The 57,671-nt window shown below is 73.7% G+C and carries 43 protein-coding genes and 2 pseudogenes (1 of these 45 cut by a window edge); 20 read left to right on the top strand and 25 right to left on the bottom strand.

Features of this window, described 5'->3' with window-relative positions; all coding sequences use genetic code 11:
- Window positions 1–722 carry the 5' portion of an RNA polymerase sigma-70 factor gene (locus AB0D93_RS23170; RefSeq protein ID WP_362122169.1) on the bottom strand. The gene continues 163 nt to the left of window position 1, outside the view, so 722 of the gene's 885 nt are visible here — the first part of the coding sequence; it begins with the start codon at window positions 720–722; its stop codon lies off the left edge, out of view.
- A 122-nt stretch (window positions 723–844) separates the two neighbouring features.
- Here AB0D93_RS23170 and AB0D93_RS23165 point away from each other — a divergent pair, with 122 nt between their 5' ends.
- The 4 genes from AB0D93_RS23165 to AB0D93_RS23150 all read left to right on the top strand — a co-directional run bounded on the left by AB0D93_RS23165 (window position 845) and on the right by AB0D93_RS23150 (window position 5,969).
- Complete coding sequence (locus AB0D93_RS23165; RefSeq protein ID WP_362122167.1) at window positions 845–1,498, top strand: NAD(P)-binding domain-containing protein; 654 nt, start codon at window positions 845–847, stop codon at window positions 1,496–1,498.
- A 104-nt stretch (window positions 1,499–1,602) separates the two neighbouring features.
- Window positions 1,603–2,433 (top strand): alpha/beta hydrolase, encoded by an 831-nt coding sequence (locus tag AB0D93_RS23160; RefSeq protein ID WP_362122165.1) that lies wholly within the window; start codon window positions 1,603–1,605, stop codon window positions 2,431–2,433.
- 207 nt (window positions 2,434–2,640) lie between these two features.
- Window positions 2,641–4,224: an alkaline phosphatase D family protein gene (locus tag AB0D93_RS23155; RefSeq protein ID WP_362122163.1), complete on the top strand. Its 1,584-nt coding sequence runs from the start codon at window positions 2,641–2,643 to the stop codon at window positions 4,222–4,224.
- A 296-nt stretch (window positions 4,225–4,520) separates the two neighbouring features.
- Complete coding sequence (locus tag AB0D93_RS23150; RefSeq protein ID WP_362122160.1) at window positions 4,521–5,969, top strand: GNAT family N-acetyltransferase; 1,449 nt, start codon at window positions 4,521–4,523, stop codon at window positions 5,967–5,969.
- Between the two features lie 713 nt (window positions 5,970–6,682).
- Here the strand turns inward: AB0D93_RS23150 and AB0D93_RS23145 are convergent.
- Window positions 6,683–7,882: a PLP-dependent transferase gene (locus AB0D93_RS23145; RefSeq protein ID WP_362122158.1), complete on the bottom strand. Its 1,200-nt coding sequence runs from the start codon at window positions 7,880–7,882 to the stop codon at window positions 6,683–6,685.
- A gap of 60 nt (window positions 7,883–7,942) precedes the next feature.
- On the opposite strand from AB0D93_RS23145, the gene AB0D93_RS23140 reads away from it, so the two are divergent.
- The 6 genes from AB0D93_RS23140 (at window position 7,943) to AB0D93_RS23115 (ending at window position 14,197) form a co-directional block, all read left to right on the top strand.
- Window positions 7,943–8,428: an Lrp/AsnC family transcriptional regulator gene (locus AB0D93_RS23140; RefSeq protein ID WP_362122156.1), complete on the top strand. Its 486-nt coding sequence runs from the start codon at window positions 7,943–7,945 to the stop codon at window positions 8,426–8,428.
- A gap of 53 nt (window positions 8,429–8,481) precedes the next feature.
- Window positions 8,482–10,173, top strand: coding sequence for a DUF885 domain-containing protein (locus AB0D93_RS23135; RefSeq protein WP_362122154.1), 1,692 nt, complete (start codon window positions 8,482–8,484; stop codon window positions 10,171–10,173).
- A gap of 285 nt (window positions 10,174–10,458) precedes the next feature.
- Window positions 10,459–11,136 (top strand): hypothetical protein, encoded by a 678-nt coding sequence (locus AB0D93_RS23130; RefSeq protein WP_362122152.1) that lies wholly within the window; start codon window positions 10,459–10,461, stop codon window positions 11,134–11,136.
- A 173-nt stretch (window positions 11,137–11,309) separates the two neighbouring features.
- Window positions 11,310–11,555, top strand: a complete 246-nt coding sequence (locus AB0D93_RS23125) for a ferredoxin (protein WP_362122351.1) — start codon at window positions 11,310–11,312, stop codon at window positions 11,553–11,555.
- The gene (locus AB0D93_RS23120; protein WP_362122150.1) at window positions 11,545–12,936 is read left to right on the top strand and encodes an FAD/NAD(P)-binding oxidoreductase; all 1,392 of its coding nucleotides are present in this window, start codon (window positions 11,545–11,547) and stop codon (window positions 12,934–12,936) included. The genes AB0D93_RS23125 and AB0D93_RS23120 overlap by 11 nt, the downstream gene beginning before the upstream one ends.
- Before the next feature lie 34 nt (window positions 12,937–12,970).
- Window positions 12,971–14,197 carry a cytochrome P450 gene (locus AB0D93_RS23115; RefSeq protein WP_362122148.1) on the top strand — a complete coding sequence of 409 codons (1,227 nt, stop codon included), beginning with the start codon at window positions 12,971–12,973 and terminating at the stop codon, window positions 14,195–14,197.
- An 18-nt stretch (window positions 14,198–14,215) separates the two neighbouring features.
- Here AB0D93_RS23115 and AB0D93_RS23110 read toward each other — a convergent pair whose 3' ends face one another.
- Together AB0D93_RS23110 and AB0D93_RS23105 are read right to left on the bottom strand one after the other, a co-directional pair.
- Complete coding sequence (locus tag AB0D93_RS23110) at window positions 14,216–14,731, bottom strand: immunity 21 family protein (RefSeq protein WP_362122146.1); 516 nt, start codon at window positions 14,729–14,731, stop codon at window positions 14,216–14,218.
- A 26-nt stretch (window positions 14,732–14,757) separates the two neighbouring features.
- Window positions 14,758–15,243 (bottom strand): rhodanese-like domain-containing protein, encoded by a 486-nt coding sequence (locus AB0D93_RS23105; protein WP_362122144.1) that lies wholly within the window; start codon window positions 15,241–15,243, stop codon window positions 14,758–14,760.
- A 94-nt stretch (window positions 15,244–15,337) separates the two neighbouring features.
- On the opposite strand from AB0D93_RS23105, the gene AB0D93_RS23100 reads away from it, so the two are divergent.
- Window positions 15,338–15,784, top strand: coding sequence for an Lrp/AsnC family transcriptional regulator (locus tag AB0D93_RS23100; RefSeq protein WP_362122142.1), 447 nt, complete (start codon window positions 15,338–15,340; stop codon window positions 15,782–15,784).
- A 4-nt stretch (window positions 15,785–15,788) separates the two neighbouring features.
- On the opposite strand, the gene AB0D93_RS23095 is transcribed toward AB0D93_RS23100, so the two are convergent.
- The 6 genes and pseudogenes from AB0D93_RS23095 to AB0D93_RS23070 form a co-directional block, all read right to left on the bottom strand.
- A complete protein-coding gene (locus AB0D93_RS23095) occupies window positions 15,789–18,779 on the bottom strand; it encodes an SMC family ATPase (RefSeq protein ID WP_362122140.1) in 2,991 nt (996 codons plus the stop codon).
- Entirely contained in the window at window positions 18,776–19,939 is a 1,164-nt protein-coding gene (locus AB0D93_RS23090; protein WP_362122138.1) for an exonuclease SbcCD subunit D, read from the bottom strand. The genes AB0D93_RS23095 and AB0D93_RS23090 overlap by 4 nt, the downstream gene beginning before the upstream one ends.
- A gap of 107 nt (window positions 19,940–20,046) precedes the next feature.
- Complete coding sequence (locus tag AB0D93_RS23085; RefSeq protein ID WP_362122135.1) at window positions 20,047–20,676, bottom strand: YigZ family protein; 630 nt, start codon at window positions 20,674–20,676, stop codon at window positions 20,047–20,049.
- A gap of 117 nt (window positions 20,677–20,793) precedes the next feature.
- Window positions 20,794–21,336: a histidine phosphatase family protein gene (locus AB0D93_RS23080; RefSeq protein ID WP_362122133.1), complete on the bottom strand. Its 543-nt coding sequence runs from the start codon at window positions 21,334–21,336 to the stop codon at window positions 20,794–20,796.
- Window positions 21,333–21,674, bottom strand: a pseudogene (locus tag AB0D93_RS23075) (hypothetical protein); the annotation flags it as partial. The gene AB0D93_RS23080 and the pseudogene AB0D93_RS23075, both read right to left, overlap by 4 nt.
- 465 nt (window positions 21,675–22,139) lie before the next feature.
- A pseudogene (locus AB0D93_RS23070) lies at window positions 22,140–22,430 on the bottom strand (hypothetical protein); the annotation flags it as partial.
- 147 nt (window positions 22,431–22,577) lie between these two features.
- On the opposite strand from AB0D93_RS23070, the gene AB0D93_RS23065 reads away from it, so the two are divergent.
- From AB0D93_RS23065 to AB0D93_RS23055, 3 genes are all read left to right on the top strand, one after another.
- The gene (locus AB0D93_RS23065) at window positions 22,578–22,985 is read left to right on the top strand and encodes a CoA-binding protein (protein WP_362122131.1); all 408 of its coding nucleotides are present in this window, start codon (window positions 22,578–22,580) and stop codon (window positions 22,983–22,985) included.
- Between the two features lie 215 nt (window positions 22,986–23,200).
- Window positions 23,201–24,841: an APC family permease gene (locus tag AB0D93_RS23060; protein ID WP_362122129.1), complete on the top strand. Its 1,641-nt coding sequence runs from the start codon at window positions 23,201–23,203 to the stop codon at window positions 24,839–24,841.
- 64 nt (window positions 24,842–24,905) lie between these two features.
- On the top strand, window positions 24,906–26,129 hold the full coding sequence (locus AB0D93_RS23055; protein ID WP_362122127.1) for a 4-hydroxybenzoate 3-monooxygenase: 1,224 nt from the start codon (window positions 24,906–24,908) through the stop codon (window positions 26,127–26,129).
- Here AB0D93_RS23055 and AB0D93_RS23050 read toward each other — a convergent pair.
- On the bottom strand, window positions 26,123–26,485 hold the full coding sequence (locus tag AB0D93_RS23050) for a metalloregulator ArsR/SmtB family transcription factor (protein ID WP_362122125.1): 363 nt from the start codon (window positions 26,483–26,485) through the stop codon (window positions 26,123–26,125). The two genes, AB0D93_RS23055 and AB0D93_RS23050, sit on opposite strands and share 7 nt — an antisense overlap.
- A gap of 815 nt (window positions 26,486–27,300) precedes the next feature.
- On the opposite strand from AB0D93_RS23050, the gene AB0D93_RS23045 reads away from it, so the two are divergent.
- Complete coding sequence (locus AB0D93_RS23045; protein ID WP_362122349.1) at window positions 27,301–28,281, top strand: cation diffusion facilitator family transporter; 981 nt, start codon at window positions 27,301–27,303, stop codon at window positions 28,279–28,281.
- Between the two features lie 92 nt (window positions 28,282–28,373).
- Here AB0D93_RS23045 and AB0D93_RS23040 read toward each other — a convergent pair whose 3' ends face one another.
- Both AB0D93_RS23040 and AB0D93_RS23035 read right to left on the bottom strand, forming a co-directional pair.
- Window positions 28,374–28,931: a YbaK/EbsC family protein gene (locus tag AB0D93_RS23040; RefSeq protein ID WP_362122123.1), complete on the bottom strand. Its 558-nt coding sequence runs from the start codon at window positions 28,929–28,931 to the stop codon at window positions 28,374–28,376.
- A gap of 32 nt (window positions 28,932–28,963) precedes the next feature.
- Window positions 28,964–29,536, bottom strand: coding sequence for an XRE family transcriptional regulator (locus AB0D93_RS23035; RefSeq protein WP_362122121.1), 573 nt, complete (start codon window positions 29,534–29,536; stop codon window positions 28,964–28,966).
- Window positions 29,537–29,643: 107 nt separating this feature from the next.
- On the opposite strand from AB0D93_RS23035, the gene AB0D93_RS23030 reads away from it, so the two are divergent.
- A complete protein-coding gene (locus AB0D93_RS23030) occupies window positions 29,644–30,501 on the top strand; it encodes an EamA family transporter (protein ID WP_362122119.1) in 858 nt (285 codons plus the stop codon).
- 1 nt (window position 30,502) lies between these two features.
- Here AB0D93_RS23030 and AB0D93_RS23025 read toward each other — a convergent pair whose 3' ends face one another.
- Complete coding sequence (locus AB0D93_RS23025) at window positions 30,503–31,267, bottom strand: acyltransferase (protein ID WP_362122117.1); 765 nt, start codon at window positions 31,265–31,267, stop codon at window positions 30,503–30,505.
- A 108-nt stretch (window positions 31,268–31,375) separates the two neighbouring features.
- Here AB0D93_RS23025 and AB0D93_RS23020 point away from each other — a divergent pair, with 108 nt between their 5' ends.
- Window positions 31,376–31,903, top strand: a complete 528-nt coding sequence (locus AB0D93_RS23020; protein WP_362122115.1) for a gamma carbonic anhydrase family protein — start codon at window positions 31,376–31,378, stop codon at window positions 31,901–31,903.
- A gap of 10 nt (window positions 31,904–31,913) precedes the next feature.
- Here AB0D93_RS23020 and AB0D93_RS23015 read toward each other — a convergent pair whose 3' ends face one another.
- Window positions 31,914–32,561, bottom strand: a complete 648-nt coding sequence (locus AB0D93_RS23015) for a DedA family protein (protein ID WP_362122113.1) — start codon at window positions 32,559–32,561, stop codon at window positions 31,914–31,916.
- Between the two features lie 252 nt (window positions 32,562–32,813).
- On the opposite strand from AB0D93_RS23015, the gene AB0D93_RS23010 reads away from it, so the two are divergent.
- Window positions 32,814–33,875: a lysylphosphatidylglycerol synthase transmembrane domain-containing protein gene (locus tag AB0D93_RS23010; protein ID WP_362122111.1), complete on the top strand. Its 1,062-nt coding sequence runs from the start codon at window positions 32,814–32,816 to the stop codon at window positions 33,873–33,875.
- Between the two features lie 66 nt (window positions 33,876–33,941).
- On the opposite strand, the gene AB0D93_RS23005 is transcribed toward AB0D93_RS23010, so the two are convergent.
- The 7 genes from AB0D93_RS23005 to AB0D93_RS22975 form a co-directional block, all read right to left on the bottom strand.
- Entirely contained in the window at window positions 33,942–35,015 is a 1,074-nt protein-coding gene (locus AB0D93_RS23005) for a class I SAM-dependent methyltransferase (protein WP_362122109.1), read from the bottom strand.
- Window positions 35,012–36,193 carry a glycosyltransferase gene (locus tag AB0D93_RS23000; RefSeq protein WP_362122107.1) on the bottom strand — a complete coding sequence of 394 codons (1,182 nt, stop codon included), beginning with the start codon at window positions 36,191–36,193 and terminating at the stop codon, window positions 35,012–35,014. Before AB0D93_RS23000 ends, AB0D93_RS23005 begins: the two co-directional genes overlap by 4 nt.
- Window positions 36,190–36,990 carry an alpha/beta hydrolase gene (locus AB0D93_RS22995; protein ID WP_362122105.1) on the bottom strand — a complete coding sequence of 267 codons (801 nt, stop codon included), beginning with the start codon at window positions 36,988–36,990 and terminating at the stop codon, window positions 36,190–36,192. The genes AB0D93_RS23000 and AB0D93_RS22995 overlap by 4 nt, the downstream gene beginning before the upstream one ends.
- 3 nt (window positions 36,991–36,993) lie before the next feature.
- The gene (locus tag AB0D93_RS22990; RefSeq protein WP_362122347.1) at window positions 36,994–37,248 is read right to left on the bottom strand and encodes an acyl carrier protein; all 255 of its coding nucleotides are present in this window, start codon (window positions 37,246–37,248) and stop codon (window positions 36,994–36,996) included.
- 86 nt (window positions 37,249–37,334) lie between these two features.
- The gene (locus AB0D93_RS22985; RefSeq protein WP_362122103.1) at window positions 37,335–42,620 is read right to left on the bottom strand and encodes a beta-ketoacyl synthase N-terminal-like domain-containing protein; all 5,286 of its coding nucleotides are present in this window, start codon (window positions 42,618–42,620) and stop codon (window positions 37,335–37,337) included.
- Between the two features lies 1 nt (window position 42,621).
- Window positions 42,622–50,175, bottom strand: coding sequence for an SDR family NAD(P)-dependent oxidoreductase (locus tag AB0D93_RS22980; protein ID WP_362122101.1), 7,554 nt, complete (start codon window positions 50,173–50,175; stop codon window positions 42,622–42,624).
- 387 nt (window positions 50,176–50,562) lie between these two features.
- A complete protein-coding gene (locus AB0D93_RS22975; RefSeq protein ID WP_362122099.1) occupies window positions 50,563–52,506 on the bottom strand; it encodes an RICIN domain-containing protein in 1,944 nt (647 codons plus the stop codon).
- A 288-nt stretch (window positions 52,507–52,794) separates the two neighbouring features.
- On the opposite strand from AB0D93_RS22975, the gene galU reads away from it, so the two are divergent.
- Window positions 52,795–53,766, top strand: coding sequence for a UTP--glucose-1-phosphate uridylyltransferase GalU (galU, locus tag AB0D93_RS22970; RefSeq protein ID WP_362122097.1), 972 nt, complete (start codon window positions 52,795–52,797; stop codon window positions 53,764–53,766).
- Window positions 53,767–53,863: 97 nt separating this feature from the next.
- Here galU and AB0D93_RS22965 read toward each other — a convergent pair whose 3' ends face one another.
- The gene (locus tag AB0D93_RS22965; protein ID WP_362122095.1) at window positions 53,864–54,316 is read right to left on the bottom strand and encodes a DUF4442 domain-containing protein; all 453 of its coding nucleotides are present in this window, start codon (window positions 54,314–54,316) and stop codon (window positions 53,864–53,866) included.
- A gap of 126 nt (window positions 54,317–54,442) precedes the next feature.
- Here AB0D93_RS22965 and AB0D93_RS22960 point away from each other — a divergent pair, with 126 nt between their 5' ends.
- On the top strand, window positions 54,443–55,450 hold the full coding sequence (locus AB0D93_RS22960) for a hypothetical protein (RefSeq protein WP_362122093.1): 1,008 nt from the start codon (window positions 54,443–54,445) through the stop codon (window positions 55,448–55,450).
- 121 nt (window positions 55,451–55,571) lie between these two features.
- Here AB0D93_RS22960 and AB0D93_RS22955 read toward each other — a convergent pair whose 3' ends face one another.
- Together AB0D93_RS22955 and AB0D93_RS22950 are read right to left on the bottom strand one after the other, a co-directional pair.
- A complete protein-coding gene (locus tag AB0D93_RS22955) occupies window positions 55,572–55,871 on the bottom strand; it encodes a hypothetical protein (RefSeq protein WP_362122091.1) in 300 nt (99 codons plus the stop codon).
- Between the two features lie 271 nt (window positions 55,872–56,142).
- Window positions 56,143–57,671, bottom strand: a 1,529-nt coding sequence (locus AB0D93_RS22950; protein ID WP_362122089.1) for a tetratricopeptide repeat protein, incomplete at its 5' end; no start/stop codon positions are given.

Genomic DNA, 57,671 nt, shown 5'->3' with positions numbered 1-57,671 from the left:
TCCACCGGAGGCTGCTGCGCGACGGCCAGGAGGAAGCGGCCCACCTTGTCGGCGGAGTGCAGGATCCGCACCGGCGCCTTGGCCTTGCCGCCGCTGTCGCCGACGAGCCGGACGTCCGGGGCGAGCAGGGACATCAACCCGTCCAGGTCGCCACCGCCCGCTGCGGCGAGGAAGCGTTCGGTCAGCTCGCGTCGCTGCGCGGGGTCCACCGCGTAGCGCGGCCGCCGTTCGTCCACGTGCCGGCGGGCCCGCCCGGCGAGTTGCCGTACCGCCGGCTCGGCGCGGTCGAGCAGGGCGGCGATCTCGGCGTACGGATAGCCGAACGCCTCCCTGAGCACGAAGACGGCCCGCTCCAGCGGCGACAGCGACTCCAGGACGACGAGCACGGCGAGGGAGACGCTGTCCGCGAGCACGGCACGGTCGGCCGCGTCCGGGGCCGCCTCGCCGAACTCGGTGAGATACGGCTCCGGCAGCCAGGGGCCGACGTAGGCCTCGCCGCGCGCCCGCACCTGGCGCAGCCGGTCGATGGCCAGCCGCGTGGTGACGCGCACCAGGTAGGCGCGCGGTTCGCGGATGTCCGCGCGCTCCTCGCGGGACCAGCGCAGCCAGGCGTCCTGGACCACGTCCTCGGCGTCGGCGACCCGGCCCAGCATGCGGTAGGCGACCCCGATGAGCAGCGCGCGGTGCTGTTCGAAGACGTCGGTGGCGGTCTCGGTGGTCACCGCCCCATCCCATCCGACACGCACCGCGGGTGTCCACCCGGAATCGGCCGGTCCGGCACGGGTCCGGATCACAATGACCGCGGACCGCCGGGGGTCGGCGGCCGGTGACCGGGAGGTGGCCGATGCGGTGCGCGGTGCTGGGCACGGGCGAGGTGGGCCGCACGCTGGGCGGCAGACTGGTGGAGCTGGGGCACGAGGTGACCCTCGGCTCCCGCACCAGGGACAACCCGGTGGCGCTGGAGTGGGCCACGGCAGCGGCGGAGCGTGCCCGCGCGGGCACGTTCGCGGACGCGGCCGCGACGGGCGAGGTGGTCATCAACGCGGTGAGCGGCCGGGTGGCCCTCGACGCCCTGCGGGCGGCCGGCGCGGAGCACCTCGACGGCAAGGTCGTGGTGGACGTCTCCAATCCCCTGGCGTTCGAGGACGGCCAGGCATGGCTGGACCCGGTGCAGTCGGACAGCGTGGGCGAGCAGATCCAGCGGGCCTTCCCGCACGCGCGCGTGGTGAAGACGCTGAACACGGTCAACTGCCGGGTGATGGTGGAACCGGGGCTGGTTCCGGGTGCGCACCACCTGTTCGTGTGCGGCGAGGACGCCGGGGCCAAGCAGCAGGTGACCGACCTGCTCGGCGAGTTCGGGTGGCCGGCCGAGCGAGTGCTGGACCTGGGCGGGATCCGGGCGGCGCGGACGACGGAGATGTACCTGCCGCTGTGGCTCGCCCTGATGCGGCGTTTCGGCACGGAGCAGTTCAACCTCGAGGTGCACCGCGCGGTTTGACCCCGTGGGAGCCGGGCGTGCGCCCACGGGGGGGGCTACCGGCTGGTAGCAATTGCTGACAAGCTGTCTACGGCGTCCGTCAGCACCCAGACGAGGAGCACCCCATGTCCGCCACCGTCTCCTTCAAGGTCCCCGCTCCGCACGGCCCGAAGGACGTGACCGTGTCCTACGCGCGCGTGGGACGCGGCGAGCCGCTGGTCCTGCTGCACGGCATCGGCCATCACCGGCAGGCCTGGGACCCGGTCGTGGACATCCTCGCCACCGAGCGCGACGTGATCGCCGTCGACCTGCCGGGCTTCGGCGCGTCCCCGGGACTGCCGGACGGCCTCGCCTACGACCTGCCCACGACCAACTCCGTGCTCGGCGCCCTGTTCCAGGCGCTGGAGCTGGACCGCCCGCACATCGCGGGCAACTCGCTCGGCGGCCTGCTCGCCCTGGAACTGGGCCGGGAGAAGCTCGCACGGTCCGTCACGGCGTTCTCTCCCGCCGGGTTCTGGACGGAGGCCGAGCGGCGGTACGCCTTCGCGGTGCTGCTCGCGATGCGCGGCATCGCGCAACGGCTCCCGCTGCCGCTGGTGGAGCGGCTGTCGCGCACCGCGGCCGGCCGTACGGCGCTGACGAGCACCATCTACGCCCGCCCCGCGCGCCGCGCGCCGCAGGCCGTGGTGGCCGAGACGCTCGCGCTGGTGGGCGCCACCGGTTTCGACGCGACGCTGCGGGCGGGCGCCACGGTCCGGTTCACCGACGCCATGCCCGGCCTGCCGGTCACCGTGGCCTGGGGCGCCCGGGACCGGTTGCTCGTGCGCCGGCAGGGCGTGCGTGCCAAGCAGCTCATCCCGCACGCCCGGCTGGTGCGACTGCCCGGCTGCGGCCACTGCCCGATGAACGACGACCCGGCCCTCGTCGCGCGGGTCATCCTGGACGGCAGCCGCTGAACGGACGAAGGGGCGCACCGGTCGTCGGTACAGCGCCGCACGCCTGCGCACGTACGGGCCTGCGGGCGGGGACGGTTTCCCACCGGGGCCGCTACGGAAACGAACCCCGCCCACGCCGTTGTTCACTTCGGGTTTGCATGCGCGCCTCGGCGTCCCAGTAGGTGTGGCTCTGCACACTGGCCGGATCCCTTCCCTGGAGGCGCAGCCATGTCAGATCGTCCGTCCCCGGGGCGCCGCAGCGTACTGCGCGGTTCCCTCGTCGCCTCGGCGGCCCTCACCCTGCCCGTCGGCCTCGGCGCTGCCCCGGCGTTCGCCCGCTCCGGGCGCCCCCGGGCCGGCTGGGGCGTGCAGGCGGGTGACGTGAGCACCGACTCCGGTCTGGTGTGGGTGCGTTCGGACCGGGCCGCCCGGATGATCGTGGAGACCTCGGCCACCGAGTCGTTCCGCGACCCGCGCCGATGGCACGGCCCGCTGCTGGGCTCCGGCACGGACTTCACCGGCACGACCCGGCTGCACGGCCTGCCGGCCGGCGAGCAGATCCACTACCGTGTGCTGCTCGCCGACCCGGACGACCCGCGCCGCACGAGCGAACCGGTCACCGGAACCTTCCGTACGGCGCCGGTCAGGCGGCGCCAGGGCGTGCGTTTCGTGTGGTCCGGTGACCTGGCGGGACAGGGCTGGGGCATCAACGAGTCCATCGGCGGCTACCGCATCTTCGACGCCATGGCGAAGGTGGACCCCGACTTCTTCCTGTGCAGCGGCGACAACATCTACGCCGACGGACCCGTAGCGGCGACCGCCACCCTGCCCGACGGCAGCGTCTACCGGAACGTCACCACCGAGGAGAAGTCGCACGTCGCGGTCACCCTGGACGACTACCGGGGCAACTTCCGCTACAACCTGCTGGACTCGGCCCTGCGCCGGTTCAACGCCCAGGTCCCGAACATCATCCAGTGGGACGACCACGAGGTCCGCAACAACTGGTACCCGGGCGAGGTCATCGGCACCGGCACCCCCTACCCGGCCGGCACCAGGCTCGACGACCTGGCGCTGCGTTCCCGGCAGGCCTTCTCCGAGTACTTCCCGGTCTCCACGATCAGCGGGCGCCCGGACGGACGGATCTACCGGGTCGTCCACCACGGCCCGCTGCTGGACGTGTTCGTCCTCGACATGCGCACCTACCGGAACGCCAACTCGCCCGACGACCAGACCACGGACCCGGTCGGCATCCTCGGCCGCGAGCAGCTGGAGTGGCTCAAGCGGGAGCTGGCGAAGTCCCGTGCGGTGTGGAAGGTGATCGCCAACGACATGCCGCTCGGCCTCGTCGTGCCCGATCCGGTCGAGGGCAAGCCGGACTTCGAGGCGGTCGCGCAGGGCGACCCGGGCGCTCCGCTCGGCCGTGAGCTGCAGATCGCCGAGCTGCTGCGCTTCATCAAGCACCGGCGGATCACCGGCACGGTGTGGCTGACGGCGGACGTGCACCACACCTCCGCCCAGCACTACGACCCGTCGCGGGCCGCGTTCAAGGACTTCGAGCCGTTCTGGGAGTTCGTCTCCGGCCCGCTCAACGCGGGTGCCTTCCCGGCCAGCGCGCTGGACGGCACGTTCGGCCCGGACCGGGTGTTCGTCAAGGCACCCACGGCCTCGAACGTGTCGCCGGCCCAGGGCTACCAGTTCTTCGGCGAGGTCGACATCGACGGCGACAGCGGCGAGCTGACGGTCCGGCTGCGCGAGTACGACGGCAACGTCCTGTTCTCGCAGCGGCTCCAGCCGGGCCGGGTCGGCCAGTAGAAGGCCCATCGGTCCCGTAGGCTGCCCAGGTGCCGCGCGCCGGTGTCATCCCTCGGGGCGCGGCACGGTCAACTCCGCGCCACTACGGGTATCTTCGCAGGTCGGACCGAGTGTCAGTGGCCGGCTCTACGGTTTTCGTATGACTCGAGCACTCGACGACGACAACGCCACCATCTGGAGCCCGGCGTAGGGGGCGGGCCGACGGTGGAAAATCGAACAAAACGGACGGAGCATGCTTTACCCATCGGTCACAAACAGTTCGTGATCACGCAACACCTTTCCTTCACAGTGGCTGCATGACTCCAAACATGTCGGATGTGACCCGGGCGAGGCACGGACGACCCGTGCACCACTGGCGCCGGGATCTGGTGGAACTGGCAGCACTGTTCACGGCCGTGGCGGTCGCCGACGGGGTGGCGAACCTGATCGGGCACGGCCCCGGCGGCCCCGCCCTGCTGGTGATCTCGGCGGTCGTGCTCGCCGCGACGGCCGGCTTCCACACGTGGTGGGCACGGCGCCACGGACACGCACCGCCGGCCGACGATACCGGTGCCCGGCCTTCCGCCGAGACGCGGTCGGCCGGGCCCTCGGAGCAGCCGGGGGACGGCTCGGACGACGTGACCGACACCGGTGCGCTGTGGCGGATGCGGACGACGGTGAAGGACGAGCCCGGCTCGCTGGCGGCGCTGTGCGCGGCGCTGGCCGGGCGGCGCGTCGACATCCTGAGCCTGCAGACGCACCCGTTGGCCGACGGCACCGTGGACGAGTTCCTGCTCCGGGCACCGGGCGCGCTCGCGGCGGCCGAGATCACCCGGGCGGCCGCACTGGCCGGCGGTGTGTCCACCTGGATCGAGCGGGCCGACGCCCACGACCTGGTCGACGCCCCCACCCGGGTGCTGGGCCTGGCCGCGCGCACGGCACTGGACGCCGCCGAACTGCCGCTGGCGCTCCGCCAGTTGCTGGGCCGGTGCACGATCCGCTCCCTGCCCGGTACGCCGGTCGGCGGGGGCCGCGGGCCCGAGCCGGTGCCGGTCGAGGGCGTGCTGGAGGACACCGTGATGCGGCTGCGGGCACCGGAGGGCGGGGTGCTCACCGTGGAGCGGCCGTATCTGCCGTTCACGCCCACCGAGTTCGCGCGGGCCCGGGCGCTGGTGGAGCTGGACAACCGGCTCGGCCCGCGGATCCCGCGGGGCGGGGACGTGCTGACGCTGCCCGAGGGCAACGACATCACCGTCCGCCGGATCGACACCGGGGACCTGACAGCCGCGAAGGCGATGCACGAGCGGTGCTCGCCGCGCACGCTCGGCATGCGTTACCACGGCCCGGTCGGCGACGCGGACCGCTACCTCAACCACCTGCTCAGCCCCCGCTTCGGCCGGACACTGGCCGCGCAGACCACCTCCGGCCGCATCGTCGGTCTCGGGCACCTGCTGTGGGACGGTGACGAGACCGAGGTCGCCCTGCTGATCGAGGACGACTGGCAGCAGCGCGGCGTCGGCGGTGAGCTGCTCGGCCGGCTGGTGGCGATGGCCGTGGAGGCCCGCTGCGAGAGCGTGTACGCCGTGACGCAGGCGTCCAACACCGGCATGGTCGCGGCGATGCGCGGCCTCGGGCTGCCCCTGGACTACCAGATCGAGGAGGGCACGCTCGTCATCACGGCCCGCCTGGACCCCACACGGACCGCCGCGCGGACGGCACACGACACCGCCCTGCACCACCTGCCCGACCCGTCCCGACGAGACTGACACGGAAGCCCGGCCGGGCACCGGTCACGCACGAGGCCCGGCCGGAACCACGATCACACACGAGGCCCGGCAGGGACCACCCCCAGTCACGCACGAACCCCGGCCGGAACCACCCTCGATCACACACGAGGCCGGGTCGGGATCGCCCCCGGTCACGCACGAGGCCCGGCCGTGACCACCCCCGGTCATACACGAAGCCCGGCCGGAACCACCCCCGGTCACGCACGAGGCCGGGCAGGGACCGCCCCCGGTCACGCATGAGGCCCGGCCGGAACCACCCCCAGCCACGCACGAAGCCCGGCCCGAACCGGCGCTGGTCCCGCCGGAGCCGGTCCCGCTCGCACACGCGTGGCAGCCCGGCCCGCGGCGACCGTCCCGCGGCACGGTCGCGGGTCTCGACCACCCACGTGGTCCGGAACGGCGGCCGGGCCTGCACCGCCACCCCCGAGCCTGACCAGCGGCCCGCGCGGGACCGGGCGGCCGGACCGCGGCGAAAGCACCGGGGCCGGACCGGCGGAGGAGCCAACCCCGACGGCCAGGCCGCGGCAAGAGCCCGGAGACGGGCCGGAGTTCCGAGCCGAACCCGGAGACCCGGGTGAGAACCGGCAGCCACGGCCGGGGCAAGGACGGACCCGGCGCGGGTGGTCACTGTCCCGGCGCCGGGGCGCCCGGTGGTGCCGGACTTCGCGACGCCCTGCGCCGGCCGGTACCGCTCAGCGCACCGCCTCCCGCAGCGGCACCGGCGTCCGGGCAGGCTCCCCCAGCGCCCGGTCGAGGTCCGCCCACAGGTCGTCCACATCCTCCAGCCCCACCGACAGCCGCAGCAGCCGGTCACTCACTCCCGCCCCGCGGCGGTCGTCGGCTTCGACGATGCGGTGGCTGATGGAGGCGGGGTGCTGGATGAGCGTGTCGACGCTGCCGAGGCTCACCGCCGGGGTGACGAGGCGGACCCGGGAGATGACCTCGTGCGGGTCGCCGTGCACCTCGAAGGCGATCATGGCGCCGCCCAGCCGTGGATAGTGGACGCGGGCGACGCGCGGGTCGGCGGCGAGCCGGCCGGCCAGTTCGGCGGCGTTCGCGGAGGCGGCCCGCACCCTCACCGGGAGCGTGGACAGTCCCCGCAGCAGCAGATAGCCGGCCAGCGGATGCAGCACCCCACCCGTGGCGAACCGTATCTGCCGGAGCCGGCCCGCGAACTCCTCGTCGCAGGCGACCACACCGGCGAGGACGTCACCGTGCCCGCCGAGGTACTTGGTGGCGCTGTGCAGGACCAGCCGGGCGCCGTGCTCCACCGGGCGTTGCAGCACAGGTGTGGCGAAGGTGTTGTCGGCGAGCAGCGGGACCGAGCCGCAGGAGTGGGCGATGGCCCGCAGGTCGAGTTCGGCCAGGGTCGGGTTGGCCGGGGACTCGACCATCACCAGCCCGGTGTCCGGCCGGAGCGCGTCCGCGATGCCGGCCGGGTCGGTCCAGGTGACCTCGGTGCCGAGCAGCCCGGCGGTCAGCAGATGGTCGCTGCAGCCGTACAGGGGCCGTACCGCGACCACATGGCGCAGGCCCATGGCGGAGCGGGCGAGGAGGACCGCGCTGAGCGCCGCCATGCCGCTGGCGAAGGCGACCGCGGACTCGGTGCCCTCCAGGCGGGCGAGGGCGGTCTCGAAGCGGGCGACGGTCGGGTTGCCGAGCCGGCCGTAGACCGGCGGTCCGACCGGGTCGGCGCCGTCGGTGGCGAAGGCGTCGATGCGGGCCGCCTCGCCGCGGCTGTCGTAGGAAGGGTAGGTGGTGGACAGGTCGATCGGCGGGGCGTGCAGGCCCTGGCGGGCGAGATCGTCGCGGCCGGCGTGCACGGCCTCCGTGGCCAGGGCTCTCGATGCGGTGCGTACGCCGTCGTAGGCACCGGTGGTCGCTGTGTCCATGGGCGGAAGGGTGAACAGTGAACGGTTCACTGGATCCGAACACCGTGCTACGTTCGGCCAATGGCCGAATCCGTCGTACTGGATCCGGTGGACCTCCATCTGCTGCGGTTGCTGCAGAACGACGCCCGGACCACCTACCGCGATCTCGCCGCCCAGGTGGGCGTGGCGCCGTCGACCTGTCTGGACCGGGTGACCCGGCTGCGCCGGTCGGGCGTGATACTGGGTCACCGGCTGGAGCTGGACCCGGCCAGGATCGGCCGCGGGCTGCAGGCGCTGCTCTCGGTTCAGGTCAGGCCGCATCGCCGGGAGCTGGTCGGGCCGTTCGTGGAGCGGATCCGGGCGCTGCCGGAGGCACGGACGGTGTTCCATCTGACCGGGCCGGACGACTATCTGGTCCATGTGGCCGTCGCGGACATGGCCGATCTGCAGCGGCTGGTGCTCGACGAGTTCACCTCGCGCCGTGAGGTGGCCCGGGTGGAGACCCGGTTGATCTTCCAGCAGTGGGAGTGCGGGCCGCTGCTGCCGCCCGGCCACGCCCACAGCTGAATCCCCTCGAACGTGGGTGACGCGGTGATCCCTCTCGTACGAGGATGGGGCGCATGTCTGAGACCAAGAGCCCGCTGCCCCGACAGGTGGCAGACGCGTACGTGGACGCCCTCATCGCCCTCGACCCGGTCACCGGCACCTACCTCGGTGTGAAGGAGAGTTCGAGCCGGCTGCCCGACTACTCTCCCGCGGGTCAGGCCGCCCTCGCGGAGCTGTCCCGGACCACGCTCGCCGAGCTGGCCGAGGCGGAGCGGCAGCCCGGTGCGGACAGCGACGTGGAGCGGCGCTGCGGCCGGCTGCTGCGTGAGCGGCTGACCGCCGAACTCACCGTGCACGAGGCGGACGAGCACCTGCGCGCGGTCGGCAACATGGCCACTCCGGGACACTCGGTGCGGGACATCTTCACAGTCACCCCGTCGCAGACGGACGAGGACTGGGCGGCGATCGCCGAGCGGCTGCGCGCGGTGCCCGGGGCGCTGGCGGGCTACCGTGAGTCGCTGCAACTGGGCCTGGACCGCAAGCTGTTCGCGGCTCCCCGGCCGACGGCGACGTACATCCAGCAGCTCACCGAGTGGACGGACACGGACGGCAAGGGCCGCGGCTGGTACGAGGACTTCACGGCCGCCGGGCCGGAGGCGCTGCGCGCGGAGCTGGACGAGGCGGCCCGCGCGGCGACCGGCGCCCTGGTGGAGCTGCGGGACTGGCTGCGGGACGTCTACGCGCCGGCGATCGAGGGCGCCCCGAACACGGTGGGCCGCGAGCGGTACGCGCGCTGGTCCCGCTACTTCAACGGCACCGATCTCGACCTGGACGAGGCGTACGCCTACGGCTGGTCGGAGTTCCACCGGATCCTCGGCGAGATGAAGAAGGAGGCGGAGAAGATCCTGCCCGGCGCCGGGACGCCGTGGGTGGCGCTCGCGCACCTCGACGAGCACGGCCGGCACATCGAGGGTGTGGAAGAGGTCCGCGAGTGGCTGCAGGGCCTGATGGACCGGGCCATCTCGGACCTGGACGGCACACACTTCGAACTCGCCGAGCGGGTGCGGAAGGTGGAGTCGCGCATCGCACCGCCGGGCGGCGCCGCGGCCCCTTACTACACGGGTCCGTCGGAGGACTTCTCCCGTCCCGGCCGGACCTGGCTGCCCACCATGGGGCAGACCCGCTTCCCGGTGTACGACCTGGTGTCGACCTGGTACCACGAGGGCGTGCCCGGCCATCACCTGCAGCTCGCGCAGTGGGTGCACGTGGCCGAGAACCTCTCCCGCTACCAGGCGACGGTCGGCATCGTCAGCGCCAACGCGGAGGGCTGGGCGCTGTACGCGGAGCGGCTGATGGACGAGCTGGGCTATCTGACGGACCCCGAGGAGCGGCTCGGCTACCTGGACGCGCAGATGATGCGGGCGGCCCGGGTGATCGTGGACATCGGGATGCACCTGGAGCTGGAGATCCCCGCCGACTCGCCGTTCCACCCCGGTGAGCGGTGGACGCCGGAGCTGGCGCAGGAGTTCTTCGGTGCGCACAGCAGCCGGCCGGCGGACTTCGTGGAGAGCGAGCTGACCCGGTACCTGACGATTCCGGGCCAGGCGATCGGTTACAAGCTCGGTGAGCGGGCGTGGCTGCTGGGCCGGGAGAAGGCGCGCGAGCGGCACGGTGCCGCGTTCGACCTGAAGGCGTGGCACATGGCGGCGCTGTCGCAGGGGTCGCTCGGCCTGGACGACCTGGTGGACGAGCTGTCCCAGCTGTGACCGCCGGTCGTCGACGCCGGACACCGCCTTCGGAGTTGACGGCCTCCCCGTGATCCGGCCCGCCTCGTCGGTGGCCGGCCGGGCGATGAGGCGGGCCGGGTCGGGGCGGGACGCGAGTCTGCGGGCACGGCGGACCGCCCCGGGGCCGACGGGCGGTACGGCGCGAGCGAACGGCGGCCCGGCCGGCGGGGGGCGGCCGCTCGGCCGTCCGGCCGCCCCCCGGTGGCGCGCGCCGCCGGGGGGCGGCTAGCTGGTGCCGGAGGCGATGTGGAGGAGGCGCGCGGTATGCGGCAGAAAGGGGCCGGACAGGAGGTACTGGAGACACCGCGGGCCGCCGGGCTCGCGGGAGTCGTGTTCGCGCTGCTGCTCGCGGCGGTGATCGTGCTGGTGCGGCTGGGCCTGCCCGAGGGGGCCGACGCGGTCACCGCGCGGGGATTCACGGACACCGCGCGCCGTGACGCGCTCCGCACGGCCCTCGCGCTCGTGCCGTTCGCGGGCATCTTCTTCCTGTGGTTCGTCGGCGCGGTCCGGGCCCACATCGGCGAGAACGAGGACAGGTTCATCGCCACCGTCCTCCTCGGCAGCGGACTCGTCTTCACCGCGATGATGTTCGGTGCCGCCGCCGCGGCCGGTTCCGTACTCGCCGTGGCGCACCCCACCGGTACGGTGCCGCCCTTGTCCTCCTGGAACTTCGGCCGCCACGTCGCGTACACGCTGTTGACGGAGTACTCCATGCGGATGGCGGCCGTGTTCGTCTGCTCCATGTCGGTGATCGGCCACCGCCTCGGGGTCCTGCCCCGCCCGCTCACCGTCCTGGGCTTCCTCACGGCCGTCACCCTGCTGGTCGCCTCGTCCACCGTGCCCTGGGCGGAACTCGTCTTCCCGGCCTGGTCGCTGGTGCTCAGCGGGTACATCTTCCGCGCGAGCGGCCGCGCCCGGCGCCGTACCGCAGCGGACGGGTGACGAACGGACCGCACGCGCGCCGCGGGGACCGCCGATGCTCCGATCGGTGGCGCCGGCAGGCGGAACGCCGTCGTGGCTCTCATGCTGGCGGACGGGACATGACCACCGTCCGCAGACGCCCCGCGGCACGGGTCGTGGGCACCGGACCTGGCCACTGGAAGGGCGGACCATCGATGCGGCTCGTCGTCGATCTCAACAAATGTCAGGGGTACGCCCAGTGCGCGTTCCTCGCGCCGGACGTCTTCGCCATGCACGGCGAGGAGTCACTGGTCTACAACCCGCACGCGCCCGAGGAGCAGCGCGAGCGGCTGGCCCGCGCCGTCGCGGCCTGCCCGGTGCAGGCGATCACGGCGGACGGGCTGGACGACACGGGTGAGGCGGGCCCCGGACCGGAGCAGGGGACCTCCGATGCCCGCTGACTACGTGGACTGGCTCAGGCGCGAGGGCCGGATCGTGATCGTGGGTGCGTCGCTGGCGGGCCTGCGGGCCGCCGAGACCCTGCGTGCCGAGGGCTTCGCCGGCGAGCTGACCCTGATCGGTGACGAGCCGTACGAGCCGTACGACCGGCCGCCGCTGTCCAAGTCCGTCCTGCTGAGCCTGGCGTCCCCGCACCGGACGGAACTGCCGCACCGCCGGGAGATCGACGCCAAGTGGCGGCTCGGCGTCGCGGCGACGGGTCTGGACCTGGCGGCGAAGCGGGTCAGGCTGGCCGACGGCGACGAGGTCGAGTACGACCGGCTGCTCATCGCGACCGGCGTCCGCGCCCGGCCGTGGCTGAAGGAGGACGAGGCCCGGCTGGACGGCGTCTGCCTGCTGCGGACGCGGGACGACGCGGCCGATCTGTACGGGCGGCTGAAGGCGGGGCCGCGCCGGGTGTTCGTCATCGGCGCCGGTTTCGCCGGTTCGGAGGTCGCCTCGGCCTGCCGGGAGATGGGTGTCCCCGTCACCGTGGCGGAGCGCGCGGGTGCGCCCCTGGTGGGGGCGCTCGGCGGTGTGATCGGCAAGGTCGCCGCCGACCTGCACACCGAGAACGGCGTGGACCTGCGTACCCATGTCACCGTGACCGCGCTGGAGGGTGATGCGGTCGGCAGGGTGCGGGCCGTGCACCTGTCCGACGAGAGCACCGTCGAGGCGGACGTCGTGGTCGTCTCGCTCGGATCGCTGCGCAACACCGACTGGCTGACCGGATCGGGGCTCGGCGCGGGCCCCCGGGGCATCGCCTGTGACGCGGGGTGCCGGGCCTTCGACTTCCGGGGCATCGTCACCGACGACGTCTTCGTCGCGGGCGACGTGGCACGGTCCCCGCACGCCCTGTTCGGCTACCAGTTCCTGTCGATGGAGCACTGGGGCAACGCCGTCGCCCAGGCGGAGACGGCGGCGCACAACATGGTCTGCCACGGCGCGGACCGGCGCCCGCACCTGTGGATGCCCGCCTTCTGGTCGTCGATGTTCCGCGTGAACATCAAGTCGGTCGGCGTGCCGCCCATGGGCGAGCAGATCATGATCACGCAAGGGTCGCCGGCGGAGCGCCGGTTCGTCGGTGTCTACGGCTACCAGGGCCGGATCGTGGCCGCGGTCAGCTTCGACAACACGCGGTGGCTGGAGTTCTACGCCCGGCAGATCGCACGGGGCGCGCCGTTCCCGGTGGAGTTCCCGACGGTGGACCGGCGTCTCGAGGGGCGGCAGCCGGTGGACGCCGACTTCCCCGACCCGTCCCTGCCGACCCACGGTCCCATGGTGACCCTCAGCGGCTACTCGCCGGCCGACCAGCAGCTGCTCTTCCACCCCGCCCGCCACTGACCGCCGCCCGGGCCCGACGTCTCAAGGACCTGTCATGCCGCACGCCTCGATGTTGCGCCAGATCACCGACTTCGCGAACCGCGCCAACCCCTATCCGATCTACGAGGAACTCCGCAGGACACCGGTGCTCCACGAGGAGGACGGCCCCTACGTCATCAGCTCGTACTACGACATCGAGGCGCTGCTCCACGACCCGCGGATCAGCTCCGACGCGGCCAATGCGACCGCGGCCGGGGACGACGAGCTGTCCGGGCCGGAGGCGACGGGGCTGCCGCCGAGCTTCATCCGGCTCGACCCGCCGGAGCACGACCGGCTGCGGAGGATCGCCAACAGCTCGTTCGGCCCACCGCACCGGCCCCGTCGTCTCGAGAACATGCGGGGCGACCTGGACGAGATCGTCGCGGGGCTGATCGACGGCTTCGGGGACGCACGGCAGATCGACCTGGTCGACCAGTTCGCCTACCCCTTCCCGGTGACCGTGATCTGCCGGCTGCTCGGGGTGCCGCGCGAGGACGAGCCGCGCTTCCGTGCCTGGGTCGACCCGATCGTCGCCGGCCTGGACCCGGACACCCGCACGAGCGCCGACTCCCAGCGGACGGCGCAGGAGGCACGGCTGGAGCTCGGGATGTACCTGAACGGGCTGGTCGAGCAGCGCGCCCGGGAACCTCGCGACGACATGCTGTCCGACCTGGTCAACAGCAGGGGTCCGGACGGCGCCATGACGACGATGGAAGTGCTCAGCACCGCGGTGCTGCTGCTCATCGCCGGCCACGAGACGACCGTCAACCTCATCACCAACGGCATGCTCACGCTGCTGCGCCACCCGGAGGTCCTGGAGCGGCTGCGCAACCACCCCGGCCTGTCGGTCAGGATCGTGGAGGAACTGCTGCGCTACGAGCCGCCGGTCCAGCTCCTGCCGCAGCGGACCTGCATCACCGACATCGAGGTGCGCGGCGTCACCATTCCCAAGGGTTCGCGGATCTGGCTCGTGCTCGCCGCGGGCAACCGGGACCCGGAGCGGTTCACGGACCCCGACCGCTTCGACCCGGACCGCCAGGACATCCAGCACCTCGGGTTCGGCAGCGGGATCCACAGCTGCTTCGGCGCTCCGCTGGCCCGTCTCGAGGCCCAGGCCGCCCTGTCCGCACTGGCCCGGCGGCTGGAGAACCCCCGCCTGGTCGAGGACCCGCCGCCGTACCGGCAGAACGCGGTGCTGCGCGGCCCCCGGCATCTGGACATCGCCTTCGACGGCCTGCGTTGACGGTCGTGGGGGCCCCGGTCAGTGTCCGAGCCGTCTGAGCTGCACCAGGCCGACCCAGGTCTCCGGTCCGGGCTGGACGTACGCGGCGCGCACCGCGTACGAGCCCGGTTCCAGCGGGATGCGCAGGTGCTCCTGGCTCGCCGCGGAGCCGCCCGGCCAGGCCGAGTCGAACAGCAGCACCGGGCCGGGCACCCGCCAGTGCACCTCGCTCCCCCACACCGCCGTGTCGAGAGCGGCGGGGACTCCGGCGAGCAGGTCCGCCTCCGAGTGCGCGGCGGACCACCGTACGAAGGTGCCGTGGTCCGGCAGGTACGAGGTGGAGGCCGGTTCGTCCCCGAACACCAGGGCCGCGCTGTCACCGACGGGCAGCAGCCCGACGTAACCGTCGACCTCGCACGCCCGGTCGTAGTCCGTGTCGAGTTCCTCGCTGTCGGCGCCCGCCCAGAACGGCAGCACCGTCTCCGGGACGGCTATCAGCGGGCCGCCGCCCGATTCCACCCACTCCAGCGCGCCTGGATCCGCGTATCGAGCCATGGGCCAAGAACCTACACGGGCTTCGGTCAGCAGCCGCACTCGCCTTCGACCGGCGCGGTCAGCGGGTCGGCGGCGCGGCGCGCCGGGCCCTGCCAGGTCTCGTAGGCGAAGCCCTCGCGCGCCCAGTACTCGAAGCCGCCGAGCATCTCCTTGACCTGGTAGCCGAGTTCGGCGAGGGCGAGGGCGGCGCGGGTGGCCCCGTTGCAGCCGGGGCCCCAGCAGTACGTCACCACCGGCACGGACCTGTCCAGGAGTTGCCCGGCCTGCTCCGGGATGAGCGCGGTGGGCAGGTGGACGGCGCCGGGGAGGTGGCCCTGGTCCCAGGACTCGGTCGAGCGGGAGTCCACGACGACGAAGCCGGGGTCGCCGCCGGCCGTGAGCGCGGCGGCCACGTCGGAGACGTCGGCGTGGAAGGCGAGGCTCGCCCGGAAGTGGGCGGCCGCCTCGGCGGGCGCGGCGGGCGGTACCCGCAGGACGGGGTTCACGGAGGTCTGGGAGCTCTTGGTGATCATGACTGGAAATCTACGGTCCGCACCCCGGACCTTGAAGGGGGAATCCACGGCGCTCCTCTTGTCCCCTCCGGGATTTCCCTGCTATCCATCCGGGATGACCGTGTATTCCCCGGACGCCACCGACTGGCGCATACTCGAGGTCCTCCAGCGGGAGGGACGGGCCAGCTACGCCGAGCTGGCGCGGGCCGTCTCCATGTCGCCCAGTGCCGTCACCGAACGGGTGCGGCGGCTGGAGGACGCGGGCGTGATCCAGGGGTACGCGGCGGTCGTCGACCCCGAGCGGCTCGGCCTGCCGATCCTGGCGTTCGTCCGTCTCCGGTACCCGAACGGAAACTACAAGCCGTTCCACGACCTGGTGGCCGCGACGCCGGAGATCCTGGAGGCCCACCATGTGACGGGCGACGACTGCTTCGTCATCAAGGTCGCCGCCCGGTCCATGTCCCACCTGGAGGAGATCTCCGGGCGGATCGGCGCGCTGGGTTCGGTGACCACCAGCGTCGTGTACTCCTCACCGCTGCCCCGGCGCGCGCTCGGCCGCTGACCGGTCAGACCCCCCGCTCCCGCAGCACCGATCCCGATCTGCCCTTGACGACCTCGAGTTGGGCGTGGATCCGGCGCCGCAGGTCGGGGACGTGGCTGACGATGCCGACGCTGCGGTCGCGTTCGCGCAGGGAGTCGAGGACGTCGAGGACCTCGTCCAGGGTCTGGTCGTCGAGGCTGCCGAAGCCCTCGTCGATGAAGAGGGTGTCGAGGCGGACACCGCCGGCCTCGTCGGTCACGACGTCCGCGAGGCCGAGGGCGAGGGCGAGCGAGGCGAAGAAGGTCTCCCCGCCGGACAGGGTGGCGGTGTCGCGTTCGCGGCCGGTCCAGGCGTCGACCACGTGCAGCCCGAGCCCGCTGCGGCCGCGTCCGCTGCGGTCGTCGGAGTGGACGAGGGTGTAGCGGCCCGACGACATGCGCTGCAGCCGCGCGGTCGCGGCGGCGGCGACCTGCTCCAGCCGGGCCGCGAGGACGTAGGACTCCAGGCGCATCTTGCGTTCGTTGTCGGCGGAGGTACCGGCCGTGAGGGCGGCGAGACGGGCGACCCGGTCGTGCTCCGCGCGGAGCGGGGCGAGCCGCCGTACGGCCTGCGCGGCCTGCAGGGAGAGGCGGTCCAGCTCGGCGCAGCAGCGCTCCGCCGCGTCACGGGCGGAGGCCGCCTCGCGCAGCCGGTGTTCGGCCGCGGCGGCGGTGCGCTCGGCCGCGGCCGGGTCGGCGGGCGGCCGCTGGGCGGCGGCCGCGGCGTCGGCCTCCGCCAGCATCGCGCGCACGGCGGCCTCCTCCGTCTGCCATGCGTCCAGGCGGTGCTGCAGCTCGCGATGGGCCGCGGCGTCCAGGAGGGCGGCGGCCGCCGCCTGCGGGGTGTCGAAACCGGCCCGGTAGGCGGCGTCGGCGAGGCGGGCGTCGGCGTCCTTCAGCCGCTGGGCGGCGTCCTCGGCGGTGCGCGCGGCGTCGGCGGCGTCGGTCAGCAGCGTCACCTGCCGCTCCAGCTGGGCGGCTCGGGCGGCCACACTGCCCGACCCGCCGCGTGCCTTGGTCAACTCCGCCTCCAGTTGCGCCTGTTCGCGCTCCAGCGTCTCGCGCCGGGTGAGCCGGGACGCGGTCCGTACCGCGGCCTGCTGGCGGTCGGCGAGGCGCTGCTCGCGCTCGCGCTCGGCGCGCCGCAACTCCTCGTGGGCGGCGTGCAGCACGGAGGCGTCGCGGCGGGCGCGGGCGTACTCCTGCTCCAGTTCGGCCGCGGCTTCTTCGAGTTGGGCGGTGGGTGTGTCGCCGGCCTCGGCGGTGGCGGCGGCGAGGGCCTCGCGGACGACGCCGAGCCGCCGCTCGTCCTCGGTGTGCTGCTCCTCGGCGCGCTGGTAGGCGGCGAGGGCCTGCTCCTCGGTCTCGCGGTCGACGTGCCCGGCGACCTTGCGGGCCGGTGCGGGGTGTTCGGTGGCTCCGCAGACGGCGCAGGGCCGGCCGGCGATGAGGTGGGCGGCCAGCTCGGCGGCGATGCCGGTCAGGCGTTGTTCCTTGAGGTCGAGCCAGTGGGTGCGGGCGTCCAGCGTGCGCTGCCCGGCGGCGAGTGCCCGGCGCTGGGCGTCCTCCAGGTCAGCGGCCAGCTCGTCCCGGGTGCGGGCCGCGTCGAGGCGCCTGCGCATCGGGTCCCGCTGGACGGCCAGCTGCTCGGCGCGGGTGGCGGCCTCCTGTGCGGAGTCGACGCGGGACTGCAGTGCCGCGCGGGTGGTGTCCCACTCGGCGAGCCACCCCTCGGCCTCGCGGAGCACGTCGTCGTCGGCGCGCTCCTGGCGGTCGAGCCCGGACCGCTCCTCGGTCAGCTCGGCGAGCCGCCGTTCGGCGCGGCGGGCCGCGTCCAGGCCGCCCAGCTCCTCGGCGGCCCGGCGGGCGGCCGAGGCGAGCCCTGCGGTGCCCGCGTCGGCGTAGGAGCCGGGGAGCAGGCCACGCGTGCGCGTCTCGGCCGCGGTCGCCCTGCGGTGCTCCTCCTCGGCGGCCTCCCGCAGCTCCAGCGCGGGCGCGACCGCCTCCGCCTTGCGGGCCCTCTCCATGCGCCGCTGGGCCTCGTGATGGGCGCCGGACCGCTCCTGGAGCCGCTCGGCGCGCCGCCTGGCCTCGGTGAACCGGCCCTGCAGCCGGGCCAGTTCGCGTACGTCGTCCAGGGCGCGCCGGGTCTCGGCGTGGGCGGTCTCCGCGGCGGCGAGGCGGCAGTGGGCGACGGTGAGCCGTTCACGGGCGGTGGCGCGGGCGACGGCGGCGGCACCGAGGACGGCGTCGGCCAGGCCCGGGTCGCCGGGCACCGGCTCGGGCAGCTCCATCGCGTCGCCGGCCTCCTGCTGCATGCGGTGGGCGTCGGCGAGCAGCGCCGCGTCGCCTTCCCGCACGCGTGCCTCGGTTGCGCGACGGCGCTCGGCGAGGCGCTTCTCTACGTCGGCGAAGCGCCGGGTGTCGAAGAGGCGGCCCAGCAGCCGGCCGCGGGTCTCGGCGTCGGCACGCAGGAAACGGGCGAAGTCGCCCTGGGGCAGGAGAACGACCTGGCAGAACTGCTCGCGGCTCATGCCGAGCAGCTGGGTGATCTCCTCGCCGATCTCCTGGTGCGAGCGGCTGCGGTCCTTCCAGGCGCCGGCCGTGGCGTCGTATTCGCGCAGCCAGGTCTGGGCCTTGTCGACGGTCGTACCCGTGCCGCGCAGTTTGGGCCGCTCCCAGGGCGGCTGCCGGGTGATCTCGAGGCGGCGGCCGGAGACGGTGAGGTCGAGGCGGACCTCGGTGCGGGTGCGCGGCTCGGCGTGGTCGCTGCGCAGGTTCATGCCCTGGCCGCTCTGCCGGGCGCCGGGGACGGAGCCGTACAGGGCATAGCAGACGGCGTCCAGGACGGAGGTCTTGCCGGCGCCGGTCGGGCCGTGCAGGAGGAAGAGCCCGGCGGCGGACAGGGCGTCGAAGTCGACGCTCTGGGAGCCGCCGAACGGCCCGAAGGCGGTGATGTCGAGCCGGTGCAGCCTCACCGGGCCACCTCCCGTACGGCGTCGTCGGCGCGCACGGCGTCGAAGGCCTCGCGCAGGACGGCCGCCTCCCGGTCGTCGGGTCCGGCGCCGCGCACATGGGCGACGAAGTCCTGGGCGATCTGCTGGTCGCTGCGGCCCGCGAGGCGCCGGGCGTACGACACCTGGGGGTCGTCCGGGGCGCGCTCGGGGGCGAAGACGAGGCTGAGGGTGTGCGGGAAGCGGTCGGCGAGCCGGGCCATGGGGTCGGCGGGGCGGACGGGGTCGGTGAGGGTGGCCTCGACCCAGGCGTCCTGGTGGCGGGCGAGGTCCGGATCGGCGAGGAGGTCGTCCAGCGTGCCCCTGATGCGGGCCAGCGCGCGGGGGACCGGGCAGTCGACCCGCTCGGCGCGGACGGATCCGTCGGCGCCCAGGTCGACCAGCCACATGCTCTTGCGGTGGTCGGCCTCGGAGAAGGAGTACGCGAGCGGGGAGCCCGAGTAGCGCACGCGCTCGGTGATGGTCTGGCAGCCGTGCAGATGGCCGAGCGCCACGTAGTCGACGCCGTCGAAGACGCCGGCCGGTACGGCGGCGACCCCGCCGACGGTGATGTCCCGCTCGCTGTCGCTGGCCTGGCCGCCGGTGACGAAGGCGTGGGCGAGGACGACCGAGCGGGTGCCCGGGGCGCGGGTGGCGAGGTCGGCGCGGACGCGGTCCATGGCGGCGCCGAGCACGGTCTCGTGGCCGGCCTTCTCCACCGCGAACTCGTCCTTCACCAGGGCCGGTTCGAGGTACGGAAGGCCGTAGAAGGCGACGTCGCCGTGGGCGTCGGTGAGGACGACGGGGGTGCCGGCGGCCGACGGTTCGGTGCGCAGGTGGATGCCGGCGCGGTTGATGAGTCCGGCGCCGACGCCGAGCCGACGGGCCGAGTCGTGGTTGCCGGAGATCATCACCGTGGGCACGCCGAGGTCCGCGAGGCGGTGCAGGGCGTCGTCGAACAGCTCGACGGCGGCGAGCGGGGGCACCGCGCGGTCGTACACATCGCCCGACACGACCACCGCGTCCACCTCGTGCTCGCGCACGGTGGTGACGAGGTGACCGATGAACTCGGCCTGGGCCCCGAGCATGTTCACCCGGTGGAAGGCCCGGCCGAGGTGCCAGTCGGACGTGTGCAGGAGTCTCATGATCCCCGAGACTAACGGCCGGGTCTGACATCACGGGCGGTTACTCCCGTATCAGCCCGTCATGACCCGCCACCCTCATGCCCGTTATGCCCGATTAGCGGCGAACATCACGCATCTCCGTAGGCTTCGCCGCCCAGTTCGAAGCCTGCCGTGCCCGCCGTCACATCGGCGAGCCACGCGCGGAACGCGTCCACGTCGGCGTCCGGCAGCCCGATCCCGATGGTGACCGCCGCCTCGCCGTAGCGGACGTCCCGGACCTCGCGTCCGGTGGCGCGCAGGTCGTTCTGGACCTTGCCCGCGCGCTGGTGGTCGACGGTCACCGTGGCCAGCCGGAAGCGGCGCCGGGTGAGCGTGCCGAGTGTGTCGAGGGCCTCGCCTACGGCGCCGCCGTAGGCGCGGATGAGTCCGCCGGCGCCGAGCTTGACGCCTCCGTAGTACCGGGTGACGACCGCGACGACGTAGCGCATCTCGCGGCGCAGCAGCATCTGGAGCATGGGGACGCCGGCCGTGCCGCCCGGTTCGCCGTCGTCGCTGGCCTTCTGCACGGAGGCGTCGGCACCGATGACGTAGGCCCAGCAGTTGTGGGTGGCGTCGGCGTGCTCCTTGCGCACGGAGGCGATGAAGTCCTGCGCCTCCTGCTCGGTGGCGGCCGGGGCGAGGGCACACAGGAAGCGGGAGCGGTTGATCTCGATCTCGTGCACACCCGCGCGGGCGACGGTGCGGTACTCGTCCTGCATCCCGTCAGCGTATGCGCTCCACCGGGGGCGCCGGACGGGCGGCGGCGCCCGTCGCCGTCGGCCGCCGCCCGTGACGTCGTCGCGGCCGCGCGGCGGAGCCGCATACCGACACGCGCCTCAGCGCTTTCGGCCCCGCGGCACCGTGAACGACGTCAGGAGGGCCGCACGGGGGCCGAGGGCCGGCCAGCCGGTGCCGTGCCAGGAGAGCACGGCGATCGCGGACGTCGGGAACTTCGTCCGCACCCGGTCCAGCGTGTCGTCGAGCCCGTCGCCCGCCAGCTCCAGGACCAGCTCCTCCAGCCCGGGGTTGTGCCCGACCAGCAGCAGCGTCTCCACCTCGGGCGGCGCCTCGTGGACCACCTCCAGCAGCTCCGGTACGTCGGCCGCGTACAACCTCCGGTCGTAGCGCACCGGTGGCGGGGTGCCCCACTCGGCGGAGGCCAGTTCCCAGGTGCGGCGCGCGCGTACGGCCGTGGAGCACAGGGCGAGGTCGGGCAGGAAGTCGGCCTCGGCGAGGGCGCGCCCTGCAGCCGGGGCGTCCCGCAGACCGCGCGGCGCGAGCGGCCTGCGGTGGTCCTCCACGCCCTCCGGCCAGGCGGACTTCGCGTGCCGCAGCACCACCAGCCGGCGCAGCGGGCCCGTGCCCGCCCGCGCGGTCACGTCAGGCTCCCGAGATCGCGCGCGAGGTCGAGGGCGAGCAGACGGTCGGCGTAGACATACGTCTCGAAGCGGGAGCCGTCGGCGAGCTCCGGGGCGCTCTCCACGGCTCGCAGCACCTCCAGCACGCCGCGCACGTCGAGATCGTCCTCCCAGGCGGACCGCAGCCGCGCCCGCACCTCGTCGGGCACGGGCCGCGAAGGCTGCCGCGCCCATCCGGCGACGGCCCGCCGCCACCGGGCCAGCCGTCCGGCGGCCTCCTCCAGGACGGCGAGGTCGAGCCGGACGGCTTCACCTCGCGGGACGGACAGCAGAGCGAGCCGGAATGCGGAGGGGTCGGAGAGGAGGGGCCCGAAGTCGGGAGCGGGGCGGGGAGCCGGCCCGGGGGCGCGGTCGGGAACCGGCTCGGACGTACGGCCGTGAGCCGGCCCGGGGCCGCGGTCGGGAGCCGGCTCGGAGGTACGGCCGTGAGCCGACCGGGCAGCGGGCTCCGGCTCGTCCGTGGCACCCGGCCTCCCACGGGCCGGTTGCTCGCTGTCGCCGGTGCCGAGGCCCGCAGCACCGGTCCCCTCCGGCGACGGCACGCCACCGACGACGGGCCCCGCCGCCGCTCCCGGCACCCCGCCACGACCGGACCCTGCAGCCCCGCCGATCGCCCCGGTCGCGCCCGGGGTGCCCGGCACCGCCCCGGACGGGCCCGCCGAGGACGCGTCCCTCCCCCCGCCGTCGACCCGCTCCCCCGCCCACACCACCGGCGCCACCCACACCACCGGCCCCCCGCCGGGGGCATCCGCCGGACCGGCCGTCACATGGATCGCCTGGGTCTCCCCGAGGCCCGAGGCCAGGTCACGGGCGTTCTCGAAGGGGTGGATGGACAGGGCCGTCGCGGCCGTGCCGAGCTCGGCGTGGTCGTGGGGCGCGGTGAGGGTCGTCCAGACGGGGGTGCCGCCCAGTTCCAGGGCGCGGACCAGGAGGTCTGCGGTGAGCAGCACCCGCAGGGCCGTCGGATCGAGGCCGGAGGCATGGGCCTCGATGCGGGTCAGGCCGCGGCGGGCGGGGACGGGCTCACCGGTTCGGGCGTCGAGGATGCGCAGCACGGGCTGAGCGTAGGCGGGCGGAGGGTCGTACGCAGGCATCTCGTGCCGATTCCGGACACGGTGGCGAGGGGCGCGGGGCGGGAATCGGGACCCGCCGGGCCGCTGTTGCCGAGGTGAACAGTTCCCCGCAGCCCCGAGGAGGCGGCCGTGTACGGCGACGAAGCGACGATCCGCAGGATCCTGACCGAGCTGGGTGACACCTGGGCGGTGGTCGGCCTGTCCACCAACCGCGACCGGGCCGCGTACGGGGTGGCCCAGGCGCTCCAGCGGTTCGGCAAGCGGATCGTGCCCGTGCACCCGAAGGCGGAGACCGTGCACGGAGAGCGGGGGTACGCCTCCCTCGCGGACATCCCCTTCGACGCCGACGTGGTCGACGTCTTCGTCAACGGCGAGCTGGCCGGCGCGGTGGCCGACGAGGCCGTGGCCAAGGGCGCGCGGGCGGTGTGGTTCCAGCTCGGTGTCGTGGACGAGGCCGCCTACGGGCGGACCCGGGCGGCCGGTCTTGACATGGTCATGGACCACTGCCCAGCCATCGAAATTCCCCGTCTGGGCTAGCGAATCTCTCCTTCTACCAACAATTCGCCGCTGAATATTGACATTCCGACTGGCCATCTGACCTGTGACAAGTCAGTAACCGAGTGTGGGACCAAGACACCGAAGATCCCGGGTCAAATTTTGGTTAACAGTCTTTTGCTGACTCAGAAAGCATCCCTAGCCTGTGGCCTCCTTGCTCGTTAACGCTGCGTACAGATCTGAGAGGGCCACTAGACATGGCGAACGTCGACCAGGCTGCGCCGGTAGCCAAAAGCGACACCGGTGGCGGCCTGCGCCGCGATGTGGGACTCATCGGCCTGATGTGGGCCTCGGTGGGTTCCATCATCGGCTCCGGCTGGCTCTTCGGCGCCGAGAAGGCCGTCGTGGCGGCCGGCCCCGCGGCGATCATCTCGTGGGTGATCGGTGCGGTGGCGATCGTGCTGCTCGCACTCGTGCACGCCGAACTCGGCGGCATGTTCCCGGTGGCGGGCGGTACCGCCCGTTACCCGCACTACGCCTTCGGCGGCCTGGCCGGTATGTCCTTCGGCTGGTTCTCCTGGCTGCAGGCCGCGACGGTGGCCCCGATCGAGGTCGAGGCCATGATCGGCTACGCCAAGCACTGGCACTTCGCCGACGGCCTGCAGAACACGAACGGCACGCTCACCACCAGCGGCATCGTCGTCGCGGTGCTCCTGATGGCCGTGTTCGTCGCGGTCAACTTCCTCGGTGTCCGCGTCCTGGCGCACACCAACAGCGCCGCCACCTGGTGGAAGATCGCGGTCCCGCTCGCGGCGATCTTCATCATCGCCATCGGCAACTTCCACCCGGGCAACTTCACCTCCCAGGGCTTCGCGCCCTTCGGCGCCAAGGGTGTCCTCACCGCGATCAGCTCCAGCGGCATCATCTTCGCCCTGCTCGGCTTCGAGCAGGCGATCCAGCTGGCCGGCGAGAGCCGCAACCCGAAGCGTGACCTGCCGCGCGCGACGCTCGGCTCGGTCGCCATCGGCGCCGTGATCTACCTGCTGCTCCAGATCGTGTTCATCGGTGCCCTGCCGCACGCCTCCTTCGCCAAGGGCTGGGCGAACCTGGCCTACGCCGGCATCAGCGGCCCCTGGGCGGGTCTCGCCTCGCTGGTCGGTCTGGGCTGGCTGGCCTGGGTCCTGTACGCCGACGCGATCATCTCCCCCGGCGGCACCGGCCTGATCTACACCACCGCCACCTCCCGCATCTCCTACGGCCTGGCCAAGAACGGCTACGCGCCGAAGGTGTTCGCCAAGACGGACTCGCGCGGTGTGCCGTGGTTCGGTCTCGCGATCTCGTTCGTGACCGGCATCGTCTGCTTCCTGCCGTTCCCGAGCTGGCAGACTCTGGTCAGCTTCATCACCTCGGCGAGCGTGCTGATGTACGCGGGCGCCCCGCTGGCCTACGGCGTCTTCGCCGACCGGCTGCCGAACCACGAGCGTCCGTACCGGCTGCCCTTCGGCAAGGTCATCTCGCCGCTGTCCTTCGTGGTCGCCAACCTGATCATCTTCTGGTCCGGCTGGGACACCCTGTGGCGCCTGGGCTGCGCGATCCTGATCGGCTACGTGCTGCTCGGCTCGTACGCCTGGTACGCGATCCGCAAGAACCTGCCCAACGCGCCGCGGCTGGACTTCAAGGCCGCGCAGTGGCTGCCGCCCTACCTGGTGGGCATCGGCGTGCTCTCCTACCTGAGCACGTTCGGCGGTAACGGTGACCTGCCGCTGTGGTGGGACATCCTGGTCGTCGCGGCGTTCTCGCTCGGCATCTACTACTGGGCCAAGGCGACCGCCTCCAAGCCCGAGCAGATCGAGCGCGACATCGAAGAGGTCGTCGTCACCGACGCCCCGGCGCACTGACCCGCTCCACCCCCGGTGTCCCGTCGGCCGAACCCGGCTGACGGGACACCGTCATAATGCGGGGATGATCTTTCCTTCCCCCCACCCCGGCTCCGCGCCCGAGGAACGCCGTACGGTCGTCGTCGTGGGCGCCGGGCCCGCCGGGCTCACCGTCGGCAACATCCTGCGGGCCGCCTCCGTCGACTGTGTCGTCCTGGAGACGGAGAGCAGACAGTTCATCGAGAACCGGCCCAGGGCCGGGGTCATCGAGGAATGGGCGGTGCGGGAACTCGGCCGGCGCGGACTGTCCGAACGGCTCCCGGAGCGCGCCGAGTCGCACAGTGCCTGCGAATTCCGCTTCGACGGCGAGCGGTACCGCTTCCCCTACGCCGAACTGACGGGCAGCCGCCACTACGTCTACCCACAGCCGCTGCTGGTGACGGACCTGGTGCGGGAGTACGCCGACGTGCGCGGCGGCGACATCCGCTTCGGCGTGCGCGACGTCATGCTGCACGACCTGGACTCGGACCGGCCGGCGGTGTCGTACCGGTGCCCGGAGACGGGTGAACGGCGGCTGCTGCGCTGCGACTTCGTCGCGGGCTGCGACGGGGCGCGCGGGGTGACGCGGGACGCGATACCCGCCGAGCACCGGCGGATCGCGCGGCAGGACGACGGCATCGGCTGGCTGGCGCTGCTCGCGGAGGTCCCGCCGTCGACGGACTGCGTCCTGTTCGGCGTCCACCCGCGCGGTTTCGCCGGGCAGATGCCGCGCGGTCCCGAGGTGACCCGCTTCTACCTCCAGTGCCCGCCCGGCGACGATCCGGAGAACTGGCCGCACGAGCGGGTCTGGGCCGAGTTGCGGGAGCGGCTCGCCGCGGCCGGGGCGCCCCCGCTCTCCGAGGGGCGGCTGATCGAGAAGCGCGTCCTGGACATGCACCACTACGTCGTCGAGCCCCTCGCGCACGGGCGGTTGTTCCTGGCCGGGGACGCCGGTCACCTGGTCGCGCCCATCGCCGCGAAGGGCATGAACCTCGCGCTGCACGACGCCTTCCTGCTCGGCGACGCGCTCACCGCGTACGTCACGAAGGGTGACGGCAGCGGCCTGGACGACTACTCCGCCGCGTGTCTGCGCCGGGTGTGGGACTACCAGGAGTTCTCGCAGTGGCTGTCGGACATCTACCACGGTGTCGCGTCGGGTGACCCGTTCCGCGCCGGCACCACCCTGGCCCGGCTGCGTCGGCTGTTCACCTCGCCGGCCGCGGCGGCGGCCTTCGCCGAGCAGTACCTCGGGACGGCAGCCGCCTACTGAGGTTCGGTGCGCCGCTCGGCGAGGTGGTGGTCCGCCGTCTTCAGGGCCTCCTCCACCAGGCGGCGCAGGTGCCCGTGCGGGAGTGAGTAGATCACCCGGCGGCCCTCCTTGCGGGTCTTCACCAGGCCCGCGAGCCGCAGCCGCGCCAGATGCTGGCTGACCGCGGGACGGGCCGCGCCGCACGCCTCGGTGAGCGTCGTGACATCGGCCTCGCCGGTGGTCAGGGCGTGCATCAGGCTGAGGCGGGTGCGGTCCCCGAGCAGGGCCATCAGCTCGGCGGCGCGCGCGAACTGCTCCTCGCCGGGAGTGCGCGGGTGCGCATGGTGTGCAGGTGACAGGTGCATGCGTGCGCTCATACGCACATAATGGGTGCCGTGGGCGCCCCGCGTCCACTCCCGCACGACGGAAGGGGATCCACGTGAACGACCGGCACGCCCATGAGCACGCCCAGCGGGAAGAAACCGGCGTGCCCGGCCACGGCGATCCCTTGAACCGGCAGGACGGGGAAGGACCCGGCGACAACGCACGCCGGCAGGACGGGGAAGGCCCCGGCGACAACGCCCGCCGGCCGGACGAGGAAGCGCAGCACGACGGCCAAGAGGACAACGAGCACGCGCACGCTCACGCGCATCCCGGGCCGGAACACGAGGAACCCGCACTCGCGGGTTGGGAGGCGGCGCGGGACGAGGACGCGCACGCCACGACCAACGCCGGGCCGACCCGGCGCCAGGACACGCACCCGGGCAACGGACCCGTGCGAGGCCAAGACGCGGACCCGGGCAACGGCTCCGTCCAAGGCCGAGACGCCCACCCAGGCGGCGGACCCATGCACGGCCACGACACGCACGCAGGTAACCGGCCCGTGCGGAGCGTGAGCGAAAACGCGGTCGGCGGACGCAAGCCGTACCAACGCACGGACACGGACACGGGCAGCGGCACCGAGCCGCACCCGCACCCGCACCCGCACCCGCACCCGCACCCGCACCCGCACCCGCACCCGCACCCGCACCCAACCAGCGGTCCCACGGACTCGCACCCCCACACGGCCGACGGCCCCACGCCGGACCAGCACACCCACACGACCGACCACGTCACACCGCACCAGCACCCGCACGGTCACGGTGGGGGCGGTCACGACCACGGTCACGCGGGCCACACCCACGCCTCCGGTCTGCGTCACCGGCTCGCGCACCTCCTCAGACCGCACTCGCACGACAGCGCCGACAAGGTGGACCGGGCGCTGGAGGCCTCGGGGCGTGGGATGCGGGCGCTGTGGGTTTCGCTGGGGGTGCTCGGGGTGACCGCGCTGACGCAGGCGGCCGTGGTGGCCGTCTCCGGGTCGGTGGCGCTGCTCGGGGACACGGTGCACAACGCCGCCGACGCGCTCACCGCCGTACCGCTCGGCATCGCCTTCGTACTGGGGCGGCGGGCGGCGACCCGTCGGTTCACCTACGGCTACGGCCGCGCCGAGGATCTCGCGGGGCTGGTGATCGTGCTGACCATCGCGGCATCGGCGGCCTTCAGCGCGTGGGTGGCCGTGGGACGGCTGCTCGCTCCGCGCCCGGTCGCGCATCTGCCGGCCGTCGCGGTGGCCGCGCTGGTCGGGTTCGCGGGCAACGAGTGGGTGGCCCGGTACCGGATCCGGGTGGGCCGGCAGATCGGCTCGGCCGCGCTCGTCGCCGACGGCCTGCACGCCCGCACCGACGGTTTCACCTCCCTGGCGGTGCTGGTGGGCGCCGGGGGGTCGGCCCTGGGGTGGCAACTGGCCGACCCCGTCGTCGGGTTGGCGATCACGGCCGCGATCCTGCTGGTGCTGCGGGACGCCGCGCGCGAGGTGTTCCGGCGGATGCTGGACGCCGTCGATCCGGCTCTGGTGGACCGAGCCGAGCGGGCGGTGCGGGCGGTGCCGGGAGTCCGCGAGGTGGGCGAGCTGCGACTGCGGTGGATCGGGCACCGGCTGCGGGCCGAACTCGCGGTGGTGGTGGACGGGGAGACGACGCTGCGGCAGGCGCACGCGATCGCCGTCGACGCCGAACACGCCCTGCTGCATGCCGTACCGAGGCTCACGGCCGCCCTCGTACACGCCGATCCGGCTCCGGTGCCGGGCGAACGGGACCCGCACCTGGCGCTGGCCCACCACCTGCCGGTGTAGGCGGCAGCCTCGTTCCGGCCGAGGGCGCTCCCGCCCGGTCCGGAGTGCGGTTCCCGCCCGGGTCCGTGGAACGCATCTGCCCTACGCCGGCCTCAGACGACGCCGAGACCCTCCAGCACCACGGCGCCCGGCAGTTCCGCGAGCGCCTTGCCGGGCACCAGGAGCTTGCCGCGTCGGCGTCCGCTGCCGACCAGGACGTAGGGAAGGTCGACGACGGCCGAGTCCAGCAGTACCGGCCAGCCGGCGGGCAGTCCGATCGGGGTGATGCCGCCGTACTCCATGCCGGTCTCACCGGTCGCCGTCTCCATCGAGGCGAAAGAGGCCTTGCGCGCGCCGAGTTGGCGCCGGACGACGCCGTTGACGTCGACCCGGGTGGTGGAGAGCACCACGCACGCCGCCAGGGTGGTCTCGCCGCCGCGCTTGCCCGCGACCACCACGCAGTTCGCCGACTGCTCCAGCAGGTCGCGGCCGTAGTGCTCCACGAAGACGGCCGTGTCGGCCCAGCGCGGGTCCGTGTCGACGTAGAGGACGCGGTCGGCGGGGACCGCGCCCTGCCAGTGACGTACCGCGTCGGCGACCGGGGCGATCAGCTCCTGGAGGCAGTCCGGGACGGGGGTGGCGGTGTCGAAGTGTCCGAGGGGCGCGCGCATGGCCGCACGCTAACAGCCGTCCGTGGCGCGGTTCAGCGCACGGGCGGCACCGAGACGGCCATCACCATGTCCATCGGGACGTCGCCCTCGTTGCCGTACGTGTGCGAGGTGCTCGCCTCGAACGTGGCGCTCGCGCCCGTCGGCACCCGGTGCTTGACGCCGTCCACGGTGAGGGTCAGTTCGCCGGCGGTGACGTGGACGAGTTCCACCGTGCCCACCGGGTGCGGCTCCGAGGGGCTGGACTCACCCGGCATCAGCCGCCAGTCCCACATCTCGACCGGGCCCGGCGCCTCCGTGCCCGCGAGGAGGCGGTTGTAGCTGCCCGCGTCGGTGTGCCACAGCCGTACGGCCTGCTCGGCGGGGACGATGCGGACGGTGGGGCCCTGCTCGTAGTCGAGCAGGGTGGTGATGCTGATGCCGAGCGCGTCGCCGATCTTGACGACGGTGCCGATGCTGGGGTTCGTGCGGGCCTGCTCGATCTGGATGAGCATGCCGCGGCTGACCCCCGCCCGGGCCGCGAGCACGTCCAGGGTGAAGCCGCGCACCGTGCGCCAGTGCTTGACGTTGCGCGCGAGGGACTGGGTCAGCAGGTCGAGGTCCGACACATCACGTCCATCGATGAAAGTTTAATATATAGGATGACAGGGTTCACTGAACTGAACTACGGTGAGATGCACCTGATCGTTCACCGAACTGTACTGCGAGGCCGGCCGTGACAGCATTCTTCGCCCTCACCACCAGCCTCCTGTGGGGGCTGGCCGACTTCGGCGGCGGACTGCTGACCCGGCGTACGCCCGCGCTGACGGTCGTGGTCGTCTCCCAGGCCATCGCGGCGACGGTGCTGGGCGCGATCGTCCTCGCGACCGGCGGATGGAGCGATGCCGGGCCCCGCCTGTGGTTCGCGTTCGCCGCGGGGCTGGTGGGACCGGTGGCCCTGCTCTCCTTCTACAAGGCCCTCGCCCTCGGCCCCATGGGAGTCGTCTCCCCGCTCGCGACCCTGAGCGTGGCCGTGCCGGTCGGCGTGGGCCTCTTCCTCGGCGAGCGCCCCGGGCTGTTCCAGGTCGCGGGCATCGCGGTCGCCGTCAGCGGGGTCGTCCTCGCGGGCGGTCCACAGCTGCGCGGCGCGCCCGTGCAGCGGCGGACGATCCTGCTCACGCTCGTCGCGGCCATGGGGTTCGGCACGGTCTTCGCGCTGATCACGGAGGCCTCGACCACCGTCACCGGGCTGTTCCTCGCCCTGTTCGTGCAGCGGCTGACGAACGTCGCGGTCGGCGGGGCCGCGCTGGTCGTCTCCGTCCGGCGGGGCGGCCCGGCCGTGCCGGAGGGCGGCTTCCCATGGGCCTCGCTGCCCGCGCTGGCCTTCGTCGGACTCGCCGACGTGGCCGCCAACGGCACCTACGCGGTCGCCGCCCAGCACGGCCCGGTCACCGTGGCGGCCGTCCTGGCCTCGCTGTATCCGGTGGTGACCGCGTTGGCCGCGCGCGGCTTCCTCAGCGAGCGGCTGCGCGCCGTCCAGGCCGCGGGCGCGGGGCTGGCGCTGCTCGGCACGCTGCTGCTGGCGACCGGCTGAGTCAGCCCTCGGTCTCGAGTTCCGCGAGCCGGGCCACCCCGTCCTCGTCCAGTTCCGCCAGCGCGCGCAGCTGCTGCGGCGTCATCCCTTCCGGGATCGGCACCGGGGCCGGGGTCCTGAGCGGTGGCTGCCAGCCTCCCTCCGCCGTCCAGCGCCGCACGACCCGGGCGGGCGCCCCGGCCACCACGGCGTGGTCCGGCACCGTGCCGCGGACCACCGCACCGGCCGCGACGACGACGTTCCGGCCGATCCTCGCGCCCGGCAGGATCACCGCGCCGGTGCCGATCCAGCAGCCCGGGCCGATCTCCACCGGCTCCATGCGCGGCCACTGCCTGCCGATGGGCTGGTGCGGGTCGTCGTAGGAGTGGTTGGTGGAGGTGACGTAGACGTACGGGCCGAAGTAGCAGTCGCTGCCGATGGTGACCGTCGTGTCCGCGATGACGTGGCTGCCGCGGCCGAGGACCACCCCGTCACCGATGCGCAGGATCGGGTCCGGGCCCAGGTCGAGGTCCGGCATCAGGCCTGCGGTCAGCGTGACCTGTTCGGCGACGATGCAGTGGGAGCCGAGGTAGATCCAGGGCTCGCCGAAGACCGTGCCGAGGGGGAAGGCGAGCCGTGTGGCTTCGCCGATGGCGCCGAAGTGCAACCGGCCGGGGTGCTCGGCGGTGACGGAGCCGGTGCGCTGGGCCCAGGCCCATGCCGCGTGTACGGCGCGCTGGGCGAGGCCCTGCCTCCAGGATGAGAACGTGTTCTTGCGCTTCGGCACGGGGTCACGTTACTCATCGGTTGTCTTCGGCGAGAGGGTGGGCTGCTGTGATCTTTGCCCCACGCCGTGTCGTACCGTGCGGGTACTTACGGACACGAGGAGACGGTGATGACGCAGCAGGCGCTGATCGTGGGTATCGGGGGCAGGGAGCCGCAGGTCGATCCGGAGGCGTTCGTGGCGCCCACGGCTTCCGTGATCGGTGATGTCACGCTGCACTCGGGGGCCAGTGTCTGGTACGGGGCCGTGGTGCGGGGCGACGTCGAGAAGATCACGGTGGGGGCGCAGGCGAACGTGCAGGACAACGTCACCCTGCACGCGGACCCCGGGTTTCCGGTGAGTGTGGGTGAGCGGGTGTCCATCGGGCACAACGCCGTGGTCCATGGAGCGACGGTGGAGGCCGACTGCCTCATCGGGATGGGGGCGACCGTGCTGAACGGGGCCGTGATCGGCGCCGGATCGCTCGTGGCCGCTCAGGCTCTGGTGCCGCAGGGGATGGTCGTGCCGCCCGGGTCGCTGGTGGCCGGGGTGCCGGCGAAGGTGCGGCGGGAGCTCACCGAGGAGGAGCGGCAGGGGGTCACCCTCAACGGCACGATGTACGCCGAGCTGGCCAAGGCGCACAAGGACGTGCACCAGTAGGCCGGGAGGTTCACTCGCCGGCGCCGACGGGTTCCGCTTCCCGGTCGTGCTGCTGCTGTGCCTTCTTCGCCTTGCGTCTGATGATCAGCATGGTGGCGAGGCCGAGCACCACCGCGGCCGCCAGGCCCACGTAGGAGAACTTCTTCAGCCAGCCCTCGGCGACCACGCCGACGTAGTAGACGGCGGCCGTCGTGCCGCCCGCCCAGCAGATGCCGCCGAGGACGTTGGCGATCAGGAACTTCCAGTACGGCATGTGGAGGACGCCCGCGAGCGGGCCGGCGAAGATGCGCAGGAGGGCGATGAAACGGCCGAAGAAGACGGCCCACATGCCCCACTTCTGGAACGACCGCTCGGCGGTGGCCACATGGCCCTCGCCGAAGTGTCTCGGGAACTTGTCGCCCAGCCAGGCCAGCAGCGGACGGCCCCCCTTGCGGCCGATCGCGTAGCCGATGGAGTCGCCGATCACGGCACCGGCGGTGGCGCACACGCCGAGGACGACCGGGTTGATGCCCGTGTGCTGGGAGGACATCAGCGCCGCCGAGACCAGGATGATCTCTCCCGGAAGGGGGATGCCCAGGCTCTCCAGACCGATCACCAGGGCCACCACGGCGTAGACGGCGGCCGCGGGCACCGTGTCGAGCCATTCCTGGACGTGCACCGCGGGATCCTCCCCTGTCGCTGTCCCTGCCTTGCCGGGCGCCGCATGTAAAGCGCGCCCCAAGGGAAGGCTACCTGGTCGGCCGTGAACAGGGGCTCGCACGCATCCGCTCAGCGGCACCGTCCCGCCCTCGGTCCTTCGGTTCTCGGACATCCCGGTGTCACGCGGGTGGGGAAGGCTCCCCGGGGTTTCGCCCGACCCGCCTCCCCCAGGTCCCCGCCGCGGGGCCCGCTGCGGAAGGACGACGTCCCCGTGTCCTCACTGTCCCCGTCCCCCTGGCTCTCCTCTCCCCCCTGCTCCCGGTCCGCGGATCCCCCGTCCGCCCGGCCCACCGCTCCTCCGGGCCCCGGACCGGGGGCGGCGCCCCGTCCCGCGTACCTGCCGGCGGCCCGGCACATGCGGCTGGTCCTGTGCCTGGCTCCGCTGCTGCTGGCCGGCGGGTGGGCCGTCGCCAACCGGCCGGTGATGTACGAGGGGATACGGCGGCTGGTCGCGGCCGACCCGGGGTGGCTGCTGGCCGGGGCCGGTTTCACCTGCCTGAACTGTGTGGCGGCCGCGTGCGTCCGGCAGGGTGCCCTGCCCGACCGGGTGCCGCCGGGCCTGCTGCTGGCCTCGCAGTTCGCCGCCGGTGCCGCCAACCACGCGCTGCCGGGCGGGCTCGGCGCCCATGCCGTCACCCTGCGTTTTCTGCGCGGCCGTGGGGTGCCGCCCGCCCGGGCCACCGCCTCCATCGGGCTGTACTCGCTGGCCAAGTCCAGCGCGAAGACCGTGGTGCTGCTGGTGTTCATGGCGTCGTCGCCGGCCTGGCGGCGCCTCGGTGATCTGGTCCCGGACGGACGGATGGTGGTCCCGGTCGTCTGCGTCGCGGGCGGCGTCGTGACGGTGGCGGGGGTGCTGCTCACGGTCGTACGACCGTTGCGGCGGCCGGTGGCCGGGCTGCTGCGCTCCGCCCTCGCCGATGCCCGGGAGGTGCACGGCCGGCCCTGCCGGGTGATCGCGCTGTGGGGCGGGGCGGCCGCGATGCCGCTGGTGCAGGGGAGCACCCTCGCCTGCGTCGGTGCCTCGCTCGGACTGGGGTTGCCCTGGCAGCACGTGGTGCTCGCCTATCTGGCGGCGGGTACGGCCGTCGGGGCGGTGCCCGCGCCGGGCGGGTTCGCGGTCGACGCGGCGCTGGTGTGGACGCTGGTCACCTTCGGCAGCGCCCCTGCGGTGGCCACGGCGACGGTCATCGGATACCGGGTGCTGACCGACTGGGTGCCGCTGCTGCCGGGCACCCTGCTGCTGTCGGCGCTGATCCGTGCCAAGGTGCTGTGAGCCGATTCCGCTCTCCCGGTGCCGGTCGGGCGCCCTCGACGGCGACGGTACCGGGCCGTGCCGCGGTCACTCGCGGCGCGCCACCAGGCGGTAGGCGTTGGACAGGCCCAGGCGGTGGGACAGGGGGCGGATCGCGAACCGGTCGAGGAGGGTCGCGGTGACGAGCGCGGGCACGCCGGCGAGGAGGAGGACGGCGCGGGCGGCGCGGCGCAGGGCCCCCGGCGGCTCGGGCAGCCAGGGGGCGTCCTCACGGGCAGCGGCGTGGTCCAGGGCCAGCCAGACCGCGGCGAGCAGGTCCACCGGGTCGTGAGCCTCGGCGTGCTGCTCGGCCAGCACCGTGAAGCCCAGCTCGGTCAGCCGTCGCCGGAGGTTGGCCACGGGCATGAAGTGCAGGTGCTGCGGCTGGAGCCAGGGCAGCCACCAGCGGCCGAGCAGCCGGGCGTAGCGGCTCTCCGGGTCGGGCACCTCGATGAGGAGGTGGCCGCCGGGCCGTACGGCCTCGTGGGCGGCGCGCAGTTCGCGGTCCGGGTCGGTGCTGTGCTCCAGGTAGTGGAACATGCTCACCACGTCGTAGCGGGCGGTGAGTTCGGGGGCGAGGGCGGGGAAGGCGCCACGGTGTGCGTGGTCCACGCGGCCTTCTCGGGCGGCGAGTTCGACTCCGTCGGTGAAGTCGAGCCCGTCGAACGAGGTGCCGGGCAGGACGGCGCGGGCGCTCGCGCAGAAGTGTCCGTGGCCGGTGCCGACGTCCAGCCAGGTCTTCGGGGCGGGGTCGTACGGCAGCATCGCCTGGGCGCGCGCCCGGTACATGGCGCCGCGACCGCCGAAGGTGCCGCTCATGCGCTGTTCGCCGAGGCCGTCGTAGAAGTCCCGGTAGTAGAACTCCAGGCCTTCTTCGGTCAGTCGGGGGTTCTGGAAGATGTGGCCGCAGTCGGCACATTGGTCCAGGGTGAAGCGGCCCGGCTTGTGCTGGAGCAGGTCGGTGGTGCGCAGACGGGGGGCGAGCCGCCCGGAACCGCACCAGGGGCAGTCGGTCCGCCGGGCAGCGAGGAAGCGGTCGGTGCCGGCGGCCAGGTCCCGCTGGTAGGCGAGCCGCAGCGCGGCGATGCCGGCCGCCTTGTCGGTACGCGCGTTCTCGGTCATCGGCTCTCCACTGCGAGATGTTCGACATGACCCGCCGCTGCCCGGGCACCGCCCGCCGCACGGAAGGCGGTGCGGATCCGGGCGGCGGCAGCTCGGTGGGCGGGGTCGGTGAGGACGGTGTCGAGGGCCGCGCCCAGCCGGTCCGCGCGGACCCGGCCGAAGCGGACGCGGACTCCGGCCCCCGCGTCCACTACCTGTCCGGCCACCACGGGCTGGTCGTCGCGGATGGGCGCGAGGACGAGCGGGACGCCGTGCCACAGGGCCTCGCACACGGTGTTGTGTCCCGCGTGGCAGATGACGGCGTCCATCCGTTCCAGCAGCGGGAGTTGGGGGACGGCGGGCAGGACCAGGACGTCCTTGTCGTCGTGCGGCACCGCGAGGACGCCGCCCGGGTCGGCGATCACCGCCTGCACGCGGTCGGCGCGTTCCCGCAGCGCGGCGAGGCACTCGGTGAGGAACCGGCCGCCCGCGTCGGCGTTCGCCGTGCCCAGCGTCACCAGGACCTTCGCCCGGCCCTGTTCCAGTCGGTCCCAGGGGAAACCGGGTCCTGCCGGGCGGCCGGCGAGGGAGGGGCCGACGTAGTGGATGTGCGGAGCCAACGGCGCCAGCGGTCCGATGAGTTCGGGCGTGCTGAAGATCAGCAACAGGTGCGGTGAGGAGCGCGGGTCGGCGGTGCCGGACGGGTCACCGATGCGGGCGCGCAGCTCGGTCAGGCGGTGCCGCAGCCAGGCGGCGACCTTCGGCAGTCCGTCGTAGGCGCCGGTGAACTCCGCCGAGGTGGTGGCGGCGGTGGCCCAGGGCAGCCCGAGGCGCTCGGCCACCAGGGCGCCGGCGAAGGCCTGCTGGTCGGCCACCACCACGTCCGGACGGAACGCCTCGGCCGCCGTGCGGACACCGGGCGCCATGGCGTCGGCGAGGGGCAGGAGGTACCACTCCCAGAGGAACTTCAGCGCCTCGGCGCCCCGCAGGCCCGGTGGCCGTACGACGCCCTCGGCGCCCGGCACCGGCCCCGCGCAGCCGAACACCTCGGCGCCCGCGCCCGCGAGGCGCCGCACCAGCGCGGGGTCGGCGCACACCCAGGCCACCCGGTGCCCGCGCGCGGCGAGTTCGGCGGCGATGCCGACGGCCGGGTTGACGTGCCCGGTCAGCGGTGGCACCACGAACAGGAAGGCGCTCATCGGACCGCCACCCCGGCGCCGATCAGGTCAAGGATGTGCGCACCGACGGCCTCAGGCGCCTCCACCAGCACCGAGTGCTCGTGCCCGGGCAGTACGACGGCACGGTAGTCGGTCAGCAGCGCTTCCATCGACGGCACCAGGTCCGCGAGATCCGACTCGCCGCCGTACACGCCGAGGACCGGGCAGCGTACGGCCCTGATCGCGTCCTCGGTCAGCACCCGGCTGGCGGGGATGTCCCGGCCGAGGGTGGTCTCGCGGGCGAGCCGGGCCGCGCCCTTGGCCAGCCGGGCGGTGTTGTGGCCCCGGTGGGCGGTGATCCAGGCGATCGCGTCGGGCTCGTTGTGCGCGAGTTCGGTCATGACCCGGTCGAGGATGCGGCCGAGCTTCGCCGCCCACACGGTTGTCGCGGGCTCGGACTCGATCAACGTCAGACTGGCCGTACGTTCCCGGTGCCGGGCCGCGTAGCCGAAGGCGATGGTGCCGCCGTAGGAGTTGCCGACCAGATGGACGGGTCCGGTGACGCCCAGCCGGTCGAGGAGGGCCTCCAGGTCGTCGACGTTGTGGTCGAGGGTGTAGCCCTCGGTCGGGCGCTCGCTGCGGCCGTGGCCGCGCAGGTCGTACATGACGACGTCGAGTCCGGCCGCGGCGAAGCGTGGTGCGACGGTGAAGTAGTAGCTGGCCAGGCTGTCGGTGAGCAGCCCATGCACCAGGACGACGGTGGCGTGCGGGACCCGGCCGTCGGCCGGTCCTGTGCGCTGGACGTGCAGCCGGATCCCGCCGGCCTCGATCATCGCCATGGCTCAGCCCGCCTGCGTGGTCTTCAGGCTCCACACCACGTACTCCACGAGCCGGCCCACGGTCAGCTCGATGATCTCGTCGAACTCCATTCCGGCCAGGAACTCGGCGAGGTTGACCCGTCGGCCGTAGTGCTCCTCCAGCAGCCCGGCCAGGGTGACGAGGTCGATGCTCTCCAACTCCAGGTCGCGGTTGAAGGTGGTGGACATGCCGATCACCACGTCGTCGTCGCCGTACTCCGCCAGCACGGTGCGGAGCATGCCGGTGACGTCGGCGAGCACGGCGTCCGCGGTGGGCTGCGCCGGGGCCGGCTCGTGGGAGTTCGCCCCGGCCGGCTGGGTGGGGTTCATCGCGGGTGCTCCTCGGCTGCTTGGTCGGGGTGTCCGTGGGCGGGGTGTCCGTCGTCGGCTCCTGGCCCGGTGGTCCAGGTGACCACGTAGGCGCGCTCGGGCAGAGCGGGTGGGCTGGCGACCGGTGCGCAGTGCACGGTGTAGGCGCGTTCCAGGCGGCCGGAGACCAGCAGCCGGCTGCCGTCCGGTGCGGTCTCCAGCACGGCGAAGTCCCGTGGCCGGCCACGGAATCCGACGCCCTCGGCCTTGGCGACCGCTTCCTTGGCGGCCCAGAACCGGGTGAACCACACGGCCTCCGCGTCGGCGTCGTCCCCCGACCGGGCGCGCAGCAGGCGCAGTTCGGCGGGGCCGAGCGCGGTGGTGAGGGTCGTCCGGTCGCGCCGGGTGACCTCTTCGATGTCGATGCCGGGCCCGGGTTGCGGGGTGTGCGGCCGGACGATCGCCACGGCCGCTTCGGCGCGGTGGGCGAGCGAGACGTCCAGCGGCGGCAGGGCTCGGCCGTGCACGCCGGTGACGAAGGGCCGCCCCAACTCGTCGTTCCGCACGCGCAGTTCCGCCGGAAACACGGGCCCCTCGCCCTGCTGCCAGAGCCACTGCCGTACGGCGTCCTTGACCGCGATCCGGCCGAGCAGCCACTGCCGGCGGCCGCGCGGCGGGCGGTCGGCGTACTCGGCGCGCTCGGCGCCGCCGAGCGAGTTACGCATGATCAGCTCGCGCGAGGCGAGGTCCGGCCAGCGTTCGTGCACCAGCGCCCAGCCGCCCGGTACGGCCTCCGACAGGGTGTGGCGCTCGGGGAAGCGTTCGACGGGGCGGGTGGTCGGGTCGTTGTCGAAGCGGCGGTCCTGCCAGCCGCCGATCACGGCCCATATCCGGCCGCCGACGGTGAGCTCCGCGTCCGCCTCCAGGACGGTGTCCGTGAGGGAGGTGATCCGCAGCACGCAGCCGACCTCGGTGCCGGGGGCGGGGTGGGGTCCGTGGAACCGCAGGTGCCGCATCCGCACGGGGAAGACGACGGTCCGTGCGGTACGGGTCGCCATGATCCAGTACCCGAGGAGCTGGCCCACGTTGTCCAGCAGCGCGCCGGGGGCCGCGGGCGTGGTGAGCACTCCACGGATGTGCCGCTCGCCGATCGCGGTCAGCTCGGTCAGACCCTGGAAGCCGGGGCCGTGGAACATCCAGCGCTCCCGGTAGAGCTGGGCCGCCGTGTGCTCGGGGCGGCGCTCGGGGGCGTCCGGGAGAGGGCTCGGCGGGAGCGGGGCGGGGTGGTCCGCGGCGAGTTCGACCGTGGCGCGGGCGGTGGGGCCGAAGGTGACGGCGACGCGGTCCGGGTGACCGGGGGCCGGGGTGACCGTGACCTGGACATCGACGGGTGGTGTGGCGGTGAGCCAACGGTCGAACCGAGCCTCGTGCACGGCGACCGCCCGCAGACCCGGGGCCGCCGCCGCCTCCGCCGCGTCCATCATGTGCCGCACGAGCGTGGTGGCGGGGACCACCGGCCAACGGTCCGCGATGTCGGGCCAGTCGGGCCGTTGCGGGAAGAAGCAGTGGTCGAGGAGGTGGGGCATGGTGTGGGGGGAGACGTGGGCGGTGGTGGTTCTGGTGGGCTTGGTCGTGGGGGCAGCGCTTGTGGTGGGGGTGGTCGTGGGGGCCGGGGTTGTGGTGGGGGCGGGCGTGGTGGTGGCCGGGGTTGTGTTTGGGGTGGGTGCGGGGGGCGGCGTGGTGGGTCGGGGGCTCGGGGTGATGAGTGGCGGGGGTGTTGGGGTGACGGGTGGCGGAGGTGTTGGGGGGTCGGAGCGCCGGGTGTCCGGGGCGGCGAGTGCGGAGGGTGTAGCCGGAGGGGCTGTGGCTGGGTGCGCTGCGGCTGCGCCGCTCGTCCGGGCGCGCCGGTCGCTCACCGCGATCAGTTCAGCCGCCGCCTCCGCGGTCTCCCGCAGCAGGGCCGTGAGTTCCGCGTCGGCCGGGAACCGGGTCGCCAGGTTCTCCAGTCCGCCAAGGTCCGGGTGGGTCGGCAGGGTCGCCGGCTCGGGGCGCGGGGTCGCGGACTGGCGCGGGTGATGCGGGGGCGCCGGGGCGGAGGGGCCTGAGTCTGGCGCGGGAGTGGGGTGCACGGGGAGCGCGGCAGGTGGAGCCGGGCGGCCCGTTGACGCTTGGTGCGCGACAGGCGGCTCCGGGCGCAGTTCCGCGCGGAGTGTGTCGAGTACCGGTCCGTCCAGCGAGACGAGGGCGGCACCGAGGTCGAGCCGGACGCTCAGGCGGCCGCGGGAGACGGGGGCGGCGGGGTCGGTCGCTGTGGCGGGCGGGGGCGCGGGAGAGTCGGTCACTGCAGGGCGCGCCGGCGCGGCGGAGCCGGTCGTTGCGGGAGGCGTGGGCTCAGCGGGGCCAGGCACCGGCGTGTGCTGCGGCACAGCAAGGCTCGCGACGGCGGGGCGCCGGGGCGCGGCGGAGCCGGGTGCTGAGGTGGGCCACGCGAGCGTCGGTGTCACCGATGCGCCGGCTGTCCACAACGCCGTTGCCACGCGATGGAGTTGGGGCATGCCGTCGCGTTCCGGCACGTTGGCGGCGACGGACAGGTGGTCACGGTCGCCGAGGGTGTCGCCGATCAGGGACGTGAGCCGGCCTGGACCGGCCTGGACGAACACACGGTGTCCGCCGGCGTAGAGGGCCTCGGTCAGCTCGCGGAAGCGCACCGGTTCCAGCAGGTGCCGTACGAACAGCTCGCGCACCGCCGACTCGGCCCGGGGAAAGGGCGCCGCGGTCGTCCCGGACCACACCGGCACGGTCGGCGGGTGGAGCCGGAAGCGGCCGGCGGCCTCCTTGATCGGCGCGAGGTACGGCGCCAGCATCGGTGTGTGGAAGCCTGAGCGGAAGGGCAGTACCTGGCAGATCACCCCCTGCCCGCGCAGGAACCGGACCAACTCCTCGACCGCCGTACCGGGACCACAGACCATGGACTGGCGGGGCGCGTTGTCGTGGGACAGCACGATCCCGGAATCCGCCCAGGACTCGGCGAGCGTGGCGCGGACGTGCGCGGCGGACGTACCGAGGGCGGCGAAGGCGAGGCCGGGGACCGCGACCGTATCCGGTTCGAACTCGGCCATGAAGGCGTCCACTTCGTCGGCCGAGTACAGTCCGGCGGCCGCCATGGCCGTCCATTCGCCGACGCTGTGGCCGGCGACCGCGTCCGGTACGACGCCCATGCGGCGCAGCGCCTGGTCCAGCAGGCGGCCCACACCGACGACCCCGAAGCCGTGCCGGCCGACGTCACCGACCGGGACGTCAGTACCGCGTAGCGGGGGCAGTCGGAAGTGGGCGGCGATGTCGTCGGTGCGTGGGGTGAAGTCACCTTCCAGGCCGGGAAAGACGAACACCAGCCGACCGCCGGCCCGGCCGAGCAACGGTCCCGGCCGGAACCACACGTCGCTGCGGCCCTGCCAGGCCCGGCCCTTGGTGACGACACGGCGGGCCAGGGCGAGCCGCTTGGCGGTCGGCGCCACGATCCCGAGCCGGACCGGACCGGCGTCAGGGTGTGGCCGGGCCGGGTCGAGGCCGGCGGCGAGCACGGCGGGGTCGTCGGCACTCAGGAGGGCCGCGAGGTCCGTCACGCCGTCGGCGGCGAGCAGCAGGATGCGCTCGGGTTCGGTGACGCGGGCGGCAGCGGACACGGACCGCACGCCGGGTGCCCCGTCCTCCGGCACCGCAGAAGGAACACGAGTGGTCCCCGCCGATACGGCACCAGCACGCCCGGCACCCGCCGGCACCGGCACCGGCTCCACACGCACGGCCTCCGCAGTCACCGTCCCCCCACGCACGGCCTCCGCAGACACCGACCCACCCCGCCCGTCGCCCACCGGCGCCGAGCGACCCCCCGGCGCCTCCTCCAGCACCACGTGGGCGTTGATCCCGCCGAATCCGAAGGCGTTCACGGCGGCTCGGCGGATGGGCTGATGGGCGTCGGTTTCCCAGGGGTGTGCCCGGGTCAGGGTGCGGAAGCGGGTCGCGGCGAGCGCCGGGTGGGGGGTGTCGCAGTGGAGGGTGGGCAGGAGGGTGCCGTGGTGGAGGGCGAGGGCGGCTTTGACCAGGCCGGCGATCCCGGCGGCCGGCATGGTGTGGCCGATCATCGACTTCACGGAGCCGAGGACCGGGCTAAAGCCGTTGCTTCCCGCGGGTCCGAACACCTCTGTCAGCGTGGCGAGTTCGGCGGCGTCACCGGCGGGGGTCGCCGTGCCGTGCGCCTCCAGCAGGCCGAGGGAGTCCGGTGCGGCGGGGTCGAGTCCGGCGGCCCGCCAGGCCTGCCGTACGGCGCGGGCCTGTCCGCCGGGGTCCGGGGTGGCCAGGCCCGCGGTGCGGCCGTCGCCGGCCACGCCCGTGCCCCGGATCACCGCGTAGACACGGTCGCCGGCGCGCGCGGCGTCCGCGAGCCGCTTCAGTACGACGACGCCCGTGCCCTCGCCGATGAGGATGCCGTCGGCGTCCCGGTGGAAGGGGCGGATGCGCTGGGTCGGGGACAGCGCACGCAGTTGGGCGAAGACGCTCCAGAGGGTGATGTCGTGGCAGTGGTGCACTCCCCCGGCGAGCATCAGGTCGCAGCGGCCGGTGCTGAGTTCGCCGACCGCCTGGTCCACGGCGACGAGGGAGGAGGCGCAGGCCGCGTCCACGGTGTAGGCGGGGCCGCGCAGGTCGAGCCGGTTGGCGATGCGGGAGGCGGCGAGGTTGGGGACCAGGCCGATCGCGGACTCGGGACGGTCGGGGCCGAGCCGTGCGGTGAACGCCGCGCGGACGCGGTCGAGTTGGGCGGCGCTGAGGTCAGGTAACAACTCGCCTAGGGTGCGGGTCAGTTGGTGTGCCGTGCGCACGCGCTGGTCCAGGCGGACCAGGCCCGGGGTGAGATAGCCGCCGCGGCCCAGGACCACGCCGATCCGGTCCCGGGCCGGGAGCCGTTCCCCGCCGCCCGCGTCGGCCAGCGCGGCGGCGGCCACGTCGAGGGCGATCAGTTGGTCGGGCTCGGTGCCGGGCACCGAGGTGGGCATGATGCCGTACCGGGTGACGTCCACCTCGGGCGGACCGTCCACGAATCCGCCGCGCCGGCAGTACACCTGGTCGGGGACGGCGGGCCCGGTGGCCGAGCCGGGCCGGTAGTAGTCGGCGTCCCAGCGGTCGGCGGGGACGTCTCGGATCGCGTCGACGCCCTCGCGCAGGTTGTGCCAGTACGCGTCGAGGCCGCGGGCGCCGGGCAGCAGCACCGCCATCCCGACGACGGCGACGGGAGTGTGTCGTTCCGCCATGTCACCAGCCCGAGGCGGTGTAGACGACGGCACGGGCCGACGGTTCGCCCCAGGCGAGTTCCCGGAGCAGGGCGGCGGTGCCCTCGTCCGGGTCGATCAGCTCGACGCCGCGCCGGGCGTACTCGCGGCCGAGTTCCGCGCCGACCATGCCGCCGTGCGTGCCCGATGGCGCCCAGGGGCCCCAGTGGACGGTCAGGGCGCGGGCCCCGGTGCGGGCGGCCCAGTCGGCGCCGAGCGCTTCCAGGGCGTCGTTGGCCGCGGCGTAGTCGGCCTGGCCGCGGTTGCCGAGGACGGCGGCGACGCTGCCGAAGAGCACGGTGAAGCCGGGCGCGCCGGGCAGGTCGTCCAGGGCTGCGAACAGCGCGGCGGCTCCGGCCGTCTTCGTGCCGTACACCCGCTGGAAGGACTCGGGGGTCTTGTCGGCGATCAGCCGGTCCTCGATCACGCCGGCGGCGAAGACGACTCCGTCGAGCCGGCCGTGTTCGGCGTGGATCTCCTTGACCGCCTGCAGGACGGCGTCCCGGTCGCGGAAGTCCACCGAGCGGTAGCGGGCCTCGCTGCCGCGAGCGCCGAGTTCCGCGAGGGTCGTGGCGATCTCCCGCTGGGCGAGGATCAGTTCGGCGGCCCGGTTGATCTCGGCGGGGCCGGGAGCGCCGGGCCCGGCGGCGAGCGCCGCGCGCAGTTCGACGGGGGTGCGGGCCGTGGCGGTGTGCGGGTCCTCGGGGGTGCTGGGCGCGGGGGTGCGGCCCAGCAGCTCGATGCGGCAGCGGCAGGCGTCGGCCAGTGTGGCGGCGAACCTCGCGGTGATGCCCCGGGCACCGCCGACCAGCAGTACCACGGAGTCCCGGTCCAGGCCGAGCGCGGCCGCTTCGGCGGCGCCGTCGCCGGCGGGTCCGGCGCCGGTGGCGGCCAGCGGGCCGAGGGGTGCGGGGACCAGGGCGAGACCCTGTCGGGCCCCGGTCGCGGTCCGCAGCACGACGGGGGCCGGTTCGGGAGCGCTCAGCTCGGCGAGCAGGGCGTCGGCGACGACCGCCGGGCCCGGGTCCGCCACGGCGACGACGCGTGCGAGCAGGTCCGGGTACTCACGGGCGACGCTGCGGAACAGCCCGTCCAGGCCGGCCGCCCGCAGGGCGCCGGTGGGCTCGCAGGCGCGGACGGCGAGCAGCCGGCCCGGGGCGCACGCGAGCGCCGCCCGGAGCACCGGGAAGGCGTCCGGCAGCACCGGGAGGTCCGGGCCGGGCAGCGCGCCCAGGTACACGACGCCGTCGACCGGTCCGTCGGCCGCGCCGAGGTGGTGGGCCCGGTCGAGGAGCACGGCGTCGGCACCGTGCCCGGCGAGCCGCGCGGCGACCTCGGCCGCCGCGCCCGCGCCGTCCCCGAGGAGGGCGAAACGCCGGCCGGTCAACGCGTGGCCGGGTCCGGCGGCCGGGTCGGGACCGGGCAGTGGCACCGGCCGTAGCTCACATCGCCGGGGTGGCACGCCGAGGACGGGGGCGGCGTACGACGGCTCACCCGGCTTCCCTTCCGGCCCGCTTCCCTCGTGCACGCCGAGGGCCGGGGCGGTGTGCGACGACTCCGTCGGCTCCGTGGCCGGCCCGCTCCCTCCGCCAGTGTGCGCGCCGGCCCGGGCCGTCAGCCAGCCGGTCACCGCGGCCGCCGTGCGCGCCTTGGTGAGCTCCTCCAGTTCGGCGTCGTCCAGGATCTCGGCGCCGCCCGCGATGCCGAGGTGTTTGGCCAGTTCACCCGCTATCTCGGCCCGTTTGATCGAGTCGATGCTGAGGTCCGCCTCCAGGTCGAGATCGGGCTCGATCATGTCGACGGGGTAGCCGGTGCGTTCGCTGATGATCTCCAGGACGATCCGCTCCACGTCGTGCACCGGCTCCTCCCGGGCGGACGGCTCGGGCAACTGCGGTGCCGCCGGCTGGAGTTCGGGCAGGGCCGCCCGTGAGGCCGGTACGGGCGGCACGGGCGCGGGCGGTGGGCCGCCCGGCGTGGCGCCGAGGTGGGCGAGCAGGACATCGCGCTGGGCGGCGATCATCTCCCGGCTGGTGCGCAGGAATTCGGAGATGAGCGCGTCCCGGTCGGCGGGGGCGCCGTAGGGCTGGTCGGTGGTCACGGTCGTCTCCACGACTCGTCGGGCCGGTGCGAGAGCACCGGGCAGGAGTGCTCCGTCGGCGGTGCGGACGAGGTGTCCGTCGACCGTCCAGCCGGGCCGTGCCGGCGCCGGGGTGCGCAGCGCGTCGACGGCGTCGCGGCCGCGCAGGAGCCAGGCGGTGCGCACGGGCTGTCCGGCGACGGCGAGCCGGGCGAGGGCGTCGAGCCAGCCGGGCAGGCCGCTGTCGGCCGTCGGTTCGCAGGCGACCGTGCGGTGCGGGCGGTCGCCGAGGATCCGTGCGACCAGGCGGGTGAGGACCGTGCCGGGGCCCGCCTCGACGAAGACGCGCGCGCCGGCCTCGTACATCGCCTCGATCTGGGCGGCGAACGCGACCGGGGCTCCGATCTGGGCGGCGAGGCCGGCGCGCACCGCGTCGGGGTCGGGTGGATAGGGCGCGGCGGTGCGGTTGGCCCAGACGGGGAACTCGGGCGCCCGTACCGTCTTGTCCGCGAGAACCCTGGCGAACCGTTTCCCCGCCCCGGCCACGACCGGGCTGTGGAAGGCGCAGGCCACGGGGATGCGCCGGGCCCCGAGCCCAGCGTCGCGCAGCAGCCGTACGGCCGTCTCGACGTCTTCCGTCGGCCCCGAAATCACCGTCTGGTCAGGGGAGTTGAGGTTGGCCGCCACGACCGAGGCGGGCGCGCCGGCCGCGTGCAGGGTGCGTACGACGGTCTCGGCGGGGGCGCCGACGGCGGCCATGGTGCCGGGGTCGTCGCCCGCGGCCGCCAGGATCGCGTCGGCCCGCTCGGTGCTCAGCTCCAGCAGGGTGCCGGGGTCGAGGGCGCCGGCCGCGGCGAGGGCGACCAGCTCGCCGTAGCTGTGCCCGGCGGCCTGGTCGGGGTGGACTCCGGCCGAGGTGAGGAACGCGTGTGCGGCGAGGCCCGTGATGCCGAGCGCGGGCTGTGCGACCCGGGTGTCGGTGAGCGCGGCCCGGCGGCGCTCGCGAGCGGTGTCGTCGAAGGCGGCCGGCGGATGGACGGCGTCGGCGTGCGCGCGGCCGAGGTCCAGGTAGTGCCTCAGCTCGGGGAGGTGGACGAGGAGGTCGGCGAGCATGCCGGGGCGCTGGCTGCCCTGTCCGGGGAAGAGGAAGGCGATCTCGCCCGCCACGGGGTCCGCCACGTGGATGCCGGCGGCCGGGTCCTGCTCCCCGGCGAGGAGCCGCCGTAGCTGCCCGGTCAGTTCCCCGGTGTCGTGGGAGACGACGGCGGCCCGTACCGGTTCGTGGGAGGTGTCGGCGCGATGGGCCGCGGCGAGGGCGAGGTCGCGCAGCCGCCAGGGGTGGCCGTCGGACTCGGCGGCACGCAGGATCTCCTCGGCCTGCCGGTGGGCCGCCGCCGTGTCCCGGCCCCGGAAGAGGAACAGCTCGGCAGGCCAGGCGTCCAGGGCCTGCCGGAGCGGCGCGGCGCCGGCGTGAGCGGCCAGTACGGCATGGAAGTTGGTGCCGCCGAAGCCGAACGCGCTGACCCCGGCGAGGCGTTCGGCGGCCGGTGCCGTCCACGGCGCGGCGCGGGTGTGGAAGACGAACGGGCTGTCGTCCTCCGCCCAGGCCGGGTTGGGCCGCTCCAGGTGCAGGGTGGGCGGGGTGACCCCGGTGTACAGCGACAGGGCCGTCTTGATCAGGCCCGCGAGTCCGGCGGCGCACTTGGTGTGCCCTATCTGCGACTTGACCGAACCGAGCGCACAACCGCCCGTGGTGGCGCCCGCCTCGGTGAACACCTCGGAGAGTACGGTGAGTTCGGTGCGGTCGCCGACGACGGTGCCCGTGCCGTGCGCCTCGAGGAGACCGACGTCCGCGGGTGAGACACCGGCGTTGCGGTAGGCGCGCTCCAGTGCCGCCCGCTGGCCTTCGGGGCGGGGTGCGGTCAGGCCCAGGGAGCGGCCGTCGCTGGCGGAGCCGAGGCCCTTGACCACGCCGTAGACCCGGTCGCCGTCGCGTTCGGCGTCCGCGAGCCTCTTGAGGACCACGCAGGCCACGCCCTCGCCGAGGGCGATGCCGTCCGCGCGGGAGTCGAAGGCGCGGGAGCGCCCGGTCGGGGAGAGCGCGTGGACGGAGGAGAACAGGACGAAGTCGTTGATGCCGTTGTGCAGGTCGGCGCCGCCGCACAGGACGAGGTCGCTGGTGCCGGAGACGAGTTCCTTGCAGGCCACGTCCAGGGCGGCGAGGGAGGAGGCGCAGGCAGCGTCGACGGTGAAGTTCGCGCCGCCGAGGTCGAGCCGGTTGGCGATCCGGCCGGAGATGACGTTGGCGAGCATGCCGGGGAAGGAGTCCTCGGTCAGCCGGGGCAACTGCTCGTCGATGCCCTCGGGGACCCTGCCGTGGTAGGAGGGGAGGACGGCGCGCAGGGTCACCGCGTTGGACAGGTCGCTGCCCGCCTCGGCACCGAAGACCACGGAGGTCCGCGAGCGGTCGAACTCCCGCCCCCGTTCGCCGTATCCGGCGTCTTCCAGCGCCTGCCGCGCCGCTTCCAGGGACAGCAGCTGGACGGGTTCGATGCTGCCGAGGGAGGCGGGCGGAATGCCGTAGCGCAGCGGGTCGAAGGGGATGCGGGGCAGGAAGCCGCCCCACTTGGACGCCGTCGTGCCGGCCGCGTGGTGGACGGCGGGGTCCCAGCGCTCGGGCGGGACCTCGGTGACGGCGTCGCGCCCCGTGACGACGGTGGCCCAGAAGGCTGCGAGGTCGGGCGCCTGCGGGAACATGCAGGCCATGCCGACGATCGCGATGTCCAGCGGTGCGGGCGGCGCGGGTTCGGCCGCGGCGGGCGGGCTCGGGTGCGCGGCCCGCCGGGTCAGGAAGTCGGCGGCGCCGTCCGTCACCGAGCGGTGCAGATCGGTCAGGGTGGTGGTCGCCGAGCGCAGGACGGCGACCTCGCCGGCCATGAACATCCCTTCCGCGAGCTGCCGTTCCTCGTCGACTTCCGCCAACGCGCCGTCGGTGCCGCGCTCGACGCCCTTGCCGGCGATGCGCAGCCGGCCCACGTTGAGCCGTTCCAGGCGCTCCCACGTCTCGCGGTCGGTCAGCCCCTGCGCCCGCAGGGCGGTCTCGTGGGCGCGGTAGTCGCTGGTGAAGGGGCTCGGGACACAGCGCGTGGCGTGGCCGGGGGCGGTCTCCAACAGGGCGGTCGTGGTGGCGGCGAGGACCTGCCGTTGGAAGAGCGGCCGGATGGCGCCGTGGGCGACGGCCTCCGCGGTGAACAGATAGGCGGTGCCCATCAGCACACCGACGGCGGCGCCCCGGGCGGTGAGCGGCGCGGCCAGGGCCGCGACCATCGCCGCCGACCGCTCGTCGTGGACGCCGCCCGCGAAGAACACCTCCAGCCGACGGGCCGCCGCCTCGTCGCGGTCGGCCAGGAAGTCCTCCAGTACGGCGAGTTGGGCCTCCCAGAGCGGGAAGGCGGCTCGCGGCCCCACATGTCCGCCGCACTCGGAACCCTCGAACACGAACCGTCGCACGCCCGCGTCCAGAAACTGCCGCAGCAGCCCTGGCGAGGGCACGTGCAGGAAGGTGCGGATCCCGGCCCGCTCCAGCGCGTGCGCCTGGGCGGGTCGTCCGCCCGCGATGATCGCGTGCGTGGGCCGCAGTTCCCGTACGGCGTCCAGCTGGGCGTTCCTGATGTCCTCGGGTGCGAAGCCGAGCACGCCCACGCCCCAGGGCCGCCCGTCCAGCGCGGCCCGCGCCTCGGTGAGCATCGACCGGGTACGCTCACCGTCGGCCAGGGCCAGCGCGAGGAACGGCAACGCCCCGTCCGCGGCAACCGCGGCGGCGAAGCCGGCCTGGTCGCTCACCCTGGTCATGGGGCCCTGCGCGACGGGCAGCCGGGTACCGAGGGCCCGGCTCATACCCGAGCCGGGACGCAGGGCGGAAGCGGCGACGCCATCAACCACACCGGGCGATCCGACCGGCGCGGGACCGCCATCGGCCAGTCCGTCGAACCCGGCAGATGCGGGACCGCCATCGGCCAGTCCGTCGAACCGGGCAGATGCGGCACTACCGTCGACCACCACACCCAACCCAGCCGATGCGGCACTACCGTCAACCACCTCGACCAATCCAGCCGATGCCGGACCGCCGTCGGCCACCCTCGGCAGCGCCTCGGGTGCGAGGCCATCACCGGCCACACGCAACAGCGCCGCCGATGCCGGATCACCGTCCGTCGCATCCCGCGCCGCCGTCGTCGCCGTCGTCGCCGAACCACCGTTGGCCACCCGCTGCACAGCCGCCGATGCGGGGCCACCACTGGCCGCACCTCGCGGCGGCGCCGATACCGGGCCGGCGTCCGTCTCACCCCGCAGCCCCGCCAACGCAGGACCACCGTCCGCCGCACCCCGCAGCCCCACCGACACAGGACCACCGTCCGCCGCACCCCGCAGCCCCGCCAACGCAGGACCGGCGTCCGTTTCACCCCGCAGCCCCACCGACACAGGACCACCGTCCGCCGCACCCCGCAGCCCCGCCAACGCAGGACCGGCGTCCGTTTCACCCCGCAGCCCCGCCGACGCAGGGCCGCCGTCCGCCGCGCCCCGCAGCCCCGCCGACGCAGGGTCGCCGTGGGTCACCTCTCGTATCGCCGCCGACACCTCCCGCACCGACCGGCGTACGTCCCCGTACCGTTCGGCGAAGCGGGCGGCGAGGAAGCCGTCCTGGCCCACCGGCAGGAGGCCGCCGCGTGGACCGCCGATGCCCAGGAGGGACGCGACCGCCTCGGGGTCGTCGGCCGGGGGGTGCGGGGCGTTCGGTCCCCGGCGCCGCAGTACCCGGTGACCGCCCAGCACCACGGTCTCTGAGCCGTCCAGGGAACGCAGCAGCGAGCGGACCGTCTCGGGCAGTCCCGACTCGGCCAGCAGGGCGAGTTGGCTGTCGAGCACGACACCGGCGGCGCCACCGGCCACGGCGGCCGCCGCCGTGCGCGGGCCGATGCCGCCGCAGGCCCAGACCGGTACGCGGCCCGACTCCTCGTCGGACAGCAGCTGTTGGAGCAGCACGAAGGTGCTCAGTTCACCGACCCGGCCTCCGCTCTCGGCGCCCCGGGCGATCAGGCCCCGGGCACCGGCGCGTACGGCCGTGTGCGCCTGCCCGAGATCCGTGACCTCCGCCAACACGCGCGAACAGGAGGGAAGTTCGGGGATCGGCCAGGTGGCGTCCGGGGTGAGGACCACGGTGTCGGGCGCGTCGCCGACGTCGGCGGGGGTCAGGGCGCAGCGGCCGGTCACCCGTACGCCGAAGGGTGCCGGAGCGGCCCGTATCAGCCGGGAGAGTTGTTCTCGGGATCTTCGGTCGCCGGTGCCCAGGTCGAGGATGCCGAGCGCGCCGGCGGCGCAGGCGGCGGCGGTGAGACCGGCGTCGGGCTCTCCGAAGGGGGTGAGGCACAGGACGAGGTCATGGGGACGCACGGGCGAGGTCATGATGCTCCGGCACGATCGGCGAGACAGCACGGTGGGGGGGGTGTGCGGCGGAACGCTCTGGTGCGAGGGCACCGGAAACTAGCCCCGGGCTACTCACGGGTCAATAACGACGCGCTCTTTTCACGGCCGGTGACATCGATTCGGCCAGCGGGTCGAATTCCCCGCAAGAACCGGGAAACACGGTCATTCCCCTCATGGGTGCGGGCGCGGGACCACCCGGGTCCACGCGCCTGACCACCACAAACCCCGCGAAGCACTCGCCTGCCTCACCGTGCGCCCGTCCCGCGGCGACGCGCGGGGACATTCCTTGGACGTCTGTAAATTCCGCATGGTTTCGAGCCGGTGTCTCGAACCCGGCCGAACGCCCGGGAGGCGGCCGACGGTGCGTCAGCCGAGCAGCGTCCCCAGGGTCGTCGGCGCCTTGACGGCCGTGTCGGTGACCGCCGGGAGGACGCGGTGCACCGCGCTCACGACATCGCCGGGGGACGCCGGTCCGGCCGGCCGCCGTTCGTGCCCGGCGCGGACCTGAGCGATCCGGGTCTCGTGCGCCACTCCGGAGTCCCCGGAATCACCGGAAGCCCCGAAGTCCCCTGGCTCCCCCGGCCCACCCAGTCCGCCGCCCCCGCCCTCCGGCGCACCGCGCGAGGTGTCCCCGTGCGGCGGCGGCCAACCGGCACCCCCGTCCGGGCGCTCCTGCCGCCGTCCCCCAGGGGCGTCCACCCCGTCCGGAGCACCGGCGCCGCCCGCAGCGCCGGGGAGATCGCCGGCCCCCGGGTCGCCCGTTCCGCGCGGCGCCGCGTCGAGCCGCCGCACCCCGCCCGCTCCCGGTTCCAGCACCCAGCGCTGATCCGGTGAACCGTCGCGCGGCACCAGCCGGACACGGGCGGAGGAGCGTCCGGATTCCGGAGCGAGCGCGAGGCCCTGGTGCCAGCGCGGAAGGATCTCGCCGCGCACGGTGACGTCGTACGCCACCTCTCCGGCGTGCACGAGGCAGCCGGCCAGCACCACGCTCCGCGTGCCGGGGTCGGCGGCCAGGCACAGGGACGGGTCGGCGGCGCTGCGCAGCAGCCCGTCGTCCTGGTACGACCACTGCTGCGAGGCGGCGGACGAGCACGGTGCGAGGCCGACGCCCGCGCCCGCCCCGACACCGCCCCCGCCGACGTCCAGGCAGCGCCCGGAGGCGAGGTCGCGCAGACTGCCGCGGGCGACCTCGACGGGTTCGCCGACCGAGGCCGCGGAGGGGGCGGTGGCGGTCCTGGCGCCGGTGCCGCCGGGCCGGGTGGTGTGGCCGACGGGGGCGCCCCAGGTGGCACCGGGCGTGGGGACGCCGTGGTCGTCGGACCAGCTTCTGACCACGAGCACGGTGGCGAGGAGCGCGAGCGAGGTCAGGCCGACGCCGACGGCCAGGGCCGTGCGGCGGCGGCCGGTCCCGGTGCGGTGTCTGCCGCCGACTGCCGCTCCTGCCGGCTGGGTCGCCGGCGCGGGCGACGGCTCCTCGGCGGCGCCACGTCCGGGGCGTGAGTCGACATAGCGGCGGGCTCCCCACCCGAGCACGGTCTCGGCGAGCAGGAGGCCGAGACCGTCGTCGAACAGACCGAAGGTCTCGGCGGCGTGCCGACAGTACGCACACGCCGTCAGGTGCTGGCGCACATCGGGCAGCAGGGCGCCGCCACGGCGCATCGGGACGTCGAGGAGCCGGTTGTAGAAGCGGCATTCCCTTGAGGGCGCGAGTTCCCGGTGGGCGCGTACGCAACCAGCCCGGAATTGTTCGCGCGCCTGTTCCAGGGCGGCCGTCGCGGTGGCCGGGTCGATGGCCAGCAGACCCGCTGGTATGTTTATGGGTTCCGCTTCGACCTCGGTGTGCCACAGAAGACATTGGGAGGCGCCGGGAAGGGCCCGGAATGCGCGTTCGGCGAGTTGTCGCCTTTCCGGCGTTCCGGGCTTGGTCGCGCTCAGTCCGCGACCGCCGGTGGTTTTGCGCAATTCCGGCAGTGTCGCGCAGGCCGTGTCGTCCGCCGCCCAGGCGCGGACGGTGTCGCGGACGGCGGCCAGCAGGTGGGGGCGCAGGGCGCCGACCGCTCCGCCCGCCGCGCGGCCGAGGACCTCGTGGAAGGCGGCGGTGGCGACGAGTTGGGCGGTGGGTCCCGCGGAGGCCAGGCAGACGATCGCGTAGTCGCGGGCGGCACGCCAGTGGCGGGCCAGCAGCAGGGCGACGGAGTGGTGGTGGACGTGGTGCGGGCCGCCGAGCCGGGCGGCGAGATTGCGGTCGGACTCCCCGGGCGAACCGGGCAGGGGCGGATAGGGCGGGCGTGGGGGGTGAGAGGGCTGCACGGAACATTTCCTTTCCAGCCGCAGGCCAGCACGTGAAATGCCGTCCTGTCGGAAAGCAGTGCTGAGTTGGTGCATACCTAAAGGGCCGGCCTTGGCGTTCGACGCCTGCCTTTGCCCTCCCGCGGGGAGGCTCACCTTCGCACACGCGGCTCACAGGAAACAAGGAGCGCGATTGACTCGGCATCAAAGTCGGCGAAATGCACAGCAGTTACCGCCGGTATCACTTGCACAGCCGGTTCGCAGGTTTCTCCGGGCCCGCTCTCATCGGCGTCCCGCAGCATGGGCCGCATGATCGCCCCCCATTCCCCGGCGAACCCCGTCGGCCTCCGTACCGTCCGCAAGGCGGTCGTACCGGCCGCCGGGCTCGGTACCCGGTTCCTGCCCGCGACCAAGGCCACACCCAAGGAGATGCTGCCGGTCGTCGACAAGCCCGCGATCCAGTATGTCGTCGAGGAGGCGGCATCAGCCGGTCTCGACGACATCCTCCTGGTGACCGGCCGCCACAAACGGGCCATCGAGGACCACTTCGACCACGCCTTCGAGCTGGAGCAGGCGCTGGCGGCCAAGGGCGACACCGTGCGCCTGGACGCCGTGTGCAATGCGGCCCGGCTCGCCGACATCCACCACATCCGTCAGGGCGACCCGCTCGGCCTCGGCCACGCGGTGCTGTGTGCGCGCCGGCATGTCGGGAACCAGCCCTTCGCCGTCCTGCTCGGCGACGATCTGATCGACGCGCGCGAGACCCTGCTCCGCCGCATGCTCCAGGTCCGCGAGCGCCGCGCGGGCAGCGTGGTGGCGCTGATGGAGGTCCCCCGGGAGCAGATCCACCTCTACGGCTGTGCGGCGGTGGAGCCGGCCGGCGAGGAGGACGTGGTGCGGGTGACCGGGCTGATGGAGAAGCCGGCGCCCCAGGCCGCGCCGAGCCGGTACGCGGTCATCGGCCGGTACGTCCTCGACCCGGCGGTGTTCGACGTCCTGGAGCGCACGCCACCGGGCCGTGGCGGCGAGATCCAGCTGACCGACGCCCTCCAGGAACTGGCAGCGGGCGGCGCCGTGCACGGGGTCGTCTTCCGCGGTCCGCGCTACGACACCGGCGACAAGGTCGGCTATCTGCGCACAGTGGTCCGCCTGACCTGCGCCCGCCCGGACCTGGGACTCGAATTCACCGCCTGGCTCAAGGCGTTCGCGGCAGGCCTGAAGGAGGGCGAGGCGGAGAGTGCGGAGGCCGAGGAGGGCGGGGGCGGCCGCCGGGCCGCGTAGGGCGGGTACGCGTACGTACGCGCCCCGAAGCGCGGCCCACGAGGTGAGGGGCCCCTCGACCGGAAGCGGAGCCCCTCTCCCAACCACCCTGCTGTTCCTAGCCGTTGGGGCGCAGCGTCCAGATCACCGTCATCTCGCCCGTCACGGCGCCGTCCGCGCGGCGGATCTCGATCGTCACGGGAAACTCGGGGCGCTCCCCGGCGTCCAGTTCGGCGACGACCTGGGCGGCCGGCCGGCCCAGCGTGGCGGTCGCGGTGACGGCGCCCATCGCCAGCTTCTTGTAGGCGATGTCGGCACGCACGGCCAGCGGCACGGCGCGCGAGAGCTGGTCCCCGAAGGCGGCCAGCACGATGGCCCCGCTGGCCGACTCCCCGAGCGTGAACATCGCCCCGGCGTGCGGTCCGCCCACGTGGTTGTGGTACTCGCCCTGGTCCGGCAGGGACACCACGGCCCGGTCCGCGGTGGTCTCCAGGAACTCCAGGTTCAGCGTCCTGGCCATGGGCACGGTGGCGGCGAGCATCTCGCCGATCGACATCTGGTCTGCGCTCATGGCGCCATGTTACTCACGAGTAGCCGAAACTGGCCAGCACCTCGGACCCCACCCGCCCCGATCGCTACGACCCTGACGAGGGCCGGTGACCGAATCGTGTCCGTGGCCGCACTAGGGTTACTGGCCATGTGGCCAGATCAGCAGCCGCCAGGGGGCGCGCCGAACCCGCAGCACAACCCGTATCAGCAGCCGGGTTACCAGCAGCCGAACCCGTACCAGCAGCCCGGATACCAGCAGTATCCGCAGGGCGGGCAGTACGGTCAGCAGGCGCAGTGGGGGCAGCCGCAGCCGCCCACCGTGCCGGTCCCGCAGCCTCCGCAGGGCGGCGGCGGCCGGACGAAGATGATCGCGATCATCGCCGCGACGGCCGTCGTGGTCGCCGCCGGCGTGACCGGATTCCTGGTCCTCGGCAAGGACGGCAAGAAGGACGACACGGCGGGGAAGGGCGCCGGGCAGAGCCGGTCGCCGTCGGCCGAGCCGTCACCCGCCTCGTCGGTCACCGACGATCCCCGCGGCAACCAGACGGAGAAGCCGACCGTCGCGGGCTGGAAGGTCGTGGTGAACCCCAAGTACGGCACGGCTTTCGACGTACCGCCCGACTGGAAGGTGGAGCGGGCCGGTATCTTCAGCTTCTTCGAGGACAAGAAGAAGGACGACGGGTCGGCATACATCGGCTTCTCCGGACCCTCGTTCCTGAAGCAGGACTACTGCACCACCGACGACAACGGCTCCAAGGAGTTCTACCCGCTCGCCGGCAGCGGCACGAAGGGCGAGAACGGCGGCAAGGACACGGCCAGCATCGCCCGCGGCGACGCGGCCGCCTTCGCGTTCGGTGGCTACACCGACCAGTCCGACGCCGACAAGAAGTACCTCCGGATCGGCGAGGCGAAGCCCTTCACGACGGCGTCGGGGCTGAAGGGCAGCGTCGCGACGTCGTACGTCGTCGGTGCACCCAGGACGAACAAGTGCGCCACCGACGGCAAGGCCATCACGTTCGCCTTCAAGAACTCCGTCGACGACTTCGTCTCGTGGACGCTCTACGGTGCCAAGGGCGTCAAGGACGAACTGTCCGACGCGACCGTCCGGAAGATCCTCAGCACCGTTCGGCTGCACGGCGACCCGACCGTGCAATGACCAACGGTCCCGGCCCGCCGGAAGGGGGGCCGGGACCGGCAGTGTCAGCAGGGCCGACAAGCGTGTGGCGCCACGCACCCGTGGAACGGGGCGACGTGGCGCCACGCAGCGAACCGGATGCTTATCCGGGGAACGGCTTGCTCGCGTCCCCCTCGGTCTTGATGCACCAGTCGAGCTTGCGCTGCAGGGCGGCCGCGTCGCTGAGCGCCTTCTTGGCCGCCGCGTCCTCCCCCAGCTGCCGCAGCTGCGCGGCCTTGGCCTTGAGGTCGGCTATCTGCTGCCGCATCTGCCTCTGGTTGCACGTGATCGAGGCCTTCGAGACCGCGTGGCCGGCCGTGGCGGCCTGAGCGGGCACCGACGTGACGAGGAAGCCTCCGGCGATGGCCACGGAGACGGCCAGAGCGGAAAGACGCTTGGTCATGAGTTGTTTCCCCCAGACAGGGCGTGAGTTGGTCGGAATGGATCTTACTAGCTACTGGAACCCGCCAGTAACATGCCACGCCGCCAGCCGACTTGAGGGATGGTCGGCCGGTGACCCAGACCCCCGGTTCCCGGCGCGCCCCCCCCACAGGCCCTCCTGGGCGCGCCGCAACCACTCGCTGCCGACCGCGGCGGCCGCGCCGACCGGCGTCGGCGCGAACGGCTCGCTCACCGTCCCGTCACATGTAGCCACTCCCTCCCCGCCACGGCCTTTACGCGTCCGCGGGCGGTTCGTTCCGTGGTGTGTCTGCGAGTCGTTCACGCAGCGCTGTGAGGTTGCTCAGGCGGAGGGCCGTGTCGGGGTGGTCCGGGCCGAGGGCCGCCTCGGTGATCTGCAGGGCTCGCTCCGCCAGCGGCAGCGCTTCGGCGTGACGGCCCAACTCGCTGTACGTGGTGGCCAGGTTGTTCAGTCGCAGGGCGGTGTCCGGATGCTCGGGGCCCAGCGCGGACTCAGTGGTCTGCAGCGCCCGCTCGTGCAACGGCAGGGCGTCGGCGTGCCGGCCCAGCCTGCGGAAGGTGGATGCCAGATTGCCCAGGCGGATGGCGGTGGAGGGGTGCTCGGGACCCAGCGCGGACTCGGTGATCCGCAGCCCCCGCTCGTGCATGGGCAGAGCCTCGGCGTGCCGGCCCAGGTTGCTGTACGTGACGGCGAGGTTGTCCAGGCGGACGGCGGTGGAGGGATGCTCGGGACCCAGCGCGGACTCGGTGATCCGCAGCGCCCGCTCCTCCAGCGGCAGGGCCTCGGCGTGCCGGCCCAGCCTGCGGAAGGTGGATGCCAGATTGCCCAGGCGGATGGCGGTGGAGGGGTGGTCGGGACCGAGGGTCCTCTCGGTGATCTGCAGCGCCCGTTCCTCCAGCGGCAGGGCCTCGGCTTGGCGGCCCAACTCGCTGTACGTGGTGGCCAGGTTGCCCAGACGCACGGCGGTGGAGGGGTGCTCCGGACCCAGCGCGGACTCGGTGACTCGTAGCGCCCGCTCCTCCAGCGGCAGGGCCTCGGCGTGCCGGCCCAGCCTGCGGAAGGTGGATGCCAGGTTGCCCAGGCGGATGGCGGTGGAGGGGTGCTCGGGACCCAGCGCGGACTCGGTGATCCGCAGCGCCCGCTCGTGCATGGGCAGAGCCTCGGCGTGCCGGCCCAGGTTGCTGTGTGTGGTGGCGAGGTTGTCCAGGCGGATGGCGGTGGAGGGGTGCTCGGGGCCCAGCGCGGACTCGGTGATCCGCAGCGCCCGCTCGTACATGGGCAGAGCCTCGGCGTGCCGGCCCAGGTTGCTGTGTGTGGTGGCGAGGTTGCTCAGCCGGTTGGCGGTGGAGGGGTGGTCGGGACCGAGGGTCCTCTCGGTGATCTGCAGCGCCCGTTCCTCCAGCGGCAGGGCCTTGGCGTGCCGGCCCAGGTCGCTGTACGTGCTCGCGAGGTTGCCCAGCCGGATCGCGGTGTCCGGATGCTCGGGCCCCAGCGCGGACTCGGTGATCTGCAACGCCCGCTCTTTGCGTTGCAGGGCCTCGGTGTGCCGGCCCAGATTGCTGTACGTGCTCGCGAGGTTGCCCAGCCGGATCGCCGTGTCCGGATGCTCGGGGCCCAGAGCGGACTCGGTGACTTGCAACGCCCGCTCGTGCAACGGCAGGGCCTCGGCGTGCCGGCCCAGGTCGCTGTACGTGCTCGCGAGGTTGCCCAGCCGGATCGCCGTGTCCGGATGCTCGGGGCCCAGAGCGGACTCGGTGACTTGCAACGCCCGCTCGTGCAACG

Source organism: Streptomyces sp. NPDC048191 (genome assembly GCF_040652655.1).
Taxonomy (GTDB): Bacteria; Actinomycetota; Actinomycetes; order Streptomycetales; family Streptomycetaceae; genus Streptomyces.
This window is presented reverse-complemented; position numbering and strand designations above follow the sequence as displayed.

Bases quoted from the DNA above. Each gene is read 5' to 3' on its own strand.
- AB0D93_RS22965 (WP_362122095.1), bottom strand. From the start codon at position 54,316: ATGAGCGCAGACCAGATGTCGATCGGCGAGATGCTCGCCGCCACCGTG.
- AB0D93_RS23105 (WP_362122144.1), bottom strand. From the start codon at position 15,243: ATGATCACCAAGAGCTCCCAGACCTCCGTGAACCCCGTCCTGCGGGTA.
- AB0D93_RS23085 (WP_362122135.1), bottom strand. From the start codon at position 20,676: ATGCAGGACGAGTACCGCACCGTCGCCCGCGCGGGTGTGCACGAGATC.
- AB0D93_RS22960 (WP_362122093.1), top strand. From the start codon at position 54,443: ATGTGGCCAGATCAGCAGCCGCCAGGGGGCGCGCCGAACCCGCAGCAC.
- AB0D93_RS23160 (WP_362122165.1), top strand. From the start codon at position 1,603: ATGTCCGCCACCGTCTCCTTCAAGGTCCCCGCTCCGCACGGCCCGAAG.
- AB0D93_RS23000 (WP_362122107.1), bottom strand. From the start codon at position 36,193: ATGAGCGCCTTCCTGTTCGTGGTGCCACCGCTGACCGGGCACGTCAAC.
- AB0D93_RS22985 (WP_362122103.1), bottom strand. From the start codon at position 42,620: ATGGCGGAACGACACACTCCCGTCGCCGTCGTCGGGATGGCGGTGCTG.
- AB0D93_RS23110 (WP_362122146.1), bottom strand. From the start codon at position 14,731: ATGGCTCGATACGCGGATCCAGGCGCGCTGGAGTGGGTGGAATCGGGC.
- AB0D93_RS23055 (WP_362122127.1), top strand. From the start codon at position 24,906: ATGATCTTTCCTTCCCCCCACCCCGGCTCCGCGCCCGAGGAACGCCGT.
- AB0D93_RS23090 (WP_362122138.1), bottom strand. From the start codon at position 19,939: ATGAGACTCCTGCACACGTCCGACTGGCACCTCGGCCGGGCCTTCCAC.
- AB0D93_RS22980 (WP_362122101.1), bottom strand. From the start codon at position 50,175: ATGACCTCGCCCGTGCGTCCCCATGACCTCGTCCTGTGCCTCACCCCC.
- AB0D93_RS23145 (WP_362122158.1), bottom strand. From the start codon at position 7,882: ATGGACACAGCGACCACCGGTGCCTACGACGGCGTACGCACCGCATCG.
- AB0D93_RS22955 (WP_362122091.1), bottom strand. From the start codon at position 55,871: ATGACCAAGCGTCTTTCCGCTCTGGCCGTCTCCGTGGCCATCGCCGGA.
- AB0D93_RS23050 (WP_362122125.1), bottom strand. From the start codon at position 26,485: ATGAGCGCACGCATGCACCTGTCACCTGCACACCATGCGCACCCGCGC.
- AB0D93_RS23155 (WP_362122163.1), top strand. From the start codon at position 2,641: ATGTCAGATCGTCCGTCCCCGGGGCGCCGCAGCGTACTGCGCGGTTCC.
- AB0D93_RS23165 (WP_362122167.1), top strand. From the start codon at position 845: ATGCGGTGCGCGGTGCTGGGCACGGGCGAGGTGGGCCGCACGCTGGGC.
- AB0D93_RS23140 (WP_362122156.1), top strand. From the start codon at position 7,943: ATGGCCGAATCCGTCGTACTGGATCCGGTGGACCTCCATCTGCTGCGG.
- AB0D93_RS23135 (WP_362122154.1), top strand. From the start codon at position 8,482: ATGTCTGAGACCAAGAGCCCGCTGCCCCGACAGGTGGCAGACGCGTAC.
- galU (WP_362122097.1), top strand. From the start codon at position 52,795: ATGATCGCCCCCCATTCCCCGGCGAACCCCGTCGGCCTCCGTACCGTC.
- AB0D93_RS22990 (WP_362122347.1), bottom strand. From the start codon at position 37,248: ATGCTCCGCACCGTGCTGGCGGAGTACGGCGACGACGACGTGGTGATC.
- AB0D93_RS23020 (WP_362122115.1), top strand. From the start codon at position 31,376: ATGACGCAGCAGGCGCTGATCGTGGGTATCGGGGGCAGGGAGCCGCAG.
- AB0D93_RS23125 (WP_362122351.1), top strand. From the start codon at position 11,310: ATGCGGCTCGTCGTCGATCTCAACAAATGTCAGGGGTACGCCCAGTGC.
- AB0D93_RS23130 (WP_362122152.1), top strand. From the start codon at position 10,459: ATGCGGCAGAAAGGGGCCGGACAGGAGGTACTGGAGACACCGCGGGCC.
- AB0D93_RS23100 (WP_362122142.1), top strand. From the start codon at position 15,338: ATGACCGTGTATTCCCCGGACGCCACCGACTGGCGCATACTCGAGGTC.
- AB0D93_RS23150 (WP_362122160.1), top strand. From the start codon at position 4,521: ATGACTCCAAACATGTCGGATGTGACCCGGGCGAGGCACGGACGACCC.
- AB0D93_RS23060 (WP_362122129.1), top strand. From the start codon at position 23,201: ATGGCGAACGTCGACCAGGCTGCGCCGGTAGCCAAAAGCGACACCGGT.
- AB0D93_RS23005 (WP_362122109.1), bottom strand. From the start codon at position 35,015: ATGACCGAGAACGCGCGTACCGACAAGGCGGCCGGCATCGCCGCGCTG.
- AB0D93_RS23120 (WP_362122150.1), top strand. From the start codon at position 11,545: ATGCCCGCTGACTACGTGGACTGGCTCAGGCGCGAGGGCCGGATCGTG.
- AB0D93_RS23115 (WP_362122148.1), top strand. From the start codon at position 12,971: ATGCCGCACGCCTCGATGTTGCGCCAGATCACCGACTTCGCGAACCGC.
- AB0D93_RS23040 (WP_362122123.1), bottom strand. From the start codon at position 28,931: ATGCGCGCGCCCCTCGGACACTTCGACACCGCCACCCCCGTCCCGGAC.
- AB0D93_RS22995 (WP_362122105.1), bottom strand. From the start codon at position 36,990: ATGGCGATGATCGAGGCCGGCGGGATCCGGCTGCACGTCCAGCGCACA.